This is a genomic window from Bradyrhizobium sp. BR13661 (assembly GCF_029892425.1).
Classification (GTDB): domain Bacteria; phylum Pseudomonadota; class Alphaproteobacteria; order Rhizobiales; family Xanthobacteraceae; genus Bradyrhizobium.
Map to the genome: position 1 here is coordinate 1 of NZ_JARXWB010000026.1, position 56547 is coordinate 56547.

At 64.9% G+C, this 56547-nt stretch carries 51 protein-coding genes and 1 pseudogene (1 of these 52 only partly in view); 24 read left to right on the plus strand and 28 right to left on the minus strand.

Annotated features, from left to right (window positions below; genetic code table 11):
* Positions 1–39: 39 nt before the first annotated feature.
* Positions 40–474 (minus strand): hypothetical protein, encoded by a 435-nt coding sequence (locus M2427_RS31445; RefSeq protein WP_280710794.1) that lies wholly within the window; start codon positions 472–474, stop codon positions 40–42.
* 86 nt (positions 475–560) lie between these two features.
* On the opposite strand from M2427_RS31445, the gene M2427_RS31450 reads away from it, so the two are divergent.
* On the plus strand, positions 561–869 hold the full coding sequence (locus M2427_RS31450; protein ID WP_280710695.1) for a hypothetical protein: 309 nt from the start codon (positions 561–563) through the stop codon (positions 867–869).
* 21 nt (positions 870–890) lie between these two features.
* On the opposite strand, the gene M2427_RS31455 is transcribed toward M2427_RS31450, so the two are convergent.
* Positions 891–1661 carry an exodeoxyribonuclease III gene (locus M2427_RS31455; protein WP_280710696.1) on the minus strand — a complete coding sequence of 257 codons (771 nt, stop codon included), beginning with the start codon at positions 1659–1661 and terminating at the stop codon, positions 891–893.
* Between the two features lie 40 nt (positions 1662–1701).
* Between M2427_RS31455 and M2427_RS31460 the strand changes: the two genes are divergently transcribed.
* A complete protein-coding gene (locus M2427_RS31460; protein WP_280710697.1) occupies positions 1702–1920 on the plus strand; it encodes a hypothetical protein in 219 nt (72 codons plus the stop codon).
* Positions 1921–2044: 124 nt separating this feature from the next.
* On the opposite strand, the gene alr is transcribed toward M2427_RS31460, so the two are convergent.
* Together alr and M2427_RS31470 are read right to left on the minus strand one after the other, a co-directional pair.
* The gene (alr, locus tag M2427_RS31465) at positions 2045–3322 is read right to left on the minus strand and encodes an alanine racemase (protein WP_280710698.1); all 1278 of its coding nucleotides are present in this window, start codon (positions 3320–3322) and stop codon (positions 2045–2047) included.
* Positions 3323–3385: 63 nt separating this feature from the next.
* Positions 3386–4894 carry a replicative DNA helicase gene (locus tag M2427_RS31470; RefSeq protein ID WP_280710699.1) on the minus strand — a complete coding sequence of 503 codons (1509 nt, stop codon included), beginning with the start codon at positions 4892–4894 and terminating at the stop codon, positions 3386–3388.
* A gap of 551 nt (positions 4895–5445) precedes the next feature.
* Here M2427_RS31470 and M2427_RS31475 point away from each other — a divergent pair.
* A complete protein-coding gene (locus M2427_RS31475) occupies positions 5446–5652 on the plus strand; it encodes a transcriptional regulator (RefSeq protein WP_280710700.1) in 207 nt (68 codons plus the stop codon).
* Between the two features lie 3 nt (positions 5653–5655).
* Here the strand turns inward: M2427_RS31475 and M2427_RS31480 are convergent, their stop codons facing one another.
* Positions 5656–6906 (minus strand): cyclopropane-fatty-acyl-phospholipid synthase family protein, encoded by a 1251-nt coding sequence (locus tag M2427_RS31480; protein WP_280710795.1) that lies wholly within the window; start codon positions 6904–6906, stop codon positions 5656–5658.
* Positions 6907–7178: 272 nt separating this feature from the next.
* On the opposite strand from M2427_RS31480, the gene M2427_RS31485 reads away from it, so the two are divergent.
* The 3 genes from M2427_RS31485 (at position 7179) to M2427_RS31495 (ending at position 9338) form a co-directional block, all read left to right on the plus strand.
* Positions 7179–8159: a hypothetical protein gene (locus M2427_RS31485; RefSeq protein WP_280710701.1), complete on the plus strand. Its 981-nt coding sequence runs from the start codon at positions 7179–7181 to the stop codon at positions 8157–8159.
* Between the two features lie 103 nt (positions 8160–8262).
* Positions 8263–8874 carry a TetR/AcrR family transcriptional regulator gene (locus tag M2427_RS31490; protein WP_280710702.1) on the plus strand — a complete coding sequence of 204 codons (612 nt, stop codon included), beginning with the start codon at positions 8263–8265 and terminating at the stop codon, positions 8872–8874.
* A complete protein-coding gene (locus M2427_RS31495) occupies positions 8871–9338 on the plus strand; it encodes a PaaI family thioesterase (protein ID WP_280710703.1) in 468 nt (155 codons plus the stop codon). Before M2427_RS31490 ends, M2427_RS31495 begins: the two co-directional genes overlap by 4 nt.
* A gap of 116 nt (positions 9339–9454) precedes the next feature.
* On the opposite strand, the gene rplI is transcribed toward M2427_RS31495, so the two are convergent.
* From rplI to rpsF, 4 genes are all read right to left on the minus strand, one after another.
* A complete protein-coding gene (gene rplI / locus M2427_RS31500) occupies positions 9455–10054 on the minus strand; it encodes a 50S ribosomal protein L9 (protein ID WP_280710704.1) in 600 nt (199 codons plus the stop codon).
* A gap of 48 nt (positions 10055–10102) precedes the next feature.
* Positions 10103–11080 carry a DUF2232 domain-containing protein gene (locus M2427_RS31505; RefSeq protein ID WP_280710705.1) on the minus strand — a complete coding sequence of 326 codons (978 nt, stop codon included), beginning with the start codon at positions 11078–11080 and terminating at the stop codon, positions 10103–10105.
* A 131-nt stretch (positions 11081–11211) separates the two neighbouring features.
* Complete coding sequence (gene rpsR / locus M2427_RS31510) at positions 11212–11451, minus strand: 30S ribosomal protein S18 (RefSeq protein WP_007592020.1); 240 nt, start codon at positions 11449–11451, stop codon at positions 11212–11214.
* 5 nt (positions 11452–11456) lie between these two features.
* Positions 11457–11954, minus strand: a complete 498-nt coding sequence (gene rpsF / locus M2427_RS31515; RefSeq protein WP_188096150.1) for a 30S ribosomal protein S6 — start codon at positions 11952–11954, stop codon at positions 11457–11459.
* A gap of 341 nt (positions 11955–12295) precedes the next feature.
* On the opposite strand from rpsF, the gene M2427_RS31520 reads away from it, so the two are divergent.
* The 9 genes from M2427_RS31520 to gmk all read left to right on the plus strand — a co-directional run bounded on the left by M2427_RS31520 (position 12296) and on the right by gmk (position 21005).
* On the plus strand, positions 12296–12997 hold the full coding sequence (locus tag M2427_RS31520) for a TetR/AcrR family transcriptional regulator C-terminal domain-containing protein (RefSeq protein ID WP_280710706.1): 702 nt from the start codon (positions 12296–12298) through the stop codon (positions 12995–12997).
* Positions 12998–13001: 4 nt separating this feature from the next.
* Positions 13002–14027: a fatty acid desaturase family protein gene (locus tag M2427_RS31525; protein WP_280710707.1), complete on the plus strand. Its 1026-nt coding sequence runs from the start codon at positions 13002–13004 to the stop codon at positions 14025–14027.
* 175 nt (positions 14028–14202) lie between these two features.
* Positions 14203–15162 carry an ACP S-malonyltransferase gene (gene fabD, locus M2427_RS31530; RefSeq protein WP_280710708.1) on the plus strand — a complete coding sequence of 320 codons (960 nt, stop codon included), beginning with the start codon at positions 14203–14205 and terminating at the stop codon, positions 15160–15162.
* 68 nt (positions 15163–15230) lie between these two features.
* The gene (fabG, locus tag M2427_RS31535; protein WP_280710709.1) at positions 15231–15968 is read left to right on the plus strand and encodes a 3-oxoacyl-[acyl-carrier-protein] reductase; all 738 of its coding nucleotides are present in this window, start codon (positions 15231–15233) and stop codon (positions 15966–15968) included.
* A gap of 312 nt (positions 15969–16280) precedes the next feature.
* Positions 16281–16520 carry an acyl carrier protein gene (locus tag M2427_RS31540; RefSeq protein ID WP_008130699.1) on the plus strand — a complete coding sequence of 80 codons (240 nt, stop codon included), beginning with the start codon at positions 16281–16283 and terminating at the stop codon, positions 16518–16520.
* 108 nt (positions 16521–16628) lie between these two features.
* On the plus strand, positions 16629–17894 hold the full coding sequence (gene fabF / locus M2427_RS31545; protein WP_280710710.1) for a beta-ketoacyl-ACP synthase II: 1266 nt from the start codon (positions 16629–16631) through the stop codon (positions 17892–17894).
* A 125-nt stretch (positions 17895–18019) separates the two neighbouring features.
* The gene (mltG, locus tag M2427_RS31550; RefSeq protein WP_280710711.1) at positions 18020–19294 is read left to right on the plus strand and encodes an endolytic transglycosylase MltG; all 1275 of its coding nucleotides are present in this window, start codon (positions 18020–18022) and stop codon (positions 19292–19294) included.
* A 160-nt stretch (positions 19295–19454) separates the two neighbouring features.
* A complete protein-coding gene (locus M2427_RS31555) occupies positions 19455–20342 on the plus strand; it encodes a YicC/YloC family endoribonuclease (protein ID WP_280710712.1) in 888 nt (295 codons plus the stop codon).
* A gap of 3 nt (positions 20343–20345) precedes the next feature.
* A complete protein-coding gene (gene gmk / locus M2427_RS31560; RefSeq protein ID WP_280710713.1) occupies positions 20346–21005 on the plus strand; it encodes a guanylate kinase in 660 nt (219 codons plus the stop codon).
* On the opposite strand, the gene M2427_RS31565 is transcribed toward gmk, so the two are convergent.
* The 12 genes from M2427_RS31565 to lptF all read right to left on the minus strand — a co-directional run bounded on the left by M2427_RS31565 (position 20938) and on the right by lptF (position 34542).
* Positions 20938–22203 carry a hypothetical protein gene (locus M2427_RS31565; protein ID WP_280710714.1) on the minus strand — a complete coding sequence of 422 codons (1266 nt, stop codon included), beginning with the start codon at positions 22201–22203 and terminating at the stop codon, positions 20938–20940. The genes gmk and M2427_RS31565 overlap by 68 nt on opposite strands.
* A 154-nt stretch (positions 22204–22357) precedes the next feature.
* Positions 22358–22864 carry a hypothetical protein gene (locus M2427_RS31570; protein WP_280710715.1) on the minus strand — a complete coding sequence of 169 codons (507 nt, stop codon included), beginning with the start codon at positions 22862–22864 and terminating at the stop codon, positions 22358–22360.
* Positions 22865–22893: 29 nt separating this feature from the next.
* Entirely contained in the window at positions 22894–24240 is a 1347-nt protein-coding gene (locus M2427_RS31575; RefSeq protein ID WP_280710716.1) for a caspase family protein, read from the minus strand.
* 872 nt (positions 24241–25112) lie between these two features.
* Complete coding sequence (locus M2427_RS31580) at positions 25113–25289, minus strand: hypothetical protein (protein ID WP_280710717.1); 177 nt, start codon at positions 25287–25289, stop codon at positions 25113–25115.
* Between the two features lie 245 nt (positions 25290–25534).
* Entirely contained in the window at positions 25535–25762 is a 228-nt protein-coding gene (locus M2427_RS31585; RefSeq protein ID WP_280710718.1) for a hypothetical protein, read from the minus strand.
* Positions 25763–25836: 74 nt separating this feature from the next.
* Positions 25837–26895: an alcohol dehydrogenase gene (locus tag M2427_RS31590; protein WP_280710719.1), complete on the minus strand. Its 1059-nt coding sequence runs from the start codon at positions 26893–26895 to the stop codon at positions 25837–25839.
* 22 nt (positions 26896–26917) lie between these two features.
* Positions 26918–27775, minus strand: coding sequence for a 16S rRNA (adenine(1518)-N(6)/adenine(1519)-N(6))-dimethyltransferase RsmA (gene rsmA, locus M2427_RS31595; RefSeq protein WP_280710720.1), 858 nt, complete (start codon positions 27773–27775; stop codon positions 26918–26920).
* Entirely contained in the window at positions 27775–28785 is a 1011-nt protein-coding gene (gene pdxA / locus M2427_RS31600; RefSeq protein ID WP_280710721.1) for a 4-hydroxythreonine-4-phosphate dehydrogenase PdxA, read from the minus strand. The genes rsmA and pdxA overlap by 1 nt, the downstream gene beginning before the upstream one ends.
* The gene (locus M2427_RS31605; RefSeq protein ID WP_280710722.1) at positions 28785–29726 is read right to left on the minus strand and encodes a SurA N-terminal domain-containing protein; all 942 of its coding nucleotides are present in this window, start codon (positions 29724–29726) and stop codon (positions 28785–28787) included. The genes pdxA and M2427_RS31605 overlap by 1 nt, the downstream gene beginning before the upstream one ends.
* Before the next feature lie 69 nt (positions 29727–29795).
* Positions 29796–32153 (minus strand): LPS-assembly protein LptD, encoded by a 2358-nt coding sequence (locus M2427_RS31610; protein ID WP_280710796.1) that lies wholly within the window; start codon positions 32151–32153, stop codon positions 29796–29798.
* Positions 32154–32278: 125 nt separating this feature from the next.
* The gene (gene lptG / locus M2427_RS31615) at positions 32279–33376 is read right to left on the minus strand and encodes an LPS export ABC transporter permease LptG (RefSeq protein ID WP_280710723.1); all 1098 of its coding nucleotides are present in this window, start codon (positions 33374–33376) and stop codon (positions 32279–32281) included.
* On the minus strand, positions 33373–34542 hold the full coding sequence (gene lptF / locus M2427_RS31620) for an LPS export ABC transporter permease LptF (protein WP_280710724.1): 1170 nt from the start codon (positions 34540–34542) through the stop codon (positions 33373–33375). Before lptF ends, lptG begins: the two co-directional genes overlap by 4 nt.
* Before the next feature lie 339 nt (positions 34543–34881).
* Here lptF and M2427_RS31625 point away from each other — a divergent pair, with 339 nt between their 5' ends.
* The 3 genes from M2427_RS31625 (at position 34882) to M2427_RS31635 (ending at position 37507) form a co-directional block, all read left to right on the plus strand.
* On the plus strand, positions 34882–36381 hold the full coding sequence (locus M2427_RS31625) for a leucyl aminopeptidase (RefSeq protein ID WP_280710725.1): 1500 nt from the start codon (positions 34882–34884) through the stop codon (positions 36379–36381).
* Positions 36382–36387: 6 nt separating this feature from the next.
* Positions 36388–36840 carry a DNA polymerase III subunit chi gene (locus tag M2427_RS31630; RefSeq protein ID WP_280710726.1) on the plus strand — a complete coding sequence of 151 codons (453 nt, stop codon included), beginning with the start codon at positions 36388–36390 and terminating at the stop codon, positions 36838–36840.
* Positions 36841–37006: 166 nt separating this feature from the next.
* Entirely contained in the window at positions 37007–37507 is a 501-nt protein-coding gene (locus M2427_RS31635; protein WP_280710797.1) for a hypothetical protein, read from the plus strand.
* A 63-nt stretch (positions 37508–37570) separates the two neighbouring features.
* Here M2427_RS31635 and M2427_RS31640 read toward each other — a convergent pair whose 3' ends face one another.
* Entirely contained in the window at positions 37571–38359 is a 789-nt protein-coding gene (locus M2427_RS31640; RefSeq protein ID WP_280710727.1) for a class I SAM-dependent methyltransferase, read from the minus strand.
* Positions 38360–38968: 609 nt separating this feature from the next.
* On the opposite strand from M2427_RS31640, the gene M2427_RS31645 reads away from it, so the two are divergent.
* Complete coding sequence (locus M2427_RS31645; protein ID WP_280710728.1) at positions 38969–42163, plus strand: hypothetical protein; 3195 nt, start codon at positions 38969–38971, stop codon at positions 42161–42163.
* Between the two features lie 218 nt (positions 42164–42381).
* Here M2427_RS31645 and M2427_RS31650 read toward each other — a convergent pair whose 3' ends face one another.
* Positions 42382–42555: a hypothetical protein gene (locus tag M2427_RS31650; protein ID WP_280710729.1), complete on the minus strand. Its 174-nt coding sequence runs from the start codon at positions 42553–42555 to the stop codon at positions 42382–42384.
* A gap of 81 nt (positions 42556–42636) precedes the next feature.
* Here M2427_RS31650 and M2427_RS31655 point away from each other — a divergent pair, with 81 nt between their 5' ends.
* The 3 genes and pseudogenes from M2427_RS31655 to M2427_RS31665 all read left to right on the plus strand — a co-directional run bounded on the left by M2427_RS31655 (position 42637) and on the right by M2427_RS31665 (position 49082).
* Complete coding sequence (locus M2427_RS31655; protein WP_280710730.1) at positions 42637–45489, plus strand: calcium-binding protein; 2853 nt, start codon at positions 42637–42639, stop codon at positions 45487–45489.
* Between the two features lie 27 nt (positions 45490–45516).
* Positions 45517–47644, plus strand: a pseudogene (locus M2427_RS31660) (type I secretion system permease/ATPase).
* Positions 47631–49082: an HlyD family type I secretion periplasmic adaptor subunit gene (locus M2427_RS31665; protein ID WP_280710731.1), complete on the plus strand. Its 1452-nt coding sequence runs from the start codon at positions 47631–47633 to the stop codon at positions 49080–49082. The pseudogene M2427_RS31660 and the gene M2427_RS31665 overlap by 14 nt, the downstream one beginning before the upstream one ends.
* A 105-nt stretch (positions 49083–49187) precedes the next feature.
* Here the strand turns inward: M2427_RS31665 and M2427_RS31670 are convergent, their stop codons facing one another.
* The 3 genes from M2427_RS31670 to M2427_RS31680 form a co-directional block, all read right to left on the minus strand.
* On the minus strand, positions 49188–51050 hold the full coding sequence (locus M2427_RS31670; RefSeq protein WP_280710732.1) for an ABC-F family ATP-binding cassette domain-containing protein: 1863 nt from the start codon (positions 51048–51050) through the stop codon (positions 49188–49190).
* A gap of 56 nt (positions 51051–51106) precedes the next feature.
* Complete coding sequence (locus tag M2427_RS31675) at positions 51107–51286, minus strand: hypothetical protein (protein ID WP_280710733.1); 180 nt, start codon at positions 51284–51286, stop codon at positions 51107–51109.
* 225 nt (positions 51287–51511) lie between these two features.
* Positions 51512–51778, minus strand: coding sequence for a sulfur globule protein precursor (locus M2427_RS31680; protein WP_280710734.1), 267 nt, complete (start codon positions 51776–51778; stop codon positions 51512–51514).
* A 310-nt stretch (positions 51779–52088) separates the two neighbouring features.
* On the opposite strand from M2427_RS31680, the gene ndk reads away from it, so the two are divergent.
* Positions 52089–52511: a nucleoside-diphosphate kinase gene (gene ndk / locus M2427_RS31685; RefSeq protein ID WP_280710735.1), complete on the plus strand. Its 423-nt coding sequence runs from the start codon at positions 52089–52091 to the stop codon at positions 52509–52511.
* A gap of 33 nt (positions 52512–52544) precedes the next feature.
* On the plus strand, positions 52545–53402 hold the full coding sequence (locus M2427_RS31690) for a TerC family protein (RefSeq protein ID WP_280710736.1): 858 nt from the start codon (positions 52545–52547) through the stop codon (positions 53400–53402).
* 103 nt (positions 53403–53505) lie between these two features.
* Here M2427_RS31690 and ppx read toward each other — a convergent pair whose 3' ends face one another.
* Together ppx and M2427_RS31700 are read right to left on the minus strand one after the other, a co-directional pair.
* Entirely contained in the window at positions 53506–55008 is a 1503-nt protein-coding gene (gene ppx / locus M2427_RS31695; RefSeq protein ID WP_280710737.1) for an exopolyphosphatase, read from the minus strand.
* A 15-nt stretch (positions 55009–55023) separates the two neighbouring features.
* Positions 55024–56547 carry the 3' portion of an RNA degradosome polyphosphate kinase gene (locus M2427_RS31700; RefSeq protein ID WP_280710798.1) on the minus strand. The gene runs 666 nt beyond the window's last position, so only the last 1524 of its 2190 coding nucleotides appear in the window; its start codon lies off the right edge, out of view; its stop codon occupies positions 55024–55026.

Sequence of the window (56547 nt, forward strand, 5' to 3'; positions counted from 1 at the left end):
CCGAAACATCCGGCCTTCCCTGCGCAGTGGGTTGACGGCTTATGTCGTGATCTCCCCGGGGAGCGATGCACTATTGCCCCCGTCGCCTTGCAGATCACTGATGTGCACGCCCGGTTGGACATCGCACATCACCACAAAGCTTGGCGCACAGGCTCCGGGCGCCAGGACCACACGATTTTGCCGTACGCTGATCACACCGGTCGTTTGCGCGACGTCCTGCTCACGGTTGCCCGCCCTGCAAAACCTGATCGCGCCGACGTGACCTGCGTCCACCGCCGCCCGGCCCGCGTTCGTGACGATCGCGATACGCCCCTCTTCCATGGGCCGGGTTGCCGCGACACATACGCCGTTTCCGAATTTCGGTAAAGCGGAATATTTTTGCCGGCCGGTATCGATCAATTGGTGGCGTGTTTTGCCCGTCAGGCAACGCAAGATCTCGTGGCCGCGTTGGTTAACGGCCGGTGTCGCGCCCACCGCCAATCCGACCGGTTCCCCGGCCTGATCCTTAGAATTTGAAGCGTATTGATTGGAGCGTTCGCTCAAAGAATTTGAGGTGCGCGATGCCCGATCACCATTCCTTCTCCGCGCTCGACCGTCATGCGGTTCTCAGCGGATCCGATAACGGCTTTCCCTGGTACGCCGGCGCGATGCTCGCGGTTGAAGCGAGCGAAGTGGTTCGCCTCCGCTGCGAGAAGCTCAGCCATGGCGACGAAGCCGCCGGGCAGGAGGCCGTGCTGATGGTCAGCGAGAAGTTCGCTGCCGCTTTCGAAGCATTTGCGATCCTGCTTTCTGGCGCAACGCCGGCAGAGGTCGTTCGGCGCTATCGCGAGCACGTGGCCGCGAACGCCAAGCGCCTGTCCGCGAGCTAGATTCCGCGCGCGACCCCATGCTTATTTCAGCACCACCCACGCCGGCGCATGATCGCTCGCGCCGTCTTCGCCGCGTACCTTCTTGTCGACGCCGGCCTTTGCCAGGCGTGAGATGAGGGCAGGGCTCAGCAGCAGATGATCGAGCCTGAGGCCCGCATCGCGCGGCCAGCGGTTTCGCTTGTAATCCCAGAATGTGTAGATGCGCTTGTCTCCGTGCAGCTCGCGGATCGCATCGCACCAGCCTTGTTCGACGAGCGCGGCGAAGGCCGCGCGGCTCTTCGGCTGGATCAGTGCATCCTTGTCCCATGAGCGCGTCGGATAGATGTCGATCTTATCGGGCGCGACATTGTAGTCGCCGGCGAGCACGACGGGCAGATCCTGCTTGATGAAGGTCCTGGCGTGGCGCTTCAGCCGCGCGAACCAGTCGAGCTTGTAGTCGAATTTCGGCCCCGGCTGCGGATTGCCGTTGGGCAGATAGATGCTGGTGACGATGATGCCGCGCACGGCTGCCTCGATGTAGCGGGCTTCGTGATCTTCAGGTTTTCCGGGGAGGCGGTCGCGGGTGAGAATGGGCTCGGCGTTGCGGGCGAGGATGGCGACGCCGTTCCAGGTCTTTTGTCCACGCCAGACCGCGCCGTAGCCGGCTTTTTCGATCGCGGCGGCCGGAAATTCGCCATCACTTGCCTTCAACTCCTGAAGCGCAACGACATCAGGCTTCGCCGCCCGCATCCATGCGAGCAGATTGGGCAGCCGGCGGTTGATGTTGTTGATGTTGAATGTCGCAATCTTCATGTAGAGCTACCGGCTCCTGCCTTTCGTCACCGGAGATCCAATGTCCAAGTTGAGCTTAGCCGCTATCGCGTTCGTCGTCGCACTCTCCGGGGCCACTTCTGCACAATCGGCCGATGCGCGCGGCGCCTGCAAGGCGGACTACGACAAATTCTGCGCCGGTATTGCGCCAGGCGGCGGCATCGTGGCCTGCCTGAACGGCAAGCGCGATCAGCTCAGCACGACCTGCAAGGCGGCGCTGGACAGCAGGAAGAAGAAGTAAGTCTCGTGTCCCGGACGCGCGTAGCGCGAGCCGGGACCCAGAAGGCGACACAGTGCGCTGCACTGGACGATGCTTCGCATCGCCAGGGGCGCATTGCGCTGCGTCCGGGGCACGAGAGCATTGACTAGGACGGTAGCGGCGGCGGAGCAGCCTGCTGCTCGAGCGGCGGCGGTGAGAGCGGCTGTTCGGCCGCCTTCGCGGGCTCCGGCTTCGTCAGCGGCTCGACCGCGTTGCCGCCCTTGTAGACGCGGGCGTAACGGCGGCCGAGGCTGGTCAGCACCTCATAGCCGATCGTGCCGAAATGATGGGCGAGCTCGTCGACGGTGATGCCCTCGCCGAGCAGTGTCACCATATGGCCGCGACGCGCCGCGTTCGGCGGCAGATCGGTGATGTCGATCGCGATCAGGTCCATCGAGACGCGGCCTGCGACCGGGCAGCGCTTGCCGGCCACGATCACTTCGGCGCCGCGGGTGCCGTCATTGGAGCTGGCGGCGCGGAAATAGCCGTCGGCATAGCCGACCGCGATGATCGCAAGCTTGGTCGGCCGTCGCGCGGACCAGGTACCGCCATAACCGACGGTCTCGCCGCGCTCGATCGAACGGGTCTGCACGATGCGCGCCTTGAGGTCCACGACCGGTTGCATCGGATTGTCGGCCTCCGGCGTCGGATTGACGCCGTAGAGCGCCGCGCCCGGCCGCACCAGGTCGAACTGGAACGGCGCGCCGAGGAAGATGCCTGAGGAATTGGCGAGCGCCGCGGGCACCCCGGAGAATTCGCTGGCGATGGCGCGGAAGGCTGCGAGCTGTTTTGCGTTGACTGGGCTGTTGAGCTGCTCGGCCGAGACCAGATGGCTCATCACCAGCGTGATGCCGTGATCGCCGGCATTGATGCGGGGGATGATGGCCTGCGCTTCCGATAGCGTCAGCCCGAGCCGGTTCATGCCGGTGTCGATGTGGATGGCGGCGCCGCCGGACCAGCCGGTGCGGCGGCAGAACACGTCCCATTCGGCGAGCTCGTTGAGATCGCCGATCACGGGGCGGCAATTGATCCTGGCGTAGTGCTCGCCGGTGTTCTGGAAATAGCCGCCGAGCACGTAGATCGCGGCGTCTGGCACCGCTGCGCGCGCGGTGCGGGCCTCCTCGATGGTGGCGACGAAGAAGGTCTTGCAGCCGGCTTTGTTCAGCGCTTGCGCGACCTGGGCCGTGCCGCAGCCATACGCGTCGGCCTTGATCACCGCCGAGCATTCGGCCGGCACCGCCGTCTTCTCGAGCTTGCGCCAGTTGGCGATGATAGCGTCGAGATCGACGGTGAGCACGCCGCCATAGGCAGCGAGCGCGGCAGCCTGATTGGCCTCCGCGGAGAGAAGGCCGGATTGCGGGATCATGTTCGTGTCGGACGCCATTGTCATGGCGTCGTTTTACGCAAGAGGCAGGGCTGGTTCAACCCGGGGAACTTTACAAAGGACCTAGTAGTCGCCGCCACGATCCGGCAATTGCCCGTCATGCGAGAGGTCACCGAAGCGGGTCACCGAGGCATCGAACTGCAATTCGACAGTGCCGGTCGGACCATGGCGCTGCTTGCCGATGATGACTTCGGCCCGGCCGACCGTGCGTTCCATGTCGGCCTGCCATTTGGCATGCTCCTCGGTGCCGGGGCGCGGCTCCTTCATGGCGAGGTAATATTCCTCGCGGAACACGAACAGCACGACGTCGGCGTCCTGCTCGATCGAACCGGATTCACGCAGGTCCGAGAGCTGCGGCCGCTTGTCGTCGCGGGATTCGACCTGACGCGACAACTGCGACAGCGCGATGATGGGGACGTTGAGCTCCTTGGCCAGCGCTTTCAGGCTGGTGGTGATCTCGGTGATTTCCTGCACCCGGCTGTCGCTGGCGCGCTTGCCCGAGCCTGACAGCAATTGGATGTAGTCGATGACCAGGAGATCGAGGCCCTTCTGCCGCTTCAGCCGGCGCGCGCGCGCCATCAGCTGTGCGATCGACAGACCACCGGTCGCGTCGACATAGAACGGCAGCGATTGCAGCTCGATCGACACCTGGCGGATCTTCTCGAAATCCGCTTCCGAGATGCCGCCGCGGCGGATGTGGGAGGAGGGGATGCCGGTGCGCTCGGCGACGATACGCGTGGCAAGCTGGTCGGCCGACATTTCGCAGGAGAAGAAGCCGATGACGCCGCCATTGGCGGCCTTCATGGTGCCGTCGGCCTGGAGCTCGCCGACATAGGCTTGCGCGACGTTGTAGGCGATGTTGGTCGCCAGCGACGTCTTGCCCATGCCGGGACGCCCCGCCACGATGATGAGGTCGGAATGCTGCAGGCCGCCCATCTTGGTGTCGAGGTCGCGCAGGCCCGTCGAGATGCCGGACAGCTTTCCGTCGCGCTGGAAGGCCTTGGCCGCGAGATCGACCGCCACCGCCAACGCCTGCGAGAACTTCTGGAAGCCGCCGTCATAGCGGCCGGACTCAGCGAGCTCGTAGAGCCGGCGCTCGGCGTCCTCGATCTGCGCCCGCGGTGCGAAATCGACCGGGGCGTCATAGGCGACATTGACCATGTCCTCGCCGATGCCGATCAGATCGCGCCGCAGCGCAAGATCGTAGATGGTGCGGCCGTAGTCCTGGGCGTTGATGATGGTGGTCGCTTCGGCCGCGAGCCGCGCCAGATATTGGCCGATGGTCATGCCGCCGACGTCGGTGTCGGCGGGCAGGAACGTCTTCAGCGTCACGGGCGTGGCAATCTTGCCCATCCGGATCAGGCTGCCGGCGGTCTCGAAGATGGTCTGGTGCAACGGCTCGAAATAATGCTTCGGCTCCAGGAAGTCGGAGACACGATAGAAGGCGTCGTTGTTGACCAGGATCGCGCCCAAAAGGCTCTGTTCCGCCTCGATATTGTGCGGTGCGCTGCGATACGCGGGAGTTCCGGGCTCGGGCGCGAGCTTGAGGACGTTCGAATCAGTCAGGGCCATGGTCCGACGTACTTAGCAATTCTTCTTGGCAGATGCGGGGCCGGGATAAAGCGCCGCCGCAAGCCAAAGCGGAAGCTAAAACTTCGTCACTATCAACCGATCTTAAAAGCGGTGGATGATTAGCGGCCGCGGCATGCGCCGCGCTTGACGGATTTTTGCGGGACTCAGGTCAGGCACGGAAGTGGCCGCGATTGCGCCACGGAAAAATCCTGAAACCGTGAACCTAATGAATCGAGCTGCAGACGTATTTAAAGGCGCGCGAATTGGCGCGCTGGCGCCCGGTGCGGGTTCAAACCAGCAGGAGGTAGACCAGCGCAACCAGGGCCGCGCCGACGCCGGTGGCGATCAGGGCGTAATCGGTGCGGAGGTCGTCCTGCACGTCGAATGAGGTTTGGGTCTTCTTGCTCATGGCGACGGTCTAAGGCAGCGCCGTCGAGAGGAATGTGAACCAGATCACATGTCCCCGGATTCTTTCGGGGGCAGGACAGGGAACAGGCGGGCGGGTCGGGGATTACCCTCATGCCCCCGACCAGAGGGAGACGAGGCGAGCCATGTGGCCAGAACGGCAGCTCCAGGTCTGGCGAAGCGAAGCAGGCAGCCGGCTGTGGCTGTCCGGGCTGATCGCGGCCATGCAGGACGCCGAACGGCCCGAAATCCGGCGTCAGGCGGTCGCACCGGAGGTCATCGTGGACCTGACGGCGCAACTGGCGTTAGCAATGTCTTACCGCTCGTCCCCGTTATCGACCTCGCGCCACTAGGATCTATTCACCAGCCAGCTTCAGCCTCGGCCTGGCGCCGCCCTCGAGGGCGCGCAGCCGGGCTTCCTCGTGCGCGATATAGTCGCGGGTCATGGGGACAACGCCCTGGCGCTTGGTCAGCTGGATCTGGAAGTTCATCATGCCCTGCTTGCGGAACGTCATCTCGCAGGCGGCGAGGTAGAATTCCCACATCAGCGCGAAGCGCTCGTCATAGAGCTGCACGGCTTCTTCGCGCCTTGCCATGAAGCGTTCCCGCCAGGCCTTCAGCGTCTCGGCGTAGTGCAGGCGCAGGATTTCGACGTCGCAGACGAGCAGGCCGGCGTCCTCGATCGCCGGAAAGACTTCCGAGAGTGACGGAATGTATCCGCCTGGAAAGATGTATTTGGCGATCCAGGGATTGGTCGAATCCGGCCCCTGCGAGCGGCCGATCGAGTGCAGCAGCATGATGCCGTCGTCGCTGAGCAGCTCGGCGCAGCGCCGGAAATAGGTGCCGTACGACCTGGCTCCGACGTGCTCGAACATGCCGACCGACACGATACGGTCGAATGGCCCCTCGATGTCGCGATAGTCCTGGAGCAGGAAGCGCGCCGAGCCGGCCAGGCCTTTTTCGGCGGCGCGCGCATTTGCGACCTGCAACTGCTCCGTCGACAGCGTCACGCCGGTGACGTCGGCGCCTGCGATCTCGGCGAGGTAGAGGCCGAGCCCGCCCCAGCCTGAGCCGATGTCGAGCACGCGCTGGCCGCGCCTCGCCAGCAGCTTTGCGGTGACGTGGCGCTTCTTGGCGAGCTGCGCGTCGTCGAGCGTGGCGTCCGGCGTCTCGAAATAGGCGCAGCTATATTGCTTGTCGGCGTCGAGGAACAGCGAATAGAGCCGCGCATCGAGATCGTAGTGATGCGCGACGTTACTGCGCGAGCGCGCCCGCGGATTGAACTGTCTCAGGTGCCGGACGAAATAGCGCAGATGCCACCATGGCTTGGCCCAGTGCGGCAACAGCTCGGCTTGATCGAGCAGGACCGCGATGGCATCCGCGATGGTGCCGCGCTCGACGACGAACTCACCGTTCATGTAGGCCTCGCCAAGCCCGAGCTCGGGATTGATGAGGACCCTTCGTTGAGCGTCGGCCGTGACGAAGCGCACTTCAACGGGCTCGCCGGAGCCGTCACCGAGGGTGAACTTCGTTCCTCCCGCGGTGGTCACGGTCATGGACCCACGGCGGATGAACTGAGACAGGAACTTACGCAACAAGCGGTCCATAGACACCAGCCTCTCGAGCGAGCCCGAAAAGATGCACCTACCCGGCCGTCACACCGACGTCTGGAAGGATACATTGGTTCCAATGCGTTCGCATGTAAATCTAGGGGGGTTATTCCCGCCCCGCTAATGCGTTGTGTTCAAACCCGATATCCGAAAATCGCGTGTTCACATGCTTGATCAGTGCGCTTCCATTCGCAGCGCAATCGGCTAAAAGGTGACCGCCGCCGCGCCGATGCCGGCCGCATCTGTCGAATTTCAATGGAGATGATGGAATGTCGAGCCGAGCGCTCAGCCTCGCCACGGTGCTGTTTCTGATCGGCTTCGGTGCCTCCGATGCCGTTCTGGCGCAGGCGACGAATCTCGAGGCCGGCAAGGCCCCATCCCAGATCTTCGCGCAGACCTGCAACGCCTGCCACAAGAGCCCGCGCGGGCTGCTGAAGACGGTCGCACCGGGCTCGCTGCCGGGCTTCCTGCGTCAGCACTACACCACCAGCTCCGACATGGCCGGCGTACTGGCCTCCTACCTCGTCTCCAACGGCGCCACCGACGCTCGCTACCAGTCCAAGGATGGTGGCAAGGACAAGAAGGACGGCGCCAAGGAGAAGGACGCCAACACGAATTCGGGGCCGTCGCCCGAGCATCAAGGGCGCCGCCAGCGGCAGGAAGCCGCCAAGCCGGAAGGTGAGGGTGGTGCCACCCCGGCGCCCGAGGGCCGTCAGAAGCGCGCGGCGCGACCGAGCGAAGAGGGCGCGAAGGAAGGCGCCAAGCCTGAGGCCGCCACCGAACAACCGCCCGAGGGCCGCAAAGGCAAGCGCATGAGCAAGCGGAGCAAGCCGGAGACGGATGACGCAGCCGCGCCGAAGGTCGATTCCAAGGCCGAGCCCAAGACTGAATCAAAGAGCGAGAGCGCCAAGGTCGATTCCGAGTCCAAGCCCGACAGCGCCAAGCCGGCGGAGAAGCCTGCGGAAGCCAAGCCCGAGAGCGCCAAGGTCGAGCCGAGCACCAGCGAGACGCCGGCTTTGCGCCCCGATCCGGTGCCGCAGGTGACACCCGCCGCGCCGGCGGCCGCCAAGCCGGCCGAACCGGCTCCGCCCAAGCCCGTGGAAGCAGCTGTCTCCAAGCCGGCGGAGCCCGCGCCCAGCGCCGAGCCGGCAGCCAAGCCGGCAGAGCCTGCGCCGACAGCGCCAGCGGCGGCTCCGTCGCCGGCACCCGCGGAGTCCTCCGGTCCGCCGGCCCCGCCGATCTCGCGATAAGCAACTCGTCTCATTGATTTACGAAGGCCGCGCTCACCGCGGCCTTCGCCGTCTTGACCGCGATTAGAGCATTGCTCTAGAGTACTGCTCTAGGAGAGTGCTGATGTCATCTGGCGTGCGTGATGATCTGTTGGCTGCGGGGCTCGCGGTGTTCGACCGCGCGGGCTTCGAGGGCGCGACGGTGGCCGCGATCCGTGCCAGGGCGCGGGCCTCCAATGGCAGCTTCTTTCATGTGTTCGGGTCCAAACTGGAGCTCGCCGGCGCGCTGTTCCTGGAGGTGCTGCGGCACTATCACGCCGCGATGCTTGCCGCGCTCGACCCGATGCCGGATGCAGAGCAGGGTATCGATCGCCTGATCCGCGCCCATCTCGACTGGGTCGTGCTGAGCCGCCGCGAGGCGCGCTATCTCTTCGAGATCTCACGCAACGAGTGGGGGGAGGACATCCGCGACGCCCAGCGCGTGCAGAACGCGCGGCTCGCCGAAGGTCTCGAACGCTGGCGTGCGCCATTGGTGGCGCGCGGCGAGCTCTTGCCAATGCCGGCCGTGATGTTCGTCAGCCAGTTGATCGGCCCCGCGCAGATCTTCTGCCGCGCCTTTCTCTCCGGACGCGATCGGGCGGATCCGCGTGGCGAGGTCGTTACGCTGGTGGCCTGTGCCATCCGCGCGCTGGTGCCGGCCGGGCGCGTCAACAACAAGCAGGGAGCAGGGGCATGAGCAACGAGGCCGATCCCGAATTCATTCCGATTGCCGAACGCATCCACGCCAATGTCGGCCGGCAGGGCTTCATGAACCTCGTCGGCGCCGAGCTTTCGGAGATATCGCGAGGCACCTGCACGATTGCGGTCGAGCGGCGGCCGGAGCTGTTGCAGCAGCACGGCTTCTTCCATGGCGGCGTGACGGCCTTCCTGGTCGACAACGCCACCACCATTGCGGCGGCGACCTCGCGCGGGCAGCCGGCGCTGACGGCGGAATACAAGCTCAATCTGTTGTCGCCGGCGGTCGGCGACAGGTTGATCTGCCGGGCGAGGGTGATCAAGCCGGGGCGCCAGGTCTCGGTGGTCGCGGCCGACGTGTTCTGCGTCAGCGATGGCGTCGAGAAGCATACCGCGACGGCGCTCGCCTCGATCGCCATGCTGAGCGAGGATGTCGCTGCAAAAACGAAAAGCCCGGCTGCCTGAGGCAGCCGGGCTTATTCCTACGGCCGTCATTCCGGGGCTCGCGAAGCGAGAACCCGGAATCTCGAGATTCCGGGTTCTGGTCCTTTGGACCATCCCGGAATGACGAACTGACTGTCTTACTTCTCTTCTGCTGCCGGAGCCGGCTCGACCTCGTCGTGCTGGGCTTCCGGATCGAAGAACTCGCCGGCGGCGGCAATCGCCTCGGCGGCCGCGTCGCGGTCCTCGTTGCGGGTGGAGATGTCCTCGCCGCGGTTGATGCGCTCGGCCTCGTCCTGGCTGCGCGCAACCGTCACGGAAACCTCGACCTCGACTTCGGGGTGGACGGCGACGGTGATCGAGTGCTTGCCGATGGTCTTGATCGGCGCGTCGAGCTGCACCTGCGGACGGGAGAGCGAGACGCCGTCGGCCTCGAAGGCGACAATCACATCACGCACCGTGACCGAGCCGAACAGCTGGCCGGCTTCGGACGCCTGGCGGAGCACGATGATGTTCTTGCCCGCGATCTTCTCGGCGACCTTGGAGGCCTCGCCCTTTGAGGCAAGGTTGCGGGCTTCGAGATCGGCCTTCATGCCGTCGTACTTGGCCTTGTTGTCGGCAGTGGCGCGCAGCGCCTTGCCGCGCTTGAGCAGGAAATTGCGGGCATAGCCGTCGCGAACCTTCACGACTTCGCCCATCTGGCCGAGCTTGCTGACGCGTTCCAGCAAAATGACTTCCATATTCGTTCTCCTTTGAAGTGGTCAGGGTTTTTAGGTTTCGGGTTGAACTCAAGAGGTCGGCAATGGCGGCGGTTGCCGGTTGCGCAGGAAGCGCTCGCGGAAGCCGAACACGGCATCCGCAAGCCCAAGGATCACCATCGCGATCACCGGCCAGCCGAACACGACGACGACGGCATAGGTTGAACCGAGCCAGAAGGTGCGGCTCTTCAGCGCGAGCGTCAGTGTGTGCAGCACGGCAAAGCCGGTCAGCGCGTAGGCCATCATCAATGCCGCCGTGGCGATCTGCGCGACGATCGCGAACAGGCCGCCGGTGAAGCAGAAGGCGACCGCGATGCAGAGCACCGCGAGCGTCATCGCCGGCAATTCGGCCGTCTTCAAATCCGGCCAGGGGCGGCGCAGCCGGCCTGATGTCGCCGTCACTTTGGCGCTGAGCCAAAGGTTGAGCGTGAGCGTCATCATCGAGACGATGGCAGCGGCAGCCGGGGCGATGCGGATCAGCGCGTCGATAAACTGGTCGGCCTCACCGGAGGCCTGCGGATCGGTGGCGCGGAGGATGCGCATCAGGCCACGCTTGAGCGTGCTTGTGATGGTCTCTGCGTCGCTACCGAGCGTGAGGAGGGCGGCGAATGTGGTCAGCATGGCGAAGCCTGCGATCCACAACAGGATGCGGCCGACCGGATACCATTCGATGTCGGGTTCGGCTGGCGTTGCGATGGCTGCGGCAGGCGTCACGCTCGCAACGTGCCGACCGAGCAAGACAAGGTGGCCCAACCACCAGGCCGGCAGTGCGACGGTGACGGCAAAAGCGATGCAGTAGGGCAGGCCAAAAATGGCGCCGAGGCCGATCGCGGCGAAGATACCGCCCAGGCTAGCGTAGAGTGGCCCCCAGCCGATCGCGGCGACCATCAGCGGCAGTGGTGCGAGATAGAACAGGACGAGCGAGATCAGCGCGCCCGACACGATCGAGGCGAACATCAGGGCCGACGCAGCGCCGGCGATCAGGGCTATCAGTCCAAATACCATCATCAGCTGTCCCGCTCCCTTCGAGCGGTTAGAGGCGCTTTGCCCCAACCATCGGCGACCGGATGACCCGGAAGCCTTATGAGTTCGAAAAAGTCGCGACCGGCGACGTGGATCGCCGCCGGTCGGAATTCGTCTTAGCGAATGACGTAGGGCAAGAGGCCCAGGAACCGCGCGCGCTTAATGGCGCGGGCGAGCTCACGCTGCTTCTTCGCGGACACGGCGGTGATGCGGCTCGGCACGATCTTGCCGCGCTCGGAGACGTAACGCATCAAGAGCTTGGAGTCCTTGTAGTCGATCTTCGGCGCATTGGCTCCCGTGAACGGGCAGCTCTTGCGGCGACGGAAAAACGGGCGGCGTGCACCAGCTTCAGCCATTGTTCTTACTCCCCATCCGTCGTTTCAGCTTCGTCGCGCGGACGGCGTGGGCCGCGATCACCGCGGAAGCCGCCACCGTCGCGATCGCCGCCACGGAAACCGCCTTCGCGGTCGCCACGGAAGCCGCCGCCTTCACGATCGCGGAATCCACCGCCACGGTCGTCACGCTCGCGATCGCGGTCGGCCTTGCGCATCATCGCGGACGGGCCTTCCTCGAGCTCCTCGACGCGCACGCTGAGATAGCGGATCACGTCTTCGCTGATGCGCTCCTGGCGCTCGATCTCGGCGATCGCCGCGGAGGGCGCGTCGATGTTGAGCAGCACGAAGTGCGCCTTGCGGTTCTTGTTCATGCGGTAGGTGAGGGAGCGAACGCCCCAATTCTCGGTCTTGGTGACCTTGCCGCCGAGACCCTCGACGATGCCGGTCATCTGCGCAGTCAGCTCTTCGACCTGCTGCGTGCTCGCGTCCTGGCGCGCGAGAAAAACATGCTCATAGAGAGCCATTGTCGTCCTTTCCCGTGTTGGCGCATTGCCCGGCGTCAAGCCCTTAAGAGACCTTCGGAAAGGACTCTGGGATTAAGCTCAGAAGGCGGAAACACGGGACGACGGGCCGACTGGCCCTGCCACACCAAAATCACTGAGGATTTGCTGAGACCGTCCGTTCAGCTCCCGGCCGGGGTCTGCGGATGCGCGCGTTATACGGATTTTGGACGGCTTGGCAAGGTTGCAGGCCGAGTTTTCGGCCCGGATGGTCCCGGTGGGCGACGGAACCGGTCCTCACATACCACATCGGGCTTGATCTATTTGTTTGTACGTCATACAAATAAATCAGGGAGAGGACCCCAATGGCGAACAAGCCGGCCCAGGAGCCGCTTGAGGCGGGCGACCCCAAGCATGCTGTGCGGGCGACACGCTCGGCCGGCCGCAAGATGCGCTCCCTGCTGCTGGATGCGGCGAGCCCGCTGTTTCGCGAGCGGGGGTTGTCAGGCACCGCGATCACCGACATCGCCGCCGCTGCGGACGCGTTTCCGAGCCAGATCACCTATTACTTCCGCACCAAGGAGGCGCTGTTCGTCGAATGCGCCTGCCGCGAGCTGCTATATCTGGCCCGCGCTACCGAGCAGGCCGCGCTGAAGGCGCGCACGCCGCGGGACTACACCCACGCGCTGGCCGAGACCGTGACCGCGAGCGATTCGATCGCCTTCTTCGCTGAGGCACTGACGCTGACGCGGCGGCGACAGGATCTGGCGCCGCTGGTCGAGCGCACCATCGAGCGCCTGCACTCGGAGGGGGCGCGCGCCTATGCGGGCCAGGTGGCACGCCACGGCTGGCGCTCGCTGCGCGCACCCGACGAAAGCTCGCGGCGGTTCTGGGCCGTTGCGATCGGGGTCATCCTGGAGGGTTACGCGATGGGCCGCTCGCCCGAAGTGCTCTGCGCCGAGATGCTGCGCGTGCTTGGCGAGCAGGCGAAATCGACCGGCGACACGGCGCGGCTGCGTCTTGTCGACGCGCGTGACGGATCAACGGATTCAAACGAGCAAGGGTAGGGCCATGACCGCACTTCGCATGCGTGCCCGCGATTTCCTGACCGACGATCAACTCGCCGATGTGCGCCAGCGCGTAACCTGGAAGGGCGTCGCGATGATCGCCCATGCCTGGGCGCTGATCATTGGTGCGATCGCGCTGGTCGCGTGGTGGCCCAACCCCATCACCTATGTTCTTGCTGTCGCCATCATCGGCTCGCGTCAACTCGGGCTTGCAATCCTGATGCATGACGGCGCCCATGGCTGCCTGTCCGCCGACGAGAAAACCAATCTGGCGCTGAGCCAATGGCTCTGCGCCTATCCTTTGTTTGCCGAGACGCGCAGCTATCGCCGCTATCACCTCCAGCATCACGCACGCACCCAGCAGGAGGACGATCCTGATCTGGTGCTGTCGGCGCCGTTTCCGATCACCAAACTAAGCTACCGCCGCAAATTCATCCGCGACATCACCGGGCAGACCGGCTACCAGCAGCGCAAGGCGCAATTGCTCAATGCGCTTGGCCCTAAGGATTGGCCGTGGCGCCAGCGCGCCGCGCATTTCTGGGACAAGCTCGGCCCGCAATGCATTGTCAACGCCGCGATGTTCGCCGGCCTTGCCGCGGCCGGCGTGTGGTGGGCCTATCCGCTGCTATGGCTGGTGCCGCTGCTGACCTGGATGATGGTGATCACCCGCATCCGCAACATCGCCGAGCATGCCGTCGTCCCCGACAGCAGCGATCCCTTGCGCAATACGCGCACCACGCACGCCAATTTCCTCGAGCGGCTGTTCATCGCGCCATACTACGTGAACTACCACCTCGAGCATCACCTGCTGTTCTACGTGCCTTGCTACAATCTGCCGAAGGTGCATCGCCTGCTCAGCGAGAGCCGGCATGCCGGCCGCATGGAGGTGCAGCCGAACTACGCCGCGGTGCTGCGGCTTGCGACCGCCAAACCTGACAGCGATGACCGGCCAGGTCAGTTGGTTAGCAATGTGCGGCGCGCGCGGGCCGGTGCCGAAGTCGGAGCGGATCAGAAGGCCGGCGGGTTTTGAGGGGCCGCATCCCCAGTTGAACGCCGGCCCGGCTTTCCATCTTGGCTTGACAGTCCGGCCCCGGACAGTGTCTACGGCCCCTTTCGGAGCATGGTCGGGAACCAAGGCTCGGGCCGAGCGTCATCGGCTGCCGGGTTCTCGCAGCACACGGCTCCATTTGATCCAGGGAGCGCCGATGACGGCAGCATTCACATTTCCGGGGCAGGGATCCCAGGCGGTTGGCATGGGCAAGGCCCTGGCCGACGCCTTTGCGGCGGCGCGTGCCGTATTCGATGAGGTCGATGCCGCGCTTGGGGAGAAGTTGACGGCGATCATCTGGGATGGCCCGGCCGAAACCCTTCAGCTCACCGAGAACGCCCAGCCAGCCCTGATGGCGGTCTCGGTCGCGACCCTGCGCGTGCTTGAAGAGGAAGTCGGATTTTCCGTGGGGCGGGATGCGGCCTTCGTCGCCGGCCACTCGCTCGGCGAATATTCGGCGCTGGCTGCGGCCGGTAGCCTCACCATCTCGGATACCGCGCGGCTGCTTCGCACGCGCGGTCTCGCAATGCAAAAAGCCGTGCCGGTCGGCGCCGGCGCCATGGCCGCGCTGCTTGGCCTCGATTACGATGCCGCCTTGGAGGTCGCCCGGGAGGCGGCACAGGGTCAGGTCTGTCAGGCCGCCAACGACAATGGCGGCGGCCAGGTGGTCGTCTCGGGCGACAAGGCCGCGGTCGATCGCGCGGTCGAGATCGCCAAGACCAAGGGCGCCAAGCGCGCGATGTTGCTGCCGGTCTCCGCACCGTTCCATTGCCAGTTGATGCAGCCCGCGGCCGACGCCATGGCCGAGGCGCTGTCCAAGGTCACGATCAAGGCGCCGGCTGCGCCGCTGGTCTCGAACGTGCTTGCAAGTGCCATCACCGATCCCGACGAAATCCGCCGCCGGCTGGTCGAGCAGGTCACCGGCACGGTGCGCTGGCGCGAGTCGGTTGCCTATATGGCGGGGCAGGGCGTCACCCGTTTCTTCGAGATCGGCGCGGGCAAGGTGCTGACGGGTCTCGTCAAGCGCATCGCGGACGGTGCCGTCGGCGTCGCGGTCAACGGACCGAACGATATTGCCGCCGCCAAGGATGCATTGGCTGCTGCGAAGCAGGCCTAGAGTTTACGCACGATCTTTCCGGAAAACCGCTGCAGACTTTTCCGGATCGTGCTTTGGAGGAGTTTTCGATGTTCGATCTGACTGGCAAAAAGGCGCTCGTCACCGGTGCGACCGGCGGTATCGGCGGCGCGATCGCGCAGGCGCTGCACGCCCAGGGCGCAACCGTTGCGATCTCAGGGACGCGCAAGGAAGTGCTGGATGAGCTGGCCGGCAAGCTCGGCGAGCGCGCCCATGTGCTGCCCTGCAATCTCTCCAAGGCCGACGAGGTCGAGGCGCTGGTGCCGGCTGCGGAAGCCGCGATGGGTCAGGTGGATATTCTCATCGCCAATGCCGGCATCACGCGGGACAATCTGTTCGTTCAGCTTCGCGACGAGGATTGGGACGAGGTCATCAACGTCAACCTGACCGCCACGTTCCGCCTGGCACGTGCCGCCACCAAATTGATGATGCGCAAGCGCTTTGGCCGCATCATTGCGATCACGTCGATCGTCGGCGTGACCGGCAATCCCGGACAGGGCAACTACACCGCCTCGAAGGCCGGCCTGATCGGCATGATCAAGACGCTGGGCGCCGAATATGCCAAGCGCGGCGTCACCGCCAATTGCATCGCGCCCGGCTTCATCAAGACGCCGATGACCGATGCGCTCAACGACAAGCAGCGCGAGACGATTCTGGCCAAGGTTCCGGCAGCCCGCCTGGGTACGCCCGAGGATATCGCGGCAGCGGCGGTTTACCTGAGTTCGAACGAAGCAGCCTACGTCACCGGCCAAACCATCCACGTTAACGGCGGCATGGCCATGATCTGACGCGCGGTTTCGCACTGCCCACATGGGCGGGGGCAGGTAGCGGCAAACGGCCGTTTCCGGAGCGAATTGAGGCGTGTAGTCAAGCCAATTGAAGTATGATAACCGGACCTTCAACGGATGGGCAAAGAACGCCATTGCAGGTTTTTGAAACCCTGTATATTGGCCATGCGGAGCCTTGGCCGTCGTTCGCCCGGTCCTGCATCGGTTAGGGTGGGACCACATCAAAGTTCGTAAGCGAAGGCAGTCAACGACCACGACGGCTCGTATCGTCCCGGGGGGTCGGGTCTACAGGGAACAACACGAGGTTATGCAATGAGTGACATTGGCGAGCGGGTTAAGAAGATCGTGGTCGAACACCTTGGTGTTGAACCCGAGAAGGTTGTCGACGCAGCGAGCTTCATCGATGACCTCGGCGCCGACAGTCTGGACACCGTCGAGCTGGTGATGGCGTTCGAAGAAGAATTCGGGTGCGAGATTCCGGACGACGCCGCCGAGACGATTCTCACGGTCGGCGACGCCACGAAGTTTCTCGAGAAGAACGCGAAGAGCTAAGGCTCTTCATTTTCGCGGGGACAACGTTGAAACCGGACGGGCCGCTTTCCAGCGGTCAGCCGGTTTCTTGTTATTGGCCGTGAATCTTTCGATGCGGAGTTTTCGGATATGAGGCGGGTTGTCGTCACTGGTCTCGGCATGGTGTCGCCGCTCGGCTGCGGCGTCGAGCCGACCTGGAAACGCATCCTCAACGGCGAAAGCGGTGCGCGCAGGATCGAGAGCTTCGACGTCTCCGATCTGCAGACCAAATATGCCTGCACGGTCGTGCGCGGCGACGGCAGCAACGACACATTCAATGCCGACAAGTGGATGGAGCCGAAAGACCAGCGCAAGGTCGACGACTTCATCATCTTCGGCATGGCCGCAGCCGGCCAGGCGCTCGACGACGCCAACTGGCATCCCGAGACCGAAGAGGACAAATGCGCGACCGGCACCATGATCGGCTCGGGCATCGGCGGCCTCAACGGCATCGCCGACACCGCGATCCTGCTGAAGGAGCGAGGGCCCCGTAAGGTATCGCCGTTCTTCATTCCGGGCCGGCTGATCAATCTCGCCTCCGGCTACGTGTCGATCAAGCACGGGCTGAAGGGGCCGAACCATTCTGTGGTCACGGCCTGCTCCACCGGTGCCCATGCGGTCGGTGATGCCGCCCGCCTGATCGCGCTCGGCGATGCCGACGTGATGGTCGCCGGCGGTGCGGAGTCGCCGATCAGCCGCATCGGTATTGCCGGCTTCAACGCCGCGCGCGCACTTTCGACCGACTTCAACGAGACGCCCGAGAAGGCCTCGCGTCCCTACGACAAGGATCGCGACGGTTTCGTGATGGGCGAGGGCGCCGGCGTCCTCGTCCTGGAAGAGCTCGAGCACGCCCAGCGCCGCGGCGCCAGGATCTATGCAGAGGTGATCGGCTACGGTCTGTCGGGTGATGCCTATCACATCACGTCGCCGTCGCCCGATGGCGATGGCGGATTCCGCAGCATGACGGCCGCGCTCAAGCGCGCCGGCTTGACCGCATCCGATCTCGACTACATCAACGCGCACGGCACCTCGACGCCGCTCGGCGACGAGATCGAGCTTGGCGCGGTGGAGCGGCTGCTCGGCAATGCCGCATCCAAGGTCGCGATGTCCTCGACCAAATCGTCGACCGGCCATCTGCTCGGCGCGGCCGGCGCAATCGAGGCGATCTTCGCGATCCTCGCGATTCGCGATAACATCGTCCCGCCGACCATCAATCTGGACAATCCGTCGGTCGAGACCGCGATCGATCTCGTGCCGCATAAGGCGAAGAAGCGTGACGTGAACGTCGCGTTGTCGAATTCTTTCGGTTTCGGCGGTACCAATGCGTCGGTGATCGTCCGGCGTCTGGCCCAATAGTTTGTGTTTGCGACGAATCCACCGTTTTGCCGTATTCGGCGATAGTCATGTCTGTGGGCGTGTGCATTTGGCTCGGCAAGCGATTGTCAGGCTGCGATTGAACCGGCAGGATTCAGGTTGCTTCGATGAGTGAAAGGCCGCCCATTTCGCCCCGGAGTCCGCGGGCAGCGCTCGAGCCCGAGCAGGTCCCGCCGCCGCCGAGGCGTTCGGAGCGGGCGCGCAACCCCTTCGTCGTGGTTGGCAACGCCATCATCACATTGCTCTTGATCGGCCTGATCGGTGCCGGCGCGGCCTATTATTACGGCCGGCAGGTGCTCGAGTCGCCCGGGCCGCTGAAGGACGACAAGATCGTCAACATCCCGCAGCGCGCCGGCAAGCGCGACATCGCCGAGACGCTGAACCGGGAAGGCGTGACCGACGTCAATCCCTGGGTGTTCATCGGCGCCGTGGCCGCGCTGAAGGCGAGCTCGGACCTGAAGCCGGGTGAGTATTCGTTCCAGAAGAACGCCTCCTTGCGCGACGTCATCGCCACCATCGTCGAGGGCAAGGTGGTCCAGCATGCCGTCACGATTCCCGAAGGCCTGACCTCCGAGCAGATCGTGGCGCGATTGAGCGACAACGACATCTTCACCGGCAGCGTGCGCGAATTGCCGCGCGAGGGCACGCTATTGCCCGAGACCTACAAGTTTCCGCGCGGGACCCCGCGCGACCAGGTGATCCAGCGCATGCAGCAGGCGCATAAGCGCGTGCTCGCGGAGATCTGGGATCGCCGCAGCCAGGATCTTCCAGTCAAGACGCCCGAGCAGCTGGTCACGCTCGCATCGATCGTTGAGAAGGAGACCGGCAAGCCCGACGAGCGCAGCCGCGTGGCCGCCGTGTTCGTCAATCGCCTCAAGCAGAAGATCAAGCTGCAGTCGGACCCAACCATCATCTACGGCCTGGTCGGCGGCAAGGGCACGCTGGGACGTCCGATCAAGCGCAGCGAGATCACGCAGCCTTCGCCCTACAACACCTATGTGATCGAGGGCCTGCCGCCGGGCCCGATCGCCAATCCCGGCCGCGCTTCGCTGGAGGCCGCCGCCAACCCGGCCCGCACCCGCGATCTCTTTTTCGTCGCCGACGGCTCCGGTGGGCACGCCTTCACCGAGACCTACGACGCGCACCAGAAGAACGTCGCCAAGCTGCGGGCGATGGAGAAGCAGATTCAGAACGACACGGTCGAGCCCGCCGACGACGCCCAGGCGCCGGCCGCCGCGCCCGCGGCGGCCGATACGGCACCGACAGCGACCACGCCGCCCAAGCCGACCCAGCAGAAGAAGCCGCCGGCGCGGCCCGCCAACCCGGCCGCACCTGCCCGCCAGGGCGCGGTACAGCCGTCGCCCCCGGTGGTCCAGCGCTAGGCAAAAATCCCTGGGCCAAAATCCCTGGGCCAAGTCCAGCGCTAGTCCCGCGCAGACCTGCTACGGGACTTTGCGGATTCCACTTTCCTGCAAAATAGTCTTAAGATTCGCGTGGCCTGATGGCCTCGCGAATCCCCTGTTTGTCGGAGAATTTGACCTGATGGCGCTGTCGTCCATGACCGGCTTTGCCCGAAGCCACGGCGCAAGCGGGCCGTATACGTTCGAATGGGAATTGAAGTCCGTCAACGCCAAGGGCTTTGACCTCAGGGTGCGGCTGCCGCAGGGGTTCGACGAGCTCGAGGCCCACGCCAAGAAGCGCGCCGGCGAGCTTTTGTCGCGCGGCACCGTCTACGCCAATCTCAACGTCAAGCGCGCCAATGCGGCCGCCAGCGTCCGCGTCAATGAGGACGTGCTCAACGCCGTGCTGAAGGCGGCCTCCGTCATCGCCGGCAAGGTCGACGCGGTCGCGCCGAGCGTCGACGGCCTTTTGGCGATCAAGGGCGTCATTGAGGTCGCCGAGCCCGAGGGCGACGAGGAGGAGGACAAGGCCGCTCGCGCAGCTGCCGCCGACGCCTTCGACAAGGCGCTCGACGAGCTCGTGGCGATGCGCAGGCGCGAGGGGACTTCGCTGGGCCAGATCCTGACCCAGCGTGTCGACGAGATCGAGCAGCTCGCGACGAAGGCGGAGGCCGCGCCGGGCCGCAAGCCGGAGGCGATCAAGGCCAGGCTCGCCGAGCAGATCGCGGCTCTGCTCGACACGTCAGATCGCTTCGATTCCGAGCGCCTGATGCAGGAGGCCATCCTGATTGCCACCAAGGCCGATATCCGCGAGGAGCTCGACCGCATCGCCTCGCACATCGCGCAGGCGCGCGAGCTGATCGGCAAGGGCGGCCCGATCGGCCGCAAGCTCGATTTCCTGGCGCAGGAGTTTCACCGCGAGGTCAACACCTGCTGCTCGAAGTCGAACGACATCGAGCTGACCAATACCGGGCTTGCCATGAAGAACGTGGTCGAGCAATTCCGCGAACAGGTCCAGAATCTGGAGTGATCGATGACGGCAGGCGGTCACGGAACTGACGGTGTCGAGCGGCGCGGGCTGATGTTCGTGCTGTCCTCGCCATCGGGCGCGGGCAAGACGACGCTGTCGCGTTTGTTGCTCGAGCGGGAGCCTGGCCTGAAGATGTCAGTGTCGGCGACCACGCGTCAGATGCGGCCGGGAGAAGTCGAGGGGCGCGATTATTTCTTCGTCAGCAAGCCCAAGTTCGAAACGATGGTGGAACAGGGTGAACTGCTCGAATGGGCCACCGTGTTCGACAATCTTTACGGGACGCCGCGTGCGCCGGTGGAGGTGGCACTGTCGGCCGGGCAGGACGTGCTGTTCGACATCGACTGGCAGGGCACGCAGCAACTGCACCAGAAGGCGAGCGCCGACGTCGTCCGCGTCTTCATCCTGCCGCCCTCAGCGGCCGATCTCGAGAAGCGGCTGCATTCGCGGGCGCAGGATTCCGACGAGGTGATCCGCAAGCGGATGAGCCGCGCCAGCCACGAGATGAGCCACTGGGCCGAGTACGACTACATCGTCATCAACCACAATATTGATGACGCCTTCGCCGAGGTGCAGTCGATCCTGAAGGCTGAACGCCTCAAGCGCGAGCGGCGGATTGGCCTCGTGAGCTTCGTGCGGGGTCTGCAAGGTCAGCTTCAAGGCTAGGCTGCGACAGCCGCGGCCCTTCGGTTGCCAGCCGCTCCAGCATCGCCGTGATGATGTCGATGTCGACGGCGTCCTCGTCGCGAGCCTCGTCGTCGCGGGCCTCGTCGACGTGCGCGATCGGCTCGTCCTGGGGGATGTCATCGGCCGCGAGCTGGGGCGCGGGCGCCGGGATCTCGAATTCATCGTCCTCGAATTCGTCGTCCTTGAATTCATCGTCCTCGAATTCATCCGCCTCGAACTCATCCTCGAACAAGTTGATCTGTGCCTCGTCAGGTTCGACTGCCGCGACGCGAGCGGCGGGCGCTTGTGCAGCGATCCTGCGGATCTCGTCGGTAAATGCCGCGACTTGCGAGACCTGTTGGACTTGCGAGACTTGCGGACGCATGGCGTCGAAGTCGACCGGACGCGGCCGTTCTGCGCGCGCAGGGACTGCATCGAGCCACGGCGCGCGGTTGTCGTCGTGATCCTGCCTGTTGTCCCAGGTCGGGCGGCGATCGGCCGTCTGGACGCGCACGCGCGAGCCCGCGAAGCGGTAGATCACGCTGGCAATGAGGCCGGCCAGCGCCAGTGCTCCGCCGATCACGAGCAGCAATGTCTGGAGCGAGCCGGTCGGCTTGTCGGCGGGAATTTCGGCCGCGGCCAGCGTCACCGGGGCAAGGGATGCGGCCGGCTGCGCGGAGGCCGTTGCAGGCGCGGTCGTCGTTGCGGGTGATGGCCGCGGTGCGGGCGCGGCGGCTGCGTCGGGCCAGCGCGTGGCGACCGCGGGCTGTTGCGCGTTGCTGTCGGCGGTGGCGCCAGGCGCCTGCTGCGTCGCGGCGGCGGCCGGCGCGGGTGCGCTCGCCGTCGGGCTGCTCTGCGGCGCGACGTATTCGGCACGCGCGTTCTGCACGGATTGCGGTGCTGACGAAGCTGCGCTCGGCGTTGTGTCGACGCTCGCCTGCTGTGCGCTCTGCGTGGCCTTGCTGCCTTCGGCGCGCAGGTACCAGCATTGCCGCTTGGTCGCGCGCTCCAATCGATAGAACCAGTGCTGGCCCTGCGGCGCCGTGCCTTTCGGCGAAGCGAGACAGTCGCTCGCGGCATTCGCCGTGCTTGCAGCACTGGGTGCAGTCGGCGCGTTCTGCGAGACGGCGGCCAAGGGGACGCCGGCGATGATACTGCCGATCAACGCGGATATGAACTTTGCGGTGCGGTTGCCCATCCTGGTCTCCCGATTACGCATGACGCAACTCGTTACCTTCCCTTTCTCAACAAAGAGTTAGGTGGCAATGAGCCGCAAATCCGGAGAGGATGTGGCTTGAATCGGGCCTGCGCGGCGTTCGTTCCACCGCGAATTCAGGCTTTTTGCCGGCGCGCTATTGCTTGCTCGCGGTCCAGGTTCCCGAGCAACCGTCGGAGCTGCGGAACGTGCCGGACCCGCTGCGTCCGGACAGGCGGCCGGCGCCGGTATAGGTGATGCCATTCCCGGCCTGGCCGAACGTGTGCACCGAGCCGTTCGAGCTGACCGTCCCGCTGACGCCGTCGCCGATCACACGGCCCGAGGTCACGACGGTTGCGCCGCTCGACGAGCCGCCGCAGCCGACACTGGTCACGGCCCAGGCGCCATCGAAATTGCCTCCGCTACTGCTGCCGCTACCACCGCCGCTGCGGCGCGACGATGAGCGTTGTTCGTCTGGCGCCGGCTTGCTTCTGGGGGCCGACGGTGTCGGTTCCGCCGAACGATCCGAGCGCGAGCCGGACAGCGATTTTTCGTCATTGCCGATCGAACCGCCCGCGCTTCCGGATTGCGCGAAGGCGGATGGAGCGCTGAGCGCGAGGAGGAGCGCGGCGAGACCAAACGTACGGTTTGCGGTGTTCGACATGAGCCAGAAATCCATCATCAAGAAAAAAATCAGCGGCCGGAGCCGTCGGCGCAGACGGCTCCGATAATGCGGCAAGCTTTGCCAGCCTTGGCGCAATCGTCAAGCGCTGCGTCCTTGGCGCGCTGCACGCCCTCGCGCTGGACCAGCGACCAGGATTTGTCCGAGATCGCGAACGCGCCGCAGCTCTTGCCGTAGAAGGAGAGCTCGATCGGACATTTCGCGCCGGCGCAATTGCCGCGCGCATCCGCCACCGCTGCGCGCCGCGAGGCGTGGTTCCACGAGATGCCCCATTTATTGCTGTCCGGCCCGTAGACGATCGAGCCCCACGGCTTCAGGTCTTCCATCTTGCGCATCCGCAGCAGCAGGCCTTCGGTCGCCTCACCGGTCGGCGCCATGGAAATCCGCTGCTGCAGTTTGGTGATCGCGCGGGTCAGTCCGTCGGGCGTATCAGGATCGAAATTGAGCTCGTAGAGCCGCTCGTTCAATTCGCTGAGCAGCGCGGCATCGCGCAACGGAACGCGGTCGGGATCGGCGCGGAGGCGCTCCGACGGCAACGGATCCGGCTGCATCGCCGCGACCTGCGGCGGCGCAACTTGCGTCGGCGGCACGAAATAGAAGGTGCCGTCGATCGGCGACGAGGATACCCAGGGCTGCTGCGCGCCTGACGTGGCGCGCTTTACGGCAAGGCCAACCTGGTTGAAGGTCTGGAACACGTCGAGGCCGGCGGTGCGGATCGTCGCGGCCAGTGCCTTGGTGTAGGGGCTGTGGCCATCACTGCCGTCTTGCGCGACGTTGCCGGGTTGTGTCGCGTAGGAGATCAACGTGCCCTCGGGCGCGCGCATCTGCGCAAGGCCTCCGTCGGACGAGCGCAGGCCGCGCGAGCCGAAGGGGTTGTTGCGGCAGGCATCGAGGATGACGAGGTTGAGCCGCGTGCCGGATCCCTGCATCTGGCGCAGCACCAGATTGACGTCGGTCATCTGGAAATCGACATCGGCCTCGCGGGTCGGATTGGCGCCGACAGGCACGAGATAGTTGGAGCCGGCGACCTGCACGCCGTGACCGGCATAATAGAACAGCGCGACGTCGGCGCCCTGCACCTGCTTGCCAAAGCTCTGCACCGCGATGTCCATCGCGGCCTTGTCGAGATCGAGCTGGGCGTGGCCGCCGACCAGCGTGAAGCCGAGCGAGCCGAGCGTCTCGGCCATCAGCGTCGCGTCCTTGGAGGGATTGTCGAGCGGCGTGATGTTCTTGTAGGCGGAATTGCCCACAACCAGCGCGATGCGCTTTTCGGCCGATGCCGGTGTATTCGCGACGGTGAGCATGGCGGCGACCAGCGCTGCCAGCATCGTGACGCGATTGAAAATCCTCGCGCGCATCAAACTTCCCCAAAGCAATGGCGCCAATCTACCAGCCCGGCGGATTGGCGAAAAGCGGCGCGACATTCTGGTCGGTATCCCTGTGCGTGGCGCAGCGGGGAAGAGGGCATGGTTGTGCGATCCCGCGGCAAGTTTGTCCGGGCCTTGGTATCGTTCATCGCCCGATGGAGGCCAAAGGGCGCAGGGAAGGCCGGGCGCCGGCGGCACCCGAGATCCGTGCGCTACAGACGTGCACACGGGGTGGATCACAGGTGATGCCGGTCGCCCGGCCTTCCCTGCGCGGATGGTTTTAACGGTGTCCTTCGTGCTCTCCCCGGGGAGCGATGCACTATTGCCCCCGTCGCCTTACAGATGACTGATGCGCGTGCCCGGTCGGGCCGCCACATCACCGCAAGGCTTGACGCACAGGCTCCGGGCGTCAGGACCACACGACTTCTCCGTCCGCGGACGGTCTCGCCTGATCACCCGAGGCTCGCGTGTGCTCGCCCCGGACGGTCGACGAACCCGCTGTGACCGCGCCGTGTCGTGCCGCGTTGCGGATGATTCACGGTTGCCCGCCCTGTCATCAGCACTCCGCGCCGGCGCTACCGCGTCCACCGCAACACCGGCCCGCATCTCGTGACGATCGCGAAGCGCCCCTTTGGCAAGGGCCGGGATGGAGAGTGAATGACATAAATCCGAAATTCGGTAAAGTGGAATATTTTTGCGAGGTGGGATTGACGGGGTGTTTTGCCCGACGGGATACGACGCTCTCGGCATGCCGTCATTGCTTCGCTGCGCGCGCAATGACGAAGGTGAGTGGCCGTGCGCAGCCGACGATGAGCGAGAGTGTCGCGGTCAATAAGGCGGCTTCCGGGGCGCGCGCCGGGGCATCACTTGCTTGCGCAGCAATCGACCAGCAGGCGCCAGATGCGCTGGATCTCGATGGACCTCCGCGTCTCGAGCACGTGGTTCTCGCTGGCATGGGGTGAGGGAGCTACAGAGCGGAGTTCACGCGGTGCGATCCAGCGCTCGGAGATTGGATCGTACCATTTGCCGAGATTGACCAAGCTCGTGTCTCCTCTCTTCCATCCCCCTCCTGGTTTCAACGCGCAGACGTTTCGCTGTGTTCCAATTTTGGGATCGAAGGGATCTGCGCGGAGACCTCGCCGTCAGTCAGTGCTTCGCCCGCCGTGTTGCCTGTCCGCCACGCTTCGAACTCTGTTCTTCACCGGAGAACACCGGATGTTTCGAAAACGGAACGCCCCGCTCTGTTCAACAGTGAACACAGGTACACTGGGATGGCCTGCGGCCACTATCCGAGGCGAGCCTCGCGCGCCGCCGCCAGTCGGTTCGCGCGCCGGTACGCCTCGATCGCTCGGTTGGCGAGCATCAGCGGCCGGCGCTCGCCGGTTCTGAGCTGCGCTTCGATCGCATCGAGAATGACGTTTGCCGAGCTGTCAGGCGGCCCGAGCTCGCCGGTCTTCTCGAGGAAGCTCCAGGCAATGAAGAATGCGCTCTCGACCGTACAGCGAATGGACATGCGCTGCCAACGCGGTGCGGCCGCAGCCGTTCCGTGTGCGGCGGCGAGACGTGCACCCCGCCGCCAGCCGAAACTCAGTTCTTGAGCACGATGCGGCCGACCACCTTGCCGGCGCGCAATTCGTCGATCCATTTCTGGACGTCGCCCATCGGCTCTTCGCGCATCGGCGTCGGCTTGATCTTGCCGGCGCGGGCGAGCGCCATCAACTCGTGCGCCTCCGCGAGCGTGCCGACCATGAAGCCCTCGACGGTGAGGCGCTTGTAGACCCATTGCACCATCGGCAGCGTGAACTGGCCACCCATCAGGCCGGAGACGACGACCTTGCCGCCACGGGCGGCGACGGCCACCGCGAACGCCATCGACTTCTCATTGCCGGCGAAGTCGACGACCTCGTCGAAGCCGCCGTCGGTCTCCTTCAGAATGCGCTTGATCACGTCGGGCTCGGACGGATCGTAGGCGACTGAAGCGCCGTTCTTCAGCGCGGTCTCGCGCGCGGCCGGGCTGAGATCGGCGACCGTGATCGGCTGCTTGAACATGGCTTGCGCGAACGACAGGCCCATCATGCCGACGCCGCCGAGGCCGACCAGCAAGAGATTGCGCTGGCGCGGACGGTCGACCAGGCGCTTGAGCGCGCCATAGGCGGTGACGCCCGAGCACATCAGCGTCGCGGCCTGGTTGACGGGCAGGGGATCGTAATCGAGCAGATATTTCGCGTCGGGCACCAGCACATGGGTGGCGAAGCCGCCGTCGATGGAGACGCCGAGGAAGCGCTGCCTGGCGCAGAGGTTCTCGTCGCCGTTCTTGCAGTCACGGCACTGGCCGCAGCCGATCCAGGGGAATACCGCCTTCTTCGAACCGACCAGGCTCGCCGGCACGTCGGGGCCGACTTCGTCGACGACGCCGGCGATCTCGTGGCCGAGCGTGAAGGGCAGCGTCATGCCGCGCGTCGTGTCCAGCTTCTTGCCGCCGCCGAGATCGGCATAGCCGTCCTGGATGTGCAGGTCGGAATGGCAGAGGCCGCAGCGCTCGATGCGCACCAGCACCTCGGCACCTTGCGGCTTGGGCGTATCGACGATGGTCTCGCACAACGGTGCATCGAACTTGACCAGCGACTGCCGACGCATCAACGCCATATTCCTTCCTCCGAAATTCTTGTTACTCAGCCTCGCTGCGTATATCGGCCAATTCACGCGCCATGGCAACAAAGCCTGCGATGGGGATCGTCTCCGCACGCCGCGTCGCATCGACGCCGGCGGCTTGCGCGAGCCGAGCGGGATCGACACCCAGCGATTTCAGGCTCTGCCGCAGCATTTTGCGGCGCTGCCCGAACGCTGCGGCGGCGACCTGCTCGAGCATTTTGCGATCGCAGGGCAGCGGCTCGGTGCGAGGTGTGAGGCGCACGACCGAAGAGGTGACCTTCGGCGGCGGCACGAAAGCGGACGGCGCAATATCGAACAGGATTTTCGTCTCGCAGCGCCAGTTGGCGAGCACTCCGAGACGGCCATAGGCCTCCTCGTCCTCGTGCGCGACGATGCGCTCGCCGACCTCGCGTTGAAACATCAGCACCATCATGTCGTACCAGGGCGGCCAGGGCTCGATGGTCAGCCAGTTGATCAGAAGCTGGGTCGCGATGTTGTAGGGCAGGTTGGCGACGATCTTCGCGCGCTCGCCAGCGAGCAGCGGGCGCGGGTCGAAGGTCATGGCATCGCCATGCACGATCTCGAGTCGATCAGGATAGCGCGCGGAAATATCCTGCAGGGCGGGAATGGCCCGCTCGTCATGCTCGATGGCGATGACGCGCCTGGCACCGAGTGCAAGCAGTGCGCGCGTCAGTCCGCCCGGACCGGGGCCGATCTCGACGATGGTGCTTTGGTCGAGCGGCGCGGCCGCGCGGGCGATGCGCGCGGTGAGATTGAGGTCGAGCAGAAAATTCTGGCCGAGCGATTTGCGGGCCGACAAGGCGTGCTGGCGGATGACCTCGCGAAGCGGCGGGAGGTCGTCGATCGCGCTCATCAGGTATTTACAGCCGCCATGCGGCTGGCAAGCTTGAGCGCCGCGATCAGGCTCGCCGGGTTCGCCTTCCCGGTCCCTGCGATATCGAAGGCGGTGCCGTGATCGGGCGAGGTGCGGATGAAGGGCAGGCCGAGCGTGACGTTGACGGCATCGTCGAAAGCGACCGTCTTGATCGGGATCAGCGCCTGGTCGTGATACATGCATACCGCGCAGTCATAGGTGTTGCGCGCGGCTTCGTGGAACATGGTGTCGGCGGGCAGCGGTCCCCTGGCGTCGATGCCGTCGTTGCGCAGGACCTTGAGCGCCGGCGTGATCACGGTCTGCTCTTCATGACCGAGCGAGCCGTCCTCGCCGGCATGCGGATTGAGACCGGAAATTGCGATGCGCGGCCGCGCAATGCCGAAACGGGATTTGAGCTCGGCCGCAACGATGCGCACGGTCGAGACGATGAGGTCGCTCGTGAGCTGGGTCAGCGCATCGCGCAGGGACACGTGGATGGTCACCGGCACCACGGCAAGCCGCGGTGACCACAGCATCATCACGGGCTGCGGCACGTGGCCGTCGATGCCTGCGAGCTCGGCGAGGAATTCGGTGTGGCCGGGATGGCGGAAGCCGGCACGGTAGAGCACGCTCTTGGCAATCGGGTTGGTGACGACGGCGCTGGCGCGCCCCTCACGAACGTCTGCGACCGCCTGGCGGATCGAGGCGAGCGCGGCCGGAGCGCTCGATACGTCGGGCTTGCCGGGCCCGGCGGTGGCACGCTCTCCGGTCGCAACCACGGGCAGGGCCTCGGCAAAGGAATTTGCGGCCTCGCCCGGGCTCACTGCAGCGATGCTGATCCCGGCGCCGAGCGTGCTGGCGCGCTGTGCGATGAGCGCTTCGTCGCCAAGCAAATAGAAAGCGGGAAGGCCCAGCTCGCGGCGCCTGAGCCAGGCTGCGATGGCGATGTCGGGGCCGATGCCGGCGGGCTCTCCGAGCGTGAGTGCGAGGGGCTTTGCGGGAGCGGCCATCAGCGGTTGCGATATTCGATCATCGCCGCTTTGCGGAGCTCGTCGAGATAGGCCTTCTGGGCCTTCTCGTACTTCTCCACATACATCTTCTGCTGAATCTCGCGCTTCTTCGGCGTGTCGATCGTGGTCGGCTTGCGCGAGCACAGCACCACCATCTCGATCCCCGCCTTGGTCACCTCGGGCGCGGTCATATGACCGATCGGGGTGTCGTCGAGCACCTTGCGCAGCGCCTCCGGAAGGTCCGAGGTCGTCTTGGTGACACTCTCGCGGACGGTGGCGTTCGGGGTCGACAGGAACAGCGAACTGGCTTCCTCGCAGCTGGCGACGCGCGCGCGATATTGCTCTGCTTCCTTCATCCGCGTCTCCTGGAACGCCGCAGACGAGCCGCGTGGCACAATCAGCACGATCGGCTGCATCTTGTATTCGGTGCCCTCGATCTGGAGCTTCTCGGTGCCGCCCTCCCGCACCTTGTCGGCGACTTCCTTTTCGCCGACGATCAGCTTCTCCTTGAAACGGCCGCGCACGAGACTGGTCCAGACCATCTCGGACTTCATGCGGTTCTTGAGGGTTTCCGGGCGCACGCCCTTGACCTCAAGTGACTTGGTCAGCATCTCCGGCGAGATGCGCATGCGCTGCGCCATGCCGTCGTAGGACTGGTTGACGTCGGAAACGCCGGGATCGACACCGTATTTCTTGCCTTCCTTCAGCTTGATCTTGTCGTCGATCAGCGTGTTGATGACGTCCTGACGGCTCGGCGTCTTCTGCGTCGTCAGCTGCTCGAGCTTGGAGCGCTGCTCGATGTCGAAATCGGTGATGGGATCGCCGTTGACCATGACGACGATGTTCTGTGCCCGCGCCGGCGTGCCGGCGAGGGTCAGCGTAGCGCCCAGCACGGTCCCCAGGACGAGAAGAAGGCGAAAGGCGGGCATTGAGGTCGTCATCGTTGTCGCTCGCATGTCAGCCGAGATGATCCTGCGATCGGGAACAGGCGGCCGGCATTTTGGACGGGTTTACTGGATGCCGGAACTGCTGCTTCCCGTCGAGGTCGCCAGCGTGCGCAAGCCGATCTGGAACATGAACGCATGGCTCAGCACGGGCGGCGCGGTGCCGGCGGAATAGCTGTAGGAAGTCACGTAGTTCGCCGCCAGCACGAAGCAATCGTCGACATAGCCGGCGCCGAGCACATATTGGTTGATCTTGTTGGCCTCGAGGTCCCAGCGCGCCGAGCCCGTCACCACCCAGTTGGTCGCGACCTTGATCGAGCCCGAGGTCAGGATGCCCGCGCGGCGGGTCAGATAGCCGAGTTCCGGTTGCGGCGCGTAATTGCCGTACATCATGCTGACCGACCAGCGATTGAAGTTGGCGCGGCCTTCCGCCTCGAAGCGCTGGATGTTCCAGGTCTGCTCGTCCATGCGGGAGCGGGCACTGAACGTGTAGGTGCTGTTGGGCGAGTAGCTGGCGCTCGCCACGTAGTCCGAGCGCGGCTTGTCGAGGCCGGAATTGATGCCGGTATTGATGGAGTCCTGCACCGCGAAGGAGTTCATGCCGAACAGCTGGTAGGACTGGCCGAACAGGACCTTGACGGCGCCGCCCCTGTCGAACTGCGTGGTCGACTGCACGCCGACATTGGCGCGGCCGCCGCCTTCGACGCGGTCATAGCCGGAGAACTTGTCGACGCTGAACAGGTTCGAGGCGTCGAACACCATGCTCTGCGCATCCTCGTTCGGAAGCTTGCCGGCATAGGTTTCGTTCGGGCGAATGATGACCTGCGCGATCGGCTCGACCGTGGTCGAGCCCCAGGGCTGAATGTTGATGAAGGGATAGCGGTATTCGAGGCCGACGGTCGGCATCAGGCGGAACGCCTGGGTGTTGCCGACGGGCAGGTAGTTCGACACGCCTGGCTGGTTGGAGACGTCGGAGTTGATCGCGTCGGCGCGCAGGATCGCGAACGGCGTCCAGATCTCACCGAACGGATCGGTGAAGGACTTGCGCCACTGCGCCTCCGCCGTCAGTCGGGTGTAGGTGCCGGGGAAGCCGCGCAGCAGGCACTGCGTGGGCGTGCGCGCGAGCGGATCGGCCGAGGTCGTCGTGCACAGGCCGTTGGTGTTGGCCGCCGTCGTGATCGGGTCGAACACCGCGTCGTTACGCGTCAGATTGACGAAGTTGGTCTTGTAGGAGAACTCGCCGCCGAAGACCGGATAGTTGAGCACGTTCGAGTAATCGATCACGGGATAGACGACCGGGACCTGCTGCTGGTTGCCCGAGTAGCTCAGCCAGTACATCGTCCGCGCATCGAAGAAGCTGCGATTGCCGACGCCGGTCAGATACAGCTGCGACAACGCGTCGGTCGGCAGGTACAGGAACGAGCCCAGCGGATCGCGGTATTGCGACAAGCGATAGTCCGAGAAGAAGTAGTAGTCGGACATGACGACGCCGTCCCAGCCCCAGACCCACTTGTCGTTCAGCGCGAACTGACCCTTGGTGTCGACGGCGCCGCGGAACTGACGGTCGCCGGGTTGGCCGGCGAGCGCGCCGGGGTTGAGCTGGTCGATGCCGTAGACTCGGATCTGATACGCGCCGTCCAGCAGGCGCTGCCGGAACTCGCCCTGGAACAGCACGCCCTGCCTGGAGGTGATGCGCGGATTGAAGGTTGCGTCCATGTCGGGCGCGATCGCCCAGTAGAACGGAACTTCGACGCCGTAGCCGAACGGCGAGTTCGACGTGAAGCCCGGCATCAGGAAGCCGGTCTTGCGCTTCACGGTCGGGTCGGGTGTCGAGAAATAGGGCATGTAGGCGATCGGCACGCCGAAGAATTCGAGCTGCGCCGTCTCGAAATACAGCATCTTCTCCTGCTGGTCGTGGATGATGCGGGCACCCTTGACCTGCCAGAGCGGTGGCTTCTTCGGATCGTCCTTACATGGCGCGCAGGCCGTGTAGACGCCGTTCTCGAACACCGTGTAGTTGCCGTTCGAGCGGTCGGAGCGGGTCGCGGCCATGCGGGTCTGGTCGGCGGTGTCCACGCGCAGCGAATCGACGAAGCCGTCGCGGTAGTCGTCGGAGAGATCCAGGATCTCGGCATAGGTGATCTTGCCGTCGGTATCCGTCATGCGGATGTTGCCCTCGGCATGCAGCCGCTTGGTCTTCTGGTCGTAGATGACCCTGTCGGCCTCGACGCTGGTGCCGTTGTAGAACAGCTGAACGTTGCCGACCGCCGAGACGCGCGAATTGTTGTAGTCGTAATCGACCTCGGTCGCCTGCACGAGCATCTGCCCGTCATTGGCGGCCTTCGGCGGCTTCGGACGCGGCGGCAGCGGATTGTAGGTGAAGCTCTGCGCAGCGGCCGGCGCCACCGTGGCAAGATCCATCATTCCGGCGAGCGATACGGTCGCGACGAGGGCGAGCAGGAGCCTGCGCACAGACAAGCCGTATCCGTTCGCGCGCACGAGGGTGCGCAACGCCAATCCAGACACGGGTCCTCTGCGGACGGCAGTCACTAACCGTCCTCCTGATACAGCAAGGCCAAGAATCCGGTGAGGCCGCCCACCACCACGGGCAACCACGCCGCAGCGATCGGATGCATCAACTCAGCCTTGCTCAAGTCTTCAGTCACTTTCGACAAAACGTAGAGCAGAAAGCCTGCGCCCACGCCACTCAAAACCATCTTCTGTACGCCGCCCATCCGGAAGAAGCGCAGCGACACGGAGGCCGCGAGCATCACCATGGCGGCGAGCAAAAACGGCTGTGCCAGCAGCTTGTGATACTGGAGTCGATATCCGGCTGTCGCGAACCCTGAGCTCTCGGATGAGCTGATGTAGCCCGGTAGTTGCCAAAAGGACACAGTCTCGGGTGTGGAAAAGCTGTTCCTGACCTGCGCCTCGGTCAGCGTCGTCGGAATCTCAAGGCTGGCCTGATCGACCGGGGGCGAGTCGAGTGTGTAGCGGCGCACGCCCTTGAACAGCCAATGACCGGATTCGAGCGTCGCCTCGCGCGCCTCGACCCGCTCCTTGAAATGCTGCTGTGTGTCAAACCGGAACAGCGTGAGGCCGGTCAGCCGCACACCCTGCTGCTCGCTGCGCGCCGCGTTGATGATGGTCTGGCCGTCGCTGGTGACCTGGTTGAGCCAGAAGCCGGAGGCATCCTGGATGCCGCCACCGGGCGCCGAGCCGAACAGCTCGGCTTCCATGCGCTTGGAGAGCTCACGCAGGTTCGCCGACGTCGGATTGTAGGCGACGGTGGCGATCACGCCGATCAGCAGCGCGCTGCCGAGCGCCGGCGCCACGATTTGCCAGGCCGAGATGCCGGCGGCGCGAGCGACCACGAGCTCGAGCCGGCGAGAGAGGTCGAGGTAGCAGATCATGGCGCCGATCAGCATGCAGAACGGCGTCAGCTTTTCCAGCAGCTGCGGCACCCTGAACAGCGACGTCTCGGCCACCATGATCGCGGAGGCGGATGCGAGCCCCGAGGTCTTGCGCACCATCTCGATGTAGTCGACGAGCACCAGCAGCAGGAAAATGCTTGCGAACACGCCGAGTGCGGCGACCACGAAGCGGCCGGCGAAATAGCGCCCGAGCGTGTTGGTGAGCATGCTCATGCGACGGCCGGCCGTCCGAACAGCCGCGCGATACGCGCGTTCGATTTGTTGATGGCCTCCATCAGGCCGGGCGGCGGCTCGACCACGATGCCGCCGATGATCATCCACAGCCCGACGCCGATGGCACCTAACACCATCACGTATTGAACGAGCACCGCGCCCGGCGATTTCACCGCCATGACCGAGCAGGCAAAGCCCGCCATGCGCAGGCCGAATACGGCGAGGATCGAGGAGCCGATCGAGAAATTGCGGCTCTGGCGCGTGGTGCGGGGGGCGCCGAGGAAGGCGAAGGTCAGCACGGCGAAGGCGAAGGGATAGATCGGCGCCAGCAGGCTGTCATGCAAAGCCGAACGGAACTGGCCGGGGATCTGCTTGTAAACGGGATCGTCCTCGGACGGCGAGAACAGCTCCCACAGATAGCGTTCGCGAATGCCGAGGGTGACGTCATGGCCCTGGTTGCCGAACTTCGACATGTCGAAGGCGTTGCTGGCGAATGTCACCAGCGCAGGATCCCGCTTGCCGACTTCGAAACGCTCCAGATTGCCGTCCCTCAGCACCAGGAACGTTCCGTTCTCGTTCTTCACGACATCGCCGTGCTCGGCGACGATCGAGACGCGCTCGTTCGGATCGCGGCGGTCGTCGATGAAGATGCCGGCGAGCAGGCCGCCGGGCAGCCGCTCGCGGATCCGGATCGTGAGATTCTTGTCGAGTTGGGCGAAGCGGCCGGGCTGCAGGATGTTGGTGAGCACGTCGGCGGTGATCTCGGCGTCCCATTGCTTGATCCGCCGCATGCCGTCGGGCGCGAGATAGGCGGCGATGAAGGCGACCAGCAGTGCCACCACGCAGGTCGCGTAGAAGAACGGATAGAACAGCCGGAACGGCGAGAAGCCGGCGGCATTCATCACGATGATCTCGGAATCGGTCGCGAGCTTGTTCAGCGTGTGCGAGATCGCGATCATCAGCGCGATCGGCGAGATGATCAGCACCAGCGCCGGGATGACGAGGCTGGTGATGCCGAGGAAGGTCATGATGGTCTGACCCTGGCTTGTCATCAGGTCGATGCCGCGCAACGCCTGCGTAATCCAGATCACGCCGGTGAGGCTGACCAGGACGAGCGCAAACGACGCCAGCGTCGTGCGGAAAATATACCTGTCGATTGACCCCATGCGCTACCGCACGAATCCCACCAAGTCCCCAACGCGCACCGGAATTCGGGCTGTCCGACCAATCCCCAGACAGGGATCCCCAAGGCCGGCCAATCACCTCATCCGGAGGCTCACTCTCTCACTACCATCCCTTTGATCCGTCAACAAAATGGCCGACCCATGGCACCCTCTTTATATGGTTAATATTTCCCTCGATGTGGCGTCCCGGCCACGGGCGTGCTTGGCATCGACCGCGCTTCTCGCCCATAGTGGGAGAGAGACGAGTGAATCGCCGTTCAGCTCGGGCCCCGGCCGCATCAGTTGATAGGCAAAAAGCCTCATGTTTTTAAGGAGTTACCCATGTCCGATGCCATCAAGGTCGGCTTCGTCCCGTTAGCTACCGCCGCCCGTGGCATTCTGGTCGTGTTCTGTGACGACGCTCTGAAGGTTGGCCCGGCGACATCAAAGACGTTGGGTGGGGCAGCTGAGCTCGTGAAGCGGGCGGCGGCCGCCGCCGCTTTCAAAGGTAAAAATGGCGCGGCCCTGGACATCCTGGCTCCCGAAGGTCTGAAGGCCGAGCGCTTGATCGTGATCGGGACCGGGAAGGTGTCAGGCCTGAAGGGCAATGACTTCCTCAAATTCGGCGGCATCGCGGCCGGCAAGCTCAAGGCGGGTTCCGCATCCATGAGCATCGTGGCGGAACTGCCCGAGGGCGCCATGAGCACCGAGCAGGCGGTTGCGATCGCCTCGGGCCTGCGGCTGCGCGGCTACAAGTTCGACCGCTACAAGACCAAGAAGAAGGACGGCGAGGAGGGCGCGCTACGCGCCGATGTCTCGCTGGCGGTCGACGACGTGGCCGCGGCGAAGAAAGCATTTGCCGCAGCCGGTGCGGTCGTCGACGGCGTCATCATCGCGCGCGACCTCGTCAATGAGCCGCCGAACGTGCTGTATCCCGAGGAGTTCGCGCGCCGCGCCAGTCAGCTGCGCAAGCTCGGCGTCAAGATCGAGGTGCTGGACGTCAAGGCGATGCAGAAGCTCGGCATGGGCGCGTTGCTCGGCGTCGGCCAGGGCTCGGCGCGGCCGAGCCGCACCGTGATCATGCGCTGGGACGGCGGCAAGAAGGGTGATGCGCCGGTCGCCTTTGTCGGCAAGGGCGTCTGCTTCGATACCGGCGGCATTTCGATCAAGCCGGCCGGCAGCATGGAGGACATGAAGGGTGACATGGGCGGTGCGGCCTGCGTCGTCGGCCTCATGCACGCGCTCGCGGCGCGCAAAGCCAAGGTCAATGTGGTCGGCGCCATCGGCCTCGTCGAGAACATGCCTGATGGCAACGCGCAGCGGCCTGGCGACATCGTGACCTCGATGTCGGGCCAGACCATCGAGATCATCAACACCGACGCCGAGGGCCGTCTCGTGCTGGCCGACGTGCTCTGGTATGTGGCCAAGAAGACCAAGCCGAAATTCATGGTGGATCTGGCGACGCTCACCGGCGCCATCGTGGTCGCGCTCGGCACCGATCATGCCGGCATGTTCTCGAACAACGACGAGCTCGCCCAGCGCTTGCTCGCGGCCGGCATCGAGAGCGGCGAGAAGGTCTGGCGCCTGCCGCTCGGCCCCGAATACGACAAGCTGATCGATTCCCAGTTCGCCGACATGAAGAATACCGGCGGCCGCCACGGCGGCTCGATCACGGCGGCGCAGTTCCTGCAGCGCTTCGTCGACGGCACGCCCTGGGCTCATCTCGATATCGCCGGCACCGCGATGGGCGCGCCCAAGACCGACATCAACCAGAGCTGGGCAAGCGGCTACGGCGTCCGGCTGCTGGATCGCCTGGTGGCGGATCACTACGAGCGCAAATGACATGAGATGACTGAGGTTCTGTTCTACCATCTGCAAAACATGACGGTTGAGAACGTCTTGCCGCCGCTTCTCGAGAAATCGCTCGAGCGCGGCTGGCGGGTCGTGGTGCAGTCGACGTCGCCGGAGCGCGCCGATGCGCTGGACGCGCATTTATGGACCTATCGCGACGATTCCTTCCTGCCGCACGCGACATGGCGGGTGGGCGATGTGGCCGATCAGCCGATCGTGCTGGCGATCGAGCCGGACAATCCGAACGGCGCCAACGTTCGATTCCTGGTGGACAATGCCGCAATGCCCGACGACGCGCAGGCCTATGAGCGGATGGTGCTGCTGTTCAACGGCGACGATCCGGATGCCCTCGCGGCGGCCCGCAGCACCTGGACGGATTGCAAGACGCGCGGATTTGAGGTCACCTATTGGCAGGCCGATGAACGTGGCCGGTGGCAGCGGCGGAATTAGCGGCCTGTCGCGATTAATGATAATTTGGACTTTCGCGGGCAGACTGGTTTCGGCCACCTTCGTGCCGCAAAGTGATGTTGGGACAGGCGCTTGGAGCTACTCCTTGACGTGGGGAATTTGGTTTATCGTGCGACATCAAAAGCTTCCAAAGTCGCTCATAGTTGCGTTGGCTGCCGTCGCGCCGCTGCTTGCGGGCTGCTCGGGCGCAACCAATATGCTGGCATCTGCCAAGGACGCCGAGTGGTTCAACAAGCCGAGCCGCTTCTTCATCAAGAACATCTCGATCGAGTCGCCGCCGCTGACCCCCGACAAGCCTGTCGGAGCTGAGGATCTCGTCAGCGCCGACGGCGCTTGCCCCGGCATGGCACCGCCATCAGGACCTGCCGACGCCAACGCGTCGACCACGGCACCGGCGCCCGTGGGCGGCACGGTCGCGCTCGGTCACACCGAATGCGACGTGGTGCGCGGCATCGGCGCGCCCTCGACCGTCAATCTCTCCAGCGATGCCGCTGGCCGCCGCGTCGCAGTGGTGACATGGACGACGGGTCCGCGCGCGGGCATCTACACGTTTACCTCGGGGCGTCTGTCCGCGATCGAGGGTACGCCCGAGGCACCGGTCGCTGCGAAGCCGGTGAAGCCGAAGGCGAAGAAGAAGGCGGCGACGTAACGCGCCGTCGGCCCTCCAGTTGCGCCGATCAACGCGATCAGCAGCATCCGCTCGTGCTGGCCATCACGCGGCCTTGCGCCCCTTGATCGCGGTGGCCGAGGCGTGAACCGTGATCGCTCCGGACACGCTCGCTGGCAGTCGCGCCCGCAGCCGGCCTTTGAGTTCCGCGGCCTGGGCTTCCGAGAGCTTGCCCACGACGCCGCTCGGGCTGCTCACTACCATCGATAGCCAATAGTCGTCGAAGTCAGTGAAGGTTCGCTCGACGACCAGCTCGCGGGTTTCGATCTCGCGCAGCCCGAGATCCGCCCAAAGCGCTTTGAGCATCTCGAAACGCGAGATGTCCGCGCTCGGCGGCCGTGCTGCGGGAACGCCGAGCGCATCCAGTTCTTCCCACAGCGGCTGCGTCGGCGTTCCGCCCCGCATGATGTCCCAGGTGTAGGACGCGACCATGCCGCCGGGCTTGGTGACGCGGACCATTTCCGAAGCACCCTTGCGCGCATCGGGCACGAAGAACAGCACGAGCGCCATCACAGCGGCATCGAAGCGGTTGGAGTCGTAGGGAAGGGCCATCGCATCGCCAATCGAGAGCTCGACCGGCTTTGCCGCGAACTTTTGGCGCGCAGTCGCAATCTGCGCGTCGGACGGATCGATCGCGGAAACGGACGACGGGGCGGATTTCGCAAGAAGGAGCTCGGTGAACGCACCGTTGCCGGCGCCGATATCCGCCCAGGCCAGTCCCGGGCGAGGTGCCAGCCAGTCGAGGAATAGCGTCCCGGCCGAGCGGCTCCAGGGCGCCATGAAACGCTCGTAAGCTGCGCCGTCGGTGAATTTGATCGGTTCGGGTGACGACATCTGGAATCTCCCTCAAAATCATCTATTGAAAATACTTTGGCCGAAAAGGTCAGTGCCTGCTTCGTAGCACGGAGCTGCACGATGCGCGACGTGGCGCAGCAAATTCTGCGGCCCCTTTACGTTTCCCATTGGCGCGCAGCGGGACTCTATCGAACGCCTCGCTTGAACGGTTACGTTGACGGCATTCAGATCGTTGGGGACTGCGCATGAGGCCGCGCGAACTCGCGGCCGCGTGGTCGAGGCCGTGGAGAAAGACGAAGGAATTGGAAGTACAATCATGGATTGTATATCCAATTGTGAAGTTTGTGCGGCGTTGCATCGATCGGCGCGACGCCATCGTCAAATCCGGAGCGATTTTATTCGGTTAGATTCACATACGACGAAATCGCCGTATCGATTTGATCGCGCCTGCCTCTTGCGCTGGATCAAATCAAAGCCTCGGTGCGCTCGCTATCGTTGCGCGCTCGTACCATGGAGGCAGCCATGCGATTTGCGGTCGGACATCGTTCAACGCTAGAGCAACCCGTCGGCACAGTGCGTCCTACCGTGTCATCGGATCTGGTTCATCCGGCTCGCAAGCGCGCAATACCCACTCTCATGCAACGAAGCATGTCGGCGTTCCTCGTCCTGCTGGGGCTCTCGCTTGCACCCGCAGCGCCGGCGATTGCGCAAGTGGTGGCCGACGGCAACGCGGCGCTGACCGGCTTCTCCGGTGTGACGCCACCGGTGGTGGTGGCGCCCGGCGTCGATCCGCTCGATAAAACTTACATCGATCCCAACGGCGTGTCGTTGCGCGTGATCGATCTGCAGAGCATGGGCGGGCCGCCGCAGGCGCAAGTGGTGACCGCGCCGAAGCCGTTTGCGGTTACTGCGGCGCAGGTCGGCCAGGTGTTCGGCGTCGCGCTCGATAATGCCAGTCCGCCAAACGTCTATGTCGCGGCGACATCGGCCTACGGCCTGCCGATCGTGGTGCCGGACAAGGACGGCGATGGTCTGCCCGATCGCGTCAAGCAGGGCGCGCCCAATGCCTTCTTCATGTCCGGCCTGTTCGGTCCGGCGCCCGGCGGTCCCGGCTCGATCTGGCGCATCGACGGCACGAGCGGGCAGGCGCAGTTGTTTGCCAATGTCGCACTCAACGGCACTGCCAATCCCGGTCCGGCGCTCGGCGGCCTTGCCTTCGACGCCGCATCGCAATCGCTGTTCGTCGCCGATCGCGCCACCGGCATGATCCATCAATTCGGCCTCGACGGAACGGAGCGCGGCCGCTTCGATCATGGCGCGCAGGGCCGCCCCGCGGCCGGCGCGCAGCCGGTGCCCTACAATCCGGCATTCCGGCTCGACATCACTGCGCCTGCCTTCTCGACCGAGAATCCGTCGACCTGGCGCTATGCCCCGGCGTCGCGGCTCGTGTTCGGGTTGGCGGTGCATGACGGCCGCCTCTATTATGCCGTCGCCGAAGGCCTCCAGGTATGGTCGGTGTCGATTGCCGGCGGCAGCTTCGGCAAGGATCCGCGGATCGAGGTGACGGTGCCGCCCAGCCTGGCGCCGACCGAAATCTCCAAGATCGTGTTCGACGCGCGCGGCCACATGTTGCTCGCCGAGCGCGCGTCGCCGACCGGCGACTACGCCATGATCGCGCTGGCGCAAGAGGGCGTCTCGCGCGTGTTGCGTTACGGCCCGGTCTCGACCGGCAATCCCGGCGGTCCGTATTGGCAGGCCCAGCCTGATCATTATGCGATCGGATTCCCCGCGCAGATGACCAACGGCAATGGCGGCATCGCGATCGGTTATCGCTACACGACAGACGGCGCGATCGACCGCGCAAGCTGCGGCGGCTTCTTGTGGTCGAGCGGCGAGCGTCTGCGCGTCGCCAACGACGTTGCGACCACGCTGCGGCTTTCGCTCGGCGGCCCGGCCAACGTCAACGGCGTGCAGGGCAACGACATCGAGCTCGTCGCGCCCGCCAACGTGCCACCATGGTCGAGCTATTTCATCGACAAGGACGACCGCTTCGACGATCCGGCCGCGCGCGGTCAGATCGGCGACATCGCGATTCCGCGCAGCTGCGAGCGGTTGACGCTGCACTTGCCGCCGGCGTGGCGGCCTTGGTTCCCGGGCTTTGGCATCGGCCTGCCGCTGCCGCCGGCCGGACCGTTCTGTCCTTGGCCCGGACCGCACGGATGCACCTGCTTGCCCGGCCAGCCCTGCAGCTGCCCGCCCGGCACCACGCAGCAAACCGGCCTCCAATGTTGCCCGTACATGCAAGTGCCGGGACCGGGTGGCCAGTGCGCTTCGGTCTGCGCCAACGGCGCTACCGATCCGGCTTCTGTTCAGCTCTGCTATTTGGGCCTCAACGCGCCGGCCGATCCCAACAATATCGATCCCAACAACCTGACCTGCGCGAACGGCACGCCCGTTCCTCCCAATGCTATCGACGGAATGTGTGCCAAGCCGCCCGGCGCGCAGTGCCCGGCCGGCTACACCCTCATCCCGGCCAAGCACGACGGCCAGGACTTGTGGACCGACTACACTTGCGATGCGACGCCGCAGCAGAAGATGTGTCCGCAACCCGGGCCCAACGGCGGCATTGAGCAGATCGGACTCGATGGCCAGTGTCACGAGCTGTGCTCGGGCACCTCGCTCGCGTTCCCGGTCACGCAGTGCTGCCCGAACGGCATGGTGCCGAACGCCTTCGGCATCTGCGGCCCGCCGCTGCAGCTGAGCTGTCCGCCGCAGCAAATCACGTCGACCGGCCAATGCTGCCCGCAGGGCCAGATCCCGCTGCCCAACGGCCAGTGCGGCACGCTCCAGAACTTCTGCCCGCCGCAGCAATTGAGCTCGACCGGCAAGTGCTGCCCCGCGAACGAGAAACCGCAACCCGACGGCAGTTGCGGTCCGAGCAAGCTGCAGCAATGTCCGCCGCAGCAATTGACCTCGTCGGGCCAGTGCTGTCCGCAGGGCCAGTTCCCGCAACCCGACGGCAGCTGCGGCGGCCAGCAGCAGGTTTGCCCGATCGGCCAGCTGACGTCGAAGGGCATCTGCTGTCCGGCCGGCCAGACACCGCAACCCGACGGGACCTGCGGCCAGTACGGCTGGTTGCCGTCCTGTCCGCAACAGCAGATCAGCAACACCGGCATCTGCTGCCCGTCCGGCACCAAGCCGCAAGCTGACGGTAGCTGTCAGGCTTGTCCGGCCGGAACGGTCGCAAGCCCGCTGACCGGCGCCTGCATGCAGCAGCCGCCCTGCCCAAGCAATACGGTGCAGAAGGCCAACGGCCAGTGCTGTCCGTCGTCGCCTGGTATCGCCGCCGCCGGGGCCGCGCCGGCCTGCTTCTGCCCGACAGGACAGACCTTCGACGGCCAGAAGTGTGTCAGCGGCAGCCAGCCTGCATCCGGCTGCTTCCCGGGCTACGTCCAACTGTCCGGCGGCGGCTGCTGTCTGGCGAGCCAGGCGACGCTCGACGGCGTCTGCTGCCCGCCCGGCCAGCATCCGGACGCGAACCGCCGTGCCTGCGTGGGGACCGCGCCGCTGCCACACGTGGCGCCGCCGACCGTCACGGTGCCGCCTGTCGTGGTGCCTCCGCCGAAGGGCGTTGTGGTGCCACCCCCGCATGTCGGCATCACGCCGCCGCCGCATATCGGCATTACGCCGCCACCGCCGCATATCGGCGTCACACCGCCACCGAACATCGGCGTGGTGCCACCGCATATCGGTGTGGTGCCACCGCACATCGGGGTCACCCCGCCACCGCGCGGAAACATTGTGATCCCGCGCAAGGAGCAGGACGTGCCGAAGGTGCGCTGACGCACAACAGCAATAAGCAAAGAGGGCCGGGTGGCCCTCTTTGCACGCCTAAAGCGCTATCGTGCCGACTGTGAATTTACCCCGCGGCTTTGTCGAATTGCGCGCTCGCCTCGAGCCATCGGGGCCGCTGTGCTTCGACAGATATTTGCAGATGCCGACTCTCAACGCATATCTATTCGCGTGGGCGCGTTGCGCGGCAGCGAGTCGAACCGCTTCGATCACAGGCGTTCGCTGAGCTTCACGGGGCGATAACTCTCCAAAGCTTCGTCATATTGCGTTCGCGCCTTGAGGGGCGGGCCGCGCCTCCCCAATGTGCGCGCCATCACATCCAGTGATGTCCAAAGCCGGCCCGCAGCAAATCTAGAGAGAATCTCCAGAATAATCACGCGCATCTCAAGCTCCGCTTCAAGAATGTGATGTTTGCGCCTGCTATGCCTCGAAAGGAGGGGCTAGATCGATCGAAGGATATTTGGATGTCCACCACCTCCGTTTTTTCCCCGATTACCGGGCAGCTCACGATTTTCGGCGACAGCGCCAATAACGGCCTCGTGATTGGGCGCGACAAGTCCGGCCGCATCCTTGTCAATAACGGGCACGTGAAGACGATCGGTGGCGATCCCACAATTGCCAACACCAACGAGATCGACATCTTCGGTCAGAGCGGCAACGACACGATCACCGTCAACGAAAGCCACGGCCCAATGCCCGCGGTGAACATCTTCGGCGGCGACGGCAATGACAGGATCACCGGCGGCTCGGGAAATGATCTGCTATTCGGACAGGCTGGCGACGATGTCATCAAGGGCGGCGGCGGCAACGATCTGCTGTTCGGCGGCGCGGGTAACGACGTGCTCGACGGCGGCAGCGGCAACAACCAGTTGTTCGGCGAGGCCGGCGACGATCTCATGATCTGGAATCCCGGCGGCGGCAGTAATGTCTTCGAAGGTGGCGACGGCAACGACACGGCGCAGATCAACGGCAGCAATGCCGCCGAGACCTTCACCATCACCGCGAACGGCACCCGTGTGCGTTTCGACGGGTCGGGCGACGGCGCGCCATTCTCGCTCGATATCGGCACGACCGAGAATCTCGTGCTGCACGCCGGCGACAGTGACGATGTCATTACCGCAGGCAACGGTCTCGGCAGCCTGATCTCGCTGACGCTCGATGGCGGCGCCGGCAATGACCGGATCACCGGCGGCGACGGAAATGATCTCCTGATCGGGGGCTCCGGCAACGACATCGTCAGCGGCGGACGCGGCAACGACGTCGCCCAGCTCGGGAGCGGCGATGACACCTTCATCTGGAATCCCGGCGACGGCAGTGACACCGTGGAAGGCGGATCCGGCAACGACAAGCTCGTTTTCAACGGCGCCAACATCGCCGAAAACATCAACATTGCCACCAATGGCAACAGGGTCCGCTTCACCCGCGACGTTGCCAACATCACGATGGACCTCAACAGCATCGAGCAGATCGAGTTCGACGCCCGCGGAGGGGCCGACAACGTTACCGTCGGCGATCTCACCGGCACCGGCGTAAAGGAGGTTCTCGTCGATCTCGGAGCTGCCCCGGGCGGGACGCAAGGCGATGGCGCAGCTGATACGGTGACCGTCAACGGGACCAACGGCAATCAGCACATCGCTGTCACGGCCGTGGGCACCACCGTCACCGTGACGGGACTGCCGGAAGTCGTGACCATCGCGAATGCAGAGGCTGCCAACGACCGGCTGGTCATCCAGGCGCTCGGTGGCAACGACGTCATCGATGCATCCGCGCTCGCTGCGGTGATCGGACTGACCCTAGACGGCGGTACGGGGAATGACACGATCACCGGCAGCCAGGGCAACGACACCCTGATCGGCGGTGACGGCAACGACAAGATTACCGGCGGCCGCGGCAACGATGTCGCCTTCCTCGGCGCGGGCGATGACACCTATGTTTGGAACCCCGGTGACGGCAGCGACGTCGTTGAAGGCCAGGCGGGAACGGATACGCTGGTGTTCAACGGCTCCAACGTAGCCGAGAACATGTCGATCTCGGCGAACGGAAGCCGCGCGCTTCTCACCCGTGACGTCGGCGCCGTCACCATGGACCTCGATGGTGTCGAACGCGTGCAAATCGCGGCTGCGGGCGGTGCCGACAACATCAATGTCGGCGACCTCACCGGCACGGATGTCACGCAGGTCGCGATCGACCTCGGCGCCGGCCCGGGCAGCCAGAGCGGTGACGGTGCGGCGGACCACGTGACGGTGAACGGCACCGCGGGCGATGACACCATCAAGGTCACGGCCTCAGGTGGATCGATCGTCGTCAACGGCCTCGCCGCGCAGGTCACGATCGCGCACGCCGACGCCGGTGACGTGCTCGCCGTCAACGGCGGCGGCGGCAACGACGTCATCGATGCCTCCGCGATCAAGGCCGGCCAGCCGCTCAGCCTCAACATCAATGGCGGTGATGGCAACGACACCATCACCGGCAGCGCCGGCAATGACATCGTGAACGGTGGCCACGGCAACGATGTCGCCAATCTCGGTGCTGGTGACGACACCTTCGTCTGGAACCCCGGCGACGGCAGCGACACCGTCGAAGGCGGCAAGGGTACCGATACGCTGCAGTTCAACGGTGCCAACGTCAGCGAGAACGTCAACATCTCGGCCAATGGTGGGCGGGTGCTGTTCACCCGCGACGTTGCCTCCATCGCGATGGACCTGAACGGCATCGAGCATATCAACTTCAATGCCCTGGGCGGTGCGGACAACATCACCGTCAATGATCTCTCCGGCACCGGCGTGAACCAGGTCAACCTTGACCTCGGCGCCAATGACGGCGCCGCTGACACCGTGACCATCAATGGAAGCGCCGGCAATGACGTCATCACGGTGACCGAGCACGACGGCATCATCACGGTGTCAGGCCTTGGCCAGGACATCAACATCACCAATGCCGGCGCGGGCGACAGGCTCGTCATTAACGGCCTCGATGGCGACGACGTCATCAACGCGTCGGGCCTGCAGGGCGGCATTCAGCTCGTCGCCAATGGCGGCAACGGTGATGACGTCCTGATTGGCGGCTCCGGCAACGATACGTTGACGGGTGGCGCTGGCGACGATGTGTTGATCGGCGGCCCTGGTCAGGACATCCTCGATGGTGGCCCCGGCAACAACGTCCTGATCCAGGACGGCGCGGCGATGGCGGCAGCAATGCTGCTCAACCAGGCCATGGCGGCGAGCTTCGTTCCTGCTGGCGATAACCATGGCGCGATGCCTCTGGCAGATCCCCATGCCGCGCAGACCCAGACGCTCGCTCCGCCGCAGCACGCCTGATCCGCTGCTCCGGTCTGGAGGATGCCCATGACGACGAATGCGGTCTCGACAGATACGGGGCTCGACGCGCTCCTGACCTTGCTTCACATGCAAGGCGTGGCTGCCGACCGCGACCAGCTCAGGCATCGGCTGGGCGCGGCAAGCTTTGGCGCTGCGGACATTGTCCGCTGCGCCAGATCGCTCGGACTGAAGGCCCGGACCTACCGGACGCAGTGGAGCCGTCTCGCAGACAGCCCGCTGCCGGCGATCGCGATGCTGCGTGACGGCAGTTTTATGGTCATCGCGAAAGCATCCTCTGATGAAGTGCTGGTGCAGTCGCCGCAAGCGCAGCGGCCAGTGTTCATGGAGCGCGACGAGCTGTGCGCGCTCTGGGACGGCGGGTTGATCCTGATGACCCGACGCGCCGGGCTATCGGATCTCGGGCGCCGGTTCGACATCACCTGGTTCATCGGTGCGATCGGCAAATACCGGCGGCTGCTGGGCGAGGTGGTGGCCGCCTCGTTCTTCCTGCAGCTCTTCGCGCTGGCCGCTGTTCTTCCAGGTCGTGATCGACAAGGTCCTGGTGCATCGCTCGCTATCCACGCTCGACGTGCTCGTCATCGGCCTGGTCGTCGTCTCGCTGTTCGACACAGTGCTCGGGATTCTCCGCAATTACCTGTTCTCGCACACGACCAACCGCATCGATGTCGAGCTGGGCGCGCGCCTGTTCAACCATCTGCTCGCGCTGCCGATGGCCTGGTTTCAGGCCCGGCGTGTCGGCGATTCCGTGGCGCGGGTTCGCGAGCTCGAGAACATCCGCAATTTCATCACCTCATCGTCCCTGACGCTGTTGATCGATCTGTTCTTCACCTCGGTGTTTCTGGCGGTCATGGTCGCCTATTCGCCGCTGATGACCTGCATCGTGCTGGCCTCGTTCCCGCTCTACATCGCGATCTCGGCGGTGGCGACGCCGCTGTTCCGGCGCCGGCTGGAGGAGAAATTCCGCCGCGGTGCCGAGAACCAGGCTTTTCTGGTCGAGAGTGTCAGCGGCATTGAGACGCTGAAGGCGATGGCCGTCGAACCGCAGATGCAGCGCCGCTGGGAAGAGCAACTCGCAGCTTACGTCTCCGCGAGCTTTGGTGTCACCAGCCTCGGCAACACCGCGAGTCAGCTCGTGCAATTCGTCAGCAAGGTTGTCACCGCTGCCATCCTTTATGTCGGCGCACGTCTCGTCATCGGGGACATCTTGACCGTGGGCGAGCTTGTGGCCTTCAACATCTTTGCGGGGCGCGTCTCCGCGCCGGTGTTGCGGCTGGCGCAGGTGTGGCAGGATTTTCACCAGGCGCGACTCTCGATTGCCCGGCTGGGCGACATTCTCAACAGCGCTGCGGAGCCGGCTTACTCCGCCGGCCGCGCAGGGCTGCCTCCGCTTCGCGGCAATATCCGCTTCGAGCACGTCGCGTTCCGCTATCGGCTTGACGGGCCGGAAATCCTGCATGACGTCTCGTTCGATATTCCAGCGGGGCAAACTGTCGGCATCGTCGGTTCGTCGGGCTCGGGCAAGAGCACCTTTGCCAAACTGGTCCAACGGCTCTACGTGCCGCAGGGCGGACGCGTGCTGATCGACGGCACGGATCTGGTGATGACCGACCCGTCCTGGCTGCGGCGGCAGATCGGTGTCGTTCTACAGGAGAACATGCTGTTCAATCGCTCGGTGCGGGACAACATCGCGCTCGCCGATCCGACCCTGCCGATGGACCGCATCATGGAGGCGGCAAGGCTCGCCGGCGCGCATGATTTCATTCTGGAGCTACCCGAAGGCTACGACACCGTGGTCGGCGAGCGCGGTTCGACGCTCTCGGGCGGGCAGCGCCAGCGCGTCGCGATCGCCCGCGCACTGGTGACCAGTCCCCGCATCCTGATCTTCGACGAGGCCACCAGCGCGCTCGACTATGAGAGCGAGCGCATCATCCACGACAACATGAAGGACATCGCCAAGGGCCGCACCGTCCTGATCATCGCGCATCGTCTCTCCACCGTGCGCGGCGCGGACCGTATCTTCACGCTGGAGCGGGGACGTCTGGTCGAGGACGGCACGCACGACGCGCTCATCAGGAACGGCGGCCGCTATGCCTCGCTGCATCGCCTTCAGGGAGGCATCTATGAGGTCGGCTAGCACGGCGCCGGCCTGTAAGCCGCAGGAGACGGTCGTTCTCTTCAGGAGCGCGAACAACCGGCGGGCCGAAGAAGCCGCTTTTCTGCCAGCGGCGCTGGAAATCACGGAAACGCCGCCGTCGCCGATCGGCCGCGCCATCGCGTTTGCGCTGATGGCGCTGGTCTGTGCGGCGATCGCCTGGTCCGCATGGGGCACGATCGACATCGTGGCGTCTGCGACCGGCAAGGTCGTATCAAGCGGGCGCAGCAAGGTGGTGCAGCCGTTCGAGACCGGCGTGGTGCGCGCCATCCATGTGCAAGACGGGCAGGCGGTCAAATCGGGCGACGTGCTGATCGAGCTCGATCCGACCGTGAATGCTGCCGAGCGCGATCATCTGCACGACGACCTCATGGCCGAACGGCTCAACATCGCGCGCCTCCGCGCCGCGCTGGCCGCCCGTGAAGATGACGCAGCCAAGCTTATTCCGCCAGCGGACGCCGATCCGTTGCTGGTCGCGACGCAGCAGCAGCTTCTGACCAGCCAGGTCGGCGAGCACCGCGCCAAGCTCGCGGCGCTTGCAGGCCAGGAAGCTCAGAAGGAGGCCGAGCATCAGACGATCGCGGCGACGATTCACAAGCTGGATGCATTGCTCCCGGTCACCCAGCAGCGCGTCGATATCCGCCGCACGTTGATGGAGAAGGAGATCGGCTCGAAGCTGACCTATTTCGAGACACTTCAGCTCCAGATCGAGCAGCAGGAAGAGCTCGGTGTCCAGCGCAGCCACTTGAAGGAGGCCGAGGCAGCCGTCGCGGCGATCCGCGAGACCCGCATCCAGGCGGCGGCGGAATATCGCAAGAGCCTGTCCGACGAACTTGCCAAGAGTGAGCAGAAAGCGAATGGCATTGCGCGGGACCTGATCAAAGCGGAGCAGAAGACGAGTCTGCAGCGACTGATGTCACCGGTTGACGGCGTGGTGCAGCAGCTTGCGGTTCACACCGTCGGCGGCGTGGTCACGCCGGCGCAGTCGCTGCTTGTGATCGTGCCGTCGGACACGCACCTCGAGATCGAGGCGATGATCTCCAACCGTGATATCGGTTTCGTCGAGGCCGGGCAGGGCGCCGCGATCAAGATCGATACCTTCAACTTCACCCGCTACGGCCTGCTGCAAGGCCGCGTCGTCAGCGTCTCGCAGGATGCCATCATTCGTGATCGTCCGCCGGAGCGCGGCGACCGCGCGCAGGGCACGCAACGCGATACCAGCGAGCCCAACGGGCAGGAGCTCAGCTACAGCGCGACCATCTCGCTCGATCGCACGCAAATGAAGGTGGACGACCGCATCGTCGGCCTGACCCCGGGAATGGCGGTCACCGCGGAGATCAGGACCGGCTCGCGCACCATCTTGAGCTATCTGCTGTCGCCGCTGCAGCGCTACCGGCACGACATCATGCGTGAGCGATAGGTTTGGCGAGTTATTCAAGCTATTTCAATTGGCTGCGACGTTTGGCCGACGCGCGGCCGGAGGTGCCCCGGCTACTGTGCATGGGGTTGTTTTGCAGTTCTTGAATCAGCCCGCCGCCTCGTCGAACTGCGTGCTCGCCTCGAGCCATTGCTCCTCCGCGCGCGCCAGTGCATCAGCCGCATTCGCTCGCGCCTTTGACAGTTGCGCGGCCTGCTTTGGATCCCGTGTGAAAATGTCGGGGAGGGCCAGCGCGGTGTCGATCTTGGCGATGATGTCGGTGACCCTCGCGATCTCGCTTTCAGCTTCCGCGATGCGCTTCTTGAGCGAGCCGCGATTGTCCGACTTCGGACGCTGCGGCTTTTCGATTTGAGCGCTGCGCTCGCGTGGGGCGGGTTCGGCGTTGCGTGAGGACAGCACCAGGCGGCGGTACTCGTCGAGGTCGCCATCGTAATTGGTCACGGTGCGGTCGGCGACGATCCAGAGCTGGTCGGCGCAGGCCTCGATCAGATAGCGGTCATGCGAGACCATGATGATCGCGCCGGGAAACTCGTTGATGGCTTCCGCCAGTGCTGCGCGGCTGTCGATGTCGAGATGGTTGGTCGGCTCGTCCAGGATGATCATGTTCGGGCCGAAGAAGGTCGCAAGCCCCAACAGCAGCCGCGCCTTCTCGCCGCCCGAGAGTTTGCCTGCCTTGGTGTCGGCCGCCTTGCCGGAAAAGCCGATCGCGCCGGCGCGGGCGCGCACTTTCGCTTCGGGCGCATCGCCCATCAGCTTGCGGACGTGATCGTAGGCGGAGGCGTCCTCGTTCAGCTCGTCGAGCTGGTGCTGCGCGAAATAGGCGATCGACAGCTTGTCGGCCCGCGTGACCTTGCCGGAGAAGGGCGCGAGGCGTCCGGCGAGCAGCTTGACGAGGGTCGATTTGCCATTGCCGTTGGCACCTAACAGCGCGATGCGGTCGTCATTGTCGATGCGCAGCGTCACGCGGCTGAGCACCGGCGTTGCCGGATCGTAGCCGACGGAGGCATTGTCGACGGCGATGATCGGCGGCGACAGCAGTTTCTCCGGCGCCGGAAAGGTGATCTCGCGCACGTCCTCGGTGACGAGCGCGGTGATCGGCTTGAGCCGCTCCAGCATTTTCACGCGGGACTGGGCCTGGCGCGCCTTGGACGCCTTGGCCTTGAAGCGATCGACGAAGGCCTGCAGGCGGGCGCGCTCGGCCTCCTGCCGCTTGACGGCTTTGGCATCGAGCAGCTCGCGCGCGGCACGCTGCTCCTCGAAGGAGGAGTAGGTGCCCTTGTAGAGCGTGAGCTTGCCGCGCTCCAGGTGCAGGATCTGGTCGACCGAGCTCTCCAGCAGGTCGCGGTCGTGGCTGATCACGATCACCGTGCGCGGATAATGCGCGAGGTGGTCCTCCAGCCACAGCGTGCCCTCGAGGTCGAGATAGTTGGTGGGCTCGTCAAGCAGCAACAAATCGGGCGCCGCGAAGAGCGTAGCGGCGAGCGCGACGCGCATGCGCCAGCCGCCGGAAAATTCGGCACAGGGGCGCAGCTGGTCGGCGGCGGAGAAACCGAGGCCGGAGAGGATCGCGGCCGCGCGCGCGGGCGCGGAGTGCGCATCGATGTCGACGAGCCGGGTCTGGATCTCCGCGATCCGGTGCGGATCGGTCGCGCTCTCAGCTTCGTGAAGCAGCGCGTCGCGCTCGAGATCGGCCTTGAGCACGACCGAGATCAGGCTTTCGGGCCCGTTCGGCGCTTCCTGCGCCAGGCTGCCGACGCGCCAGCGGGGCGGCAGCGTCACCGCGCCGTGCTCGGCCGAAAGCTCGCCGCGGATCACCTTGAACAGCGTCGATTTGCCGGTGCCGTTGCGTCCGACCATGCCGACGCGCGAGCCGGGCGTGATCTGCACGGAGCTATTGTCGATCAGAAGGCGTCCGGCGAGGCGGATGGTGAGGTCGGTGATGGTGAGCATGCGGCCTTGTCACCGCAGCCGGAGCCAAACGCAACCCGTTTTTCTGTGACCGTGCGTCAGTGCGCGCTGCCGTCGCGGTCGAGCTTCCTCAGCTCCTTGACCAGCTCCTCGAGATGCGTCGGGAGCCGGGGCTCGGGACGAAGGCTCTGCTGAAGCCGTTCGCCCACGGCATCGCAAATCGAGCGGCTGGTGCGCCGGTCGATCTGTTCGCTGTCATCGGCGAAAAGGCCAGTCATTGGCAGGTTCCGTGTGTTCAAAGTAACGACACGGTACCAAGTCATTGGCCCCCAGAATGGTTTCGCCAGGCGTTGGGAACGGCCGGGATTCTAGTAAAAATTGTATGAATTTGTCGTGTCTGCCCAAATGCAAGGCCCCGGTGGGGGGAACACCGGGGCCTCTCTTGGAAGGTACTGCAGGGGGGGGAACAGTACCTCGGGTAACCAAGGAATGTGCTGTCGCGCTCAGTAGCAGCGGTTGACCAGCCGCCAGCGCGGTCCCCAGGGGGTCGGGACCAGCCGGCGCACATAGCAGCCGCCATAACCGTAACCGTAAGCGACGGGAGCGGCGTAGAAGCGCGGTCCGCCCCAGCCCCAGCCGCCGTGATGCCAGCCGCCACCGCCGTGCCAGCCCCAACCGCCGCCATGCCAGTGAGCGGAGGCCGAGGTGGGGGCCAGCGCGGCACCCAGGGCGACCGCGGCGACTGCAGCGAGCGTAAGTTTCCTCAACATGATGATCTCCTCAAAACTGCCGGCGCGGGGCTATCGCGTCGATGGAAAGGCCGCCGAAACGGTCCGCCTCGGAGGAAGGCTTTGGTTTCGATGGAGCTGACGTTACGCCAGCCTGGCTGAACCAAACCCTGACAAGCCCTTCAGATTGGGTTCATCTGGGTGAAATCGTTGTAATCCATGCTGGAATCCGCCCCCCAACCTGCGGCGAAGCGCCCTTCGGGGCGATCCGGCCCTCGCTTGCCGGATCGCGAAGGCGCCGATATAAGCCCCGCAACTCCGAACCACCCTTTTTCTCTTCAAGGACAAGATCATGGCCATTGAACGCACTTTCTCGATCATCAAGCCCGACGCCACCGCCCGTAACCTGACTGGCGCCGTGAACGCCGTGATCGAGAAGGCGGGCCTGCGCATCGTCGCGCAGAAGCGCATCCGCATGACCAAGGAACAGGCCGAGACCTTCTATGCTGTGCACAAGGCCCGTCCGTTCTTCGGCGAACTGGTCGAGTTCATGACCTCGGGCCCGGTCGTGGTCCAGGTCCTGGAAGGCGAGAACGCGATCGCCAAGTACCGCGACGCCATGGGCGCGACCGACCCGTCGAAGGCCGCCGAGGGCACCATCCGCAAGCTCTACGCCAAGTCCATCGGCGAGAACTCGGCTCATGGTTCGGATGCTCCTGAGACCGCCGCGATCGAGATCGCGCAGTTCTTCTCGGGCAACGAGATCGTCGGTTAATAGCCGACAGGTCAAGTCGACAGGGGACACATTGTGAACTGGCTTGGGCAGATCTTCGATCCCGCCACGATCGGGGCATTCCTCACCCAGTTTCGCAATGAGATGGCCGAACCGACCTTCTGGATCGCGGTCGGCAAGATCATCTGGATCAACGTCCTTTTGTCCGGCGACAACGCGCTGGTGATTGCGCTGGCCTGCCGTGGCCTGAAGCCGCGGCACCGGCTATGGGGGATGGTGCTGGGCGCCGGCGCCGCGGTGCTGCTGCGGATCATCTTCACCGGCATCGTCGCGAGCCTGATGGCTCTGCCGTACCTCAAGCTGGTCGGTGGCCTTGCGCTGATCGTGATCGCGGCAAAGCTGGTGGTGCCTGACAACGAGGAGGGGGACGTCGAGTCCGCCTCGCATCTGTGGCAGGCGGTCCAGATCGTCGTCGTCGCCGACATCGTGATGAGTCTGGACAACGTCATCGCGGTGGCTGCCGCCGCCAATGGCAGCGCGCCGCTGCTGGTCCTCGGCCTTGCCATCTCGGTGCCGCTGATCGTTGCGGGCGCGGCGCTGATCATGGCGCTGCTCGCAAAGCTGCCGATCCTGGTCTGGGCCGGTGCGGCGCTGCTCGGCTGGATCGCCGGCGAGGTGATCGCGACCGATCCTGGGGTAGAGCCGAAGCTGCATTCGATCTCCGAAGGTCCGTTCGGCGCCTCCCTGGACAAGATGCTCGGCAGCCTGCACATCCCGCCGCAATTCGCCCATGGCGGGGCTGGTGCTGAATATGTATGCGCGGCACTTGGCGTCGTCGTCGTGCTGGTGGTCGGCTCGATCTGGCGCCGGCGCAGCATGCTTGCCGCCGCGCTCCAAGCCTCCGAGCAGCACGCCAAGGCGTCGGCGGAGTAATTCCTAGAGCTTCGCTTCTGATCGAATCAGAACCGAAGCTCTAGATTCTTGTCTTGACGCGTTTCCTTCACGCGAACCGGTATCCACTTCGCTCGAAAACGCTCTAGCGCCGCACGATCGAGCCGGAACGCCCGATCAGGCGGGCGAGCTGCTTGAAGCGGCTGCCGACCCGGTCGGCGACGAGATCGCCGAGCCTGTGCTCGAACACCAGCATCAGATTGCGCCCCCGGCTGCGGAAATGCGTGGCAGGCAGGACGCCCGGGCGCGCCGCCGAGATCAGATGCGCGACACGGAATGCCGCACCGAGCAGGCGGGCACGTTCGAGCTGCGCCGGCGTCAGCAATTCCTGTATCGTCAGCGGCGGCTGGTTCTCTTCGCTCAAGCCCGCATAGCGATAGAACACCGACAGTCCGACGAAGGCGCGCTCGCGGTGGTCGATCGCACCGAAATTGGCGTTGACCACGAGGCTCAGCGTCTGCTCGCCGCGATGATCAGGGTGGACGCGCCAGCCGATATCCGAGAGCAGACAGGCGGTGTGACGCAGGCGGCGGTCCTCCTCGGTCTCGCGCAGCTTCACCACGCGTGCGAGACGATCGGTCCAGGCCATCAGCTCGCGTGCATGCTTGGCCGAGCGCGAGAGCAGCTGGTTCAACTCTTCGGCCGCGCAGATCAGCCCGTCCTTGTGGCGCTCGGTCTCCGGCAGCTTCTCGTGCAGCAGGCCTTCGCGCACGCCGAAGGTCGAGAACACGATGGTCTTCGGCTGCGCGACGCGAATGATGTGCTCGAGCACGAGCGCTGCATAGGTGAGGAGCGGGCGCCGCGCGTCGGCGACGACTTCGATGTCGGCGAGCATGTCGACGGCGGCGAGGCGCCGCAGGCGGCGGGCAAAATCGAGCGCCTCGGCCGCGGGGATCGAATAGCCGTGCATCACCTGGAGCGGATAGCCGCTCTGGATGATGTGAATGCGTGCGAGCGCGCGCCAGGTGCCGCCAACCGCGTAGAAGGTGCGGCCGCGGCCGGTGGCAAGCTGCGGAACCGCGTCGATCGCCTCGCGCACGATGCGGTCTGCGCGCTTGAGCGATTTATGCGCGAGGTCCTGCAGCGCGAGGCCGCCGAGCGGCAGCGTCACGCCGCTGCGCACGCTGTTGCCGCGCACGTCGATCAGTTCGAGCGAGCCGCCGCCGAGATCGCCGACGATGCCGTCGGGCCGGTGAATGCCCGAGATCACGCCGAGCGCCGACAGTTTTGCTTCGCGCGGTCCGGACAGGATCTCGATCTTCACGGCGCAGATGCGCTCGGCTTTCGCGATGAAGTCGGGGCCGTTGGAGGCGTCGCGGCAGGCGGCGGTCGCAATCGCGAATACGCGGCCGACCTGCATCACGCGGCACAGCGCGCGAAAGCGCTTCAGCGAGGTGAGAGCCTTGTCGACAGCGTCAGGGGCGAGCAGGCCCGTGCTCTGCACCTCGCGCCCGAGGCCGCACAGCGTCTTCTCGTTGAAGATCGGAATGAGGCTCCGTGCCAGCGCCTCGTAGACGACGAGACGGACGGAGTTGGAGCCGATGTCGATGACCGCGACGCTAGCGCCACGCTTGCGCGGCCGTTTCACGGCAAGGATCTCCGGTCAGGACTGATGGCGTTCGTTTCGGCGCGTGAGACGGCGCGGCGAGGATTCCTTGAGCGACTTTCCACGGCCAGACAGACTCGGATTTGTCATGAAGTAGTTGTGCACGTTGAAAGGCTCCTCGCCTTTCGCGGCCTTCATACGCGTTGAGGACCCGTCCGGCAACAATTGCCAGCTCTGCTCATTGTCCTTGAGATTCGCGACCATGATCTGTTCGAGAACCTGCTGATGCACCGTGGGATTTTGCAGCGGACACAGCACTTCGACACGGCGGTCGAGGTTGCGCGGCATCATATCGGCCGACGAGATATACACAGCCGCTTTCGCGCTCGGCAGGCCCTGGCCCATACCGAAGCAGTAGATTCGCCCGTGTTCCAGGAATCGTCCGATGATCGACTTGACGCGGATGTTCTCCGACAGGCCGGGAATGCCGGGGCGGAGGCAGCAGATACCGCGCACCACCAGCTCGACCTGTACGCCAGCCTGTGACGCTTCATAGAGCGCATCGATGATATCGGGGTCGACAAGCGCATTCATCTTCATCCAGACCGCGCCGGGCTTGCCGTGACGGGCGTGCTCGGTCTCGCCCTGGATGTGCTCGATGATGCGCTTGCGCAAGGTCAGCGGCGACACCGCCATCTTTTCCAGATCGCTCGGTGCGGCATAGCCCGTGATGAAGTTGAACACACGCGCGGCGTCGCGGCCGATGGTCGGCTCCGAGGTGAAATAGGAGAGGTCCGTATAGATACGCGCGGTGACCGGGTGATAATTGCCGGTGCCGGTATGGACGTAGGTAGTGAGGCTGCCGCCCTCGCGGCGCACCACCATCGAGAGCTTTGCGTGTGTCTTCAGTTCGAGGAAGCCGTAAACGACCTGCACGCCGGCGCGTTCGAGGTCGCGCGCCCAGCGGATGTTGGCTTCTTCGTCGAAGCGCGCCTTCAGCTCGATCAGCGCGGTGACGGATTTGCCGGCCTCGGCCGCTTCGGCAAGCGTGCGCACGATCGGGGAGTTGTTGGAGGTGCGGTAGAGCGTCTGCTTGATCGCGACGACGTCGGGATCGCGCGCCGCCTGTTGCAGGAACTGCACCACCACGTCGAAGGATTCGTAGGGGTGATGGACGATCAGGTCTTTCTGCCTGATGGCGGCGAAGATATCCCCGCCATGCTCGCGCACGCGCTCGGGATGGCGCGGCACGTAAGGGGTGAATTCGAGGTCGGGCCGGTCGAGCCGGGTAAGCTGCGAGAGCTCATTCATCGCAAGCACGCCGTCGACCAGGAAGACTTCGTCGTCGGCAGCCGACAGCGCGTGCTGTACGAAGCTGCGCAGCTGCTCCGGCATCTTGGCGTCGATCTCGAGCCGGATCACCGATCCGCGGCGGCGGCGCTTCAGCGCGGTCTCGAACAGGCGGACGAGGTCTTCGGCCTCTTCCTCGATTTCGAGCTCGGAGTCGCGGATGATGCGGAAGGCGCCCTGGCCGTGGAGACTGTAGCCGGGGAACAGGCGGTTGATGAACAGGCCGGTTGC

Coding starts and splice junctions, on each gene's coding strand:
- M2427_RS31495 (WP_280710703.1), top strand. CDS start 8,871: ATGAGCAACGAGGCCGATCCCGAATTCATTCCGATTGCCGAACGCATC.
- M2427_RS31610 (WP_280710796.1), bottom strand. CDS start 32,153: ATGATGGATCTTGCCACGGTGGCGCCGGCCGCTGCGCAGAGCTTCACC.
- M2427_RS31640 (WP_280710727.1), bottom strand. CDS start 38,359: ATGTCGTCACCCGAACCGATCAAATTCACCGACGGCGCAGCTTACGAG.
- M2427_RS31645 (WP_280710728.1), top strand. CDS start 38,969: ATGTCGGCGTTCCTCGTCCTGCTGGGGCTCTCGCTTGCACCCGCAGCG.
- rpsF (WP_188096150.1), bottom strand. CDS start 11,954: ATGGCTCTCTATGAGCATGTTTTTCTCGCGCGCCAGGACGCGAGCACG.
- M2427_RS31450 (WP_280710695.1), top strand. CDS start 561: ATGCCCGATCACCATTCCTTCTCCGCGCTCGACCGTCATGCGGTTCTC.
- M2427_RS31490 (WP_280710702.1), top strand. CDS start 8,263: ATGTCATCTGGCGTGCGTGATGATCTGTTGGCTGCGGGGCTCGCGGTG.
- M2427_RS31575 (WP_280710716.1), bottom strand. CDS start 24,240: ATGCGCGCGAGGATTTTCAATCGCGTCACGATGCTGGCAGCGCTGGTC.
- fabG (WP_280710709.1), top strand. CDS start 15,231: ATGTTCGATCTGACTGGCAAAAAGGCGCTCGTCACCGGTGCGACCGGC.
- M2427_RS31565 (WP_280710714.1), bottom strand. CDS start 22,203: ATGGGCAACCGCACCGCAAAGTTCATATCCGCGTTGATCGGCAGTATC.
- rsmA (WP_280710720.1), bottom strand. CDS start 27,775: ATGAGCGCGATCGACGACCTCCCGCCGCTTCGCGAGGTCATCCGCCAG.
- M2427_RS31590 (WP_280710719.1), bottom strand. CDS start 26,895: ATGGCGTTGATGCGTCGGCAGTCGCTGGTCAAGTTCGATGCACCGTTG.
- M2427_RS31680 (WP_280710734.1), bottom strand. CDS start 51,778: ATGTTGAGGAAACTTACGCTCGCTGCAGTCGCCGCGGTCGCCCTGGGT.
- M2427_RS31630 (WP_280710726.1), top strand. CDS start 36,388: ATGACTGAGGTTCTGTTCTACCATCTGCAAAACATGACGGTTGAGAAC.
- M2427_RS31480 (WP_280710795.1), bottom strand. CDS start 6,906: ATGGACCGCTTGTTGCGTAAGTTCCTGTCTCAGTTCATCCGCCGTGGG.
- pdxA (WP_280710721.1), bottom strand. CDS start 28,785: ATGGCCGCTCCCGCAAAGCCCCTCGCACTCACGCTCGGAGAGCCCGCC.
- lptF (WP_280710724.1), bottom strand. CDS start 34,542: ATGGGGTCAATCGACAGGTATATTTTCCGCACGACGCTGGCGTCGTTT.
- M2427_RS31675 (WP_280710733.1), bottom strand. CDS start 51,286: ATGACTGGCCTTTTCGCCGATGACAGCGAACAGATCGACCGGCGCACC.
- ndk (WP_280710735.1), top strand. CDS start 52,089: ATGGCCATTGAACGCACTTTCTCGATCATCAAGCCCGACGCCACCGCC.
- M2427_RS31665 (WP_280710731.1), top strand. CDS start 47,631: ATGAGGTCGGCTAGCACGGCGCCGGCCTGTAAGCCGCAGGAGACGGTC.
- fabF (WP_280710710.1), top strand. CDS start 16,629: ATGAGGCGGGTTGTCGTCACTGGTCTCGGCATGGTGTCGCCGCTCGGC.
- M2427_RS31670 (WP_280710732.1), bottom strand. CDS start 51,050: ATGCTCACCATCACCGACCTCACCATCCGCCTCGCCGGACGCCTTCTG.
- M2427_RS31605 (WP_280710722.1), bottom strand. CDS start 29,726: ATGACGACCTCAATGCCCGCCTTTCGCCTTCTTCTCGTCCTGGGGACC.
- M2427_RS31470 (WP_280710699.1), bottom strand. CDS start 4,894: ATGGCCCTGACTGATTCGAACGTCCTCAAGCTCGCGCCCGAGCCCGGA.
- gmk (WP_280710713.1), top strand. CDS start 20,346: ATGACGGCAGGCGGTCACGGAACTGACGGTGTCGAGCGGCGCGGGCTG.
- M2427_RS31520 (WP_280710706.1), top strand. CDS start 12,296: ATGGCGAACAAGCCGGCCCAGGAGCCGCTTGAGGCGGGCGACCCCAAG.
- rplI (WP_280710704.1), bottom strand. CDS start 10,054: ATGGAAGTCATTTTGCTGGAACGCGTCAGCAAGCTCGGCCAGATGGGC.
- M2427_RS31655 (WP_280710730.1), top strand. CDS start 42,637: ATGTCCACCACCTCCGTTTTTTCCCCGATTACCGGGCAGCTCACGATT.
- M2427_RS31475 (WP_280710700.1), top strand. CDS start 5,446: ATGTGGCCAGAACGGCAGCTCCAGGTCTGGCGAAGCGAAGCAGGCAGC.
- alr (WP_280710698.1), bottom strand. CDS start 3,322: ATGGCGTCCGACACGAACATGATCCCGCAATCCGGCCTTCTCTCCGCG.
- rpsR (WP_007592020.1), bottom strand. CDS start 11,451: ATGGCTGAAGCTGGTGCACGCCGCCCGTTTTTCCGTCGCCGCAAGAGC.
- M2427_RS31525 (WP_280710707.1), top strand. CDS start 13,002: ATGACCGCACTTCGCATGCGTGCCCGCGATTTCCTGACCGACGATCAA.
- M2427_RS31505 (WP_280710705.1), bottom strand. CDS start 11,080: ATGATGGTATTTGGACTGATAGCCCTGATCGCCGGCGCTGCGTCGGCC.
- M2427_RS31585 (WP_280710718.1), bottom strand. CDS start 25,762: ATGTCCATTCGCTGTACGGTCGAGAGCGCATTCTTCATTGCCTGGAGC.
- lptG (WP_280710723.1), bottom strand. CDS start 33,376: ATGAGCATGCTCACCAACACGCTCGGGCGCTATTTCGCCGGCCGCTTC.
- M2427_RS31570 (WP_280710715.1), bottom strand. CDS start 22,864: ATGTCGAACACCGCAAACCGTACGTTTGGTCTCGCCGCGCTCCTCCTC.
- fabD (WP_280710708.1), top strand. CDS start 14,203: ATGACGGCAGCATTCACATTTCCGGGGCAGGGATCCCAGGCGGTTGGC.
- M2427_RS31650 (WP_280710729.1), bottom strand. CDS start 42,555: ATGCGCGTGATTATTCTGGAGATTCTCTCTAGATTTGCTGCGGGCCGG.
- M2427_RS31540 (WP_008130699.1), top strand. CDS start 16,281: ATGAGTGACATTGGCGAGCGGGTTAAGAAGATCGTGGTCGAACACCTT.
- M2427_RS31460 (WP_280710697.1), top strand. CDS start 1,702: ATGTCCAAGTTGAGCTTAGCCGCTATCGCGTTCGTCGTCGCACTCTCC.
- M2427_RS31555 (WP_280710712.1), top strand. CDS start 19,455: ATGGCGCTGTCGTCCATGACCGGCTTTGCCCGAAGCCACGGCGCAAGC.
- M2427_RS31485 (WP_280710701.1), top strand. CDS start 7,179: ATGTCGAGCCGAGCGCTCAGCCTCGCCACGGTGCTGTTTCTGATCGGC.
- M2427_RS31455 (WP_280710696.1), bottom strand. CDS start 1,661: ATGAAGATTGCGACATTCAACATCAACAACATCAACCGCCGGCTGCCC.
- M2427_RS31625 (WP_280710725.1), top strand. CDS start 34,882: ATGTCCGATGCCATCAAGGTCGGCTTCGTCCCGTTAGCTACCGCCGCC.
- mltG (WP_280710711.1), top strand. CDS start 18,020: ATGAGTGAAAGGCCGCCCATTTCGCCCCGGAGTCCGCGGGCAGCGCTC.